Origin of the sequence: Brevundimonas sp. (genome assembly GCF_013912065.1) — a bacterium.
Taxonomy (GTDB): Bacteria; Pseudomonadota; Alphaproteobacteria; order Caulobacterales; family Caulobacteraceae; genus Brevundimonas.
The window spans coordinates 336,321-385,533 of sequence record NZ_JACESA010000001.1; the positions used below are offsets into that span (position 1 = coordinate 336,321).

General features: G+C 69.2%; 48 protein-coding genes (1 of these 48 running past the window's edge). 16 read left to right on the forward strand and 32 right to left on the reverse strand.

Annotated elements, in window-relative coordinates; all coding sequences use genetic code 11:
• The 7 genes from H2037_RS01595 to H2037_RS01625 all read right to left on the reverse strand — a co-directional run.
• Window positions 1–54 carry the beginning of a three component ABC system middle component gene (locus H2037_RS01595; RefSeq protein WP_292116801.1) on the reverse strand. Its footprint begins 435 nt before the window's first position, so the window shows 54 of its 489 coding nt (coding positions 1–54); it begins with the start codon at window positions 52–54; the stop codon falls past the left edge of the window.
• The gene (locus H2037_RS01600) at window positions 51–1,247 is read right to left on the reverse strand and encodes an ABC-three component system protein (RefSeq protein ID WP_292116803.1); all 1,197 of its coding nucleotides are present in this window, start codon (window positions 1,245–1,247) and stop codon (window positions 51–53) included. Before H2037_RS01600 ends, H2037_RS01595 begins: the two co-directional genes overlap by 4 nt.
• Window positions 1,248–1,388: 141 nt before the next feature.
• The gene (locus tag H2037_RS01605) at window positions 1,389–2,540 is read right to left on the reverse strand and encodes a DUF3800 domain-containing protein (RefSeq protein ID WP_292116807.1); all 1,152 of its coding nucleotides are present in this window, start codon (window positions 2,538–2,540) and stop codon (window positions 1,389–1,391) included.
• Between the two features lie 73 nt (window positions 2,541–2,613).
• A complete protein-coding gene (locus tag H2037_RS01610; protein WP_292116810.1) occupies window positions 2,614–3,198 on the reverse strand; it encodes a hypothetical protein in 585 nt (194 codons plus the stop codon).
• Between the two features lie 6 nt (window positions 3,199–3,204).
• Window positions 3,205–3,390, reverse strand: coding sequence for a hypothetical protein (locus tag H2037_RS01615; RefSeq protein ID WP_292116812.1), 186 nt, complete (start codon window positions 3,388–3,390; stop codon window positions 3,205–3,207).
• 101 nt (window positions 3,391–3,491) lie between these two features.
• The gene (locus tag H2037_RS01620) at window positions 3,492–4,379 is read right to left on the reverse strand and encodes a DNA-processing protein DprA (RefSeq protein WP_292116814.1); all 888 of its coding nucleotides are present in this window, start codon (window positions 4,377–4,379) and stop codon (window positions 3,492–3,494) included.
• 230 nt (window positions 4,380–4,609) lie between these two features.
• The gene (locus tag H2037_RS01625) at window positions 4,610–5,731 is read right to left on the reverse strand and encodes an SDR family oxidoreductase (RefSeq protein ID WP_292116817.1); all 1,122 of its coding nucleotides are present in this window, start codon (window positions 5,729–5,731) and stop codon (window positions 4,610–4,612) included.
• A 372-nt stretch (window positions 5,732–6,103) separates the two neighbouring features.
• Here H2037_RS01625 and H2037_RS01630 point away from each other — a divergent pair, with 372 nt between their 5' ends.
• Together H2037_RS01630 and H2037_RS01635 are read left to right on the forward strand one after the other, a co-directional pair.
• Window positions 6,104–7,063 (forward strand): SDR family NAD(P)-dependent oxidoreductase, encoded by a 960-nt coding sequence (locus tag H2037_RS01630; protein WP_292116820.1) that lies wholly within the window; start codon window positions 6,104–6,106, stop codon window positions 7,061–7,063.
• Window positions 7,060–7,623, forward strand: a complete 564-nt coding sequence (locus tag H2037_RS01635; RefSeq protein WP_292116822.1) for a TetR/AcrR family transcriptional regulator — start codon at window positions 7,060–7,062, stop codon at window positions 7,621–7,623. The genes H2037_RS01630 and H2037_RS01635 overlap by 4 nt, the downstream gene beginning before the upstream one ends.
• Window positions 7,624–7,759: 136 nt before the next feature.
• Here H2037_RS01635 and H2037_RS01640 read toward each other — a convergent pair whose 3' ends face one another.
• Window positions 7,760–8,515, reverse strand: a complete 756-nt coding sequence (locus H2037_RS01640; protein WP_292116825.1) for an SDR family NAD(P)-dependent oxidoreductase — start codon at window positions 8,513–8,515, stop codon at window positions 7,760–7,762.
• A 303-nt stretch (window positions 8,516–8,818) separates the two neighbouring features.
• On the opposite strand from H2037_RS01640, the gene H2037_RS01645 reads away from it, so the two are divergent.
• On the forward strand, window positions 8,819–9,667 hold the full coding sequence (locus tag H2037_RS01645; RefSeq protein ID WP_292116829.1) for an SDR family oxidoreductase: 849 nt from the start codon (window positions 8,819–8,821) through the stop codon (window positions 9,665–9,667).
• Between the two features lie 175 nt (window positions 9,668–9,842).
• Entirely contained in the window at window positions 9,843–10,781 is a 939-nt protein-coding gene (locus tag H2037_RS01650) for an AraC family transcriptional regulator (protein WP_292116832.1), read from the forward strand.
• A gap of 3 nt (window positions 10,782–10,784) precedes the next feature.
• Here the strand turns inward: H2037_RS01650 and H2037_RS01655 are convergent, their stop codons facing one another.
• Window positions 10,785–11,699 (reverse strand): LysR family transcriptional regulator, encoded by a 915-nt coding sequence (locus H2037_RS01655; RefSeq protein ID WP_292116835.1) that lies wholly within the window; start codon window positions 11,697–11,699, stop codon window positions 10,785–10,787.
• A gap of 92 nt (window positions 11,700–11,791) precedes the next feature.
• On the opposite strand from H2037_RS01655, the gene H2037_RS01660 reads away from it, so the two are divergent.
• Both H2037_RS01660 and H2037_RS01665 read left to right on the forward strand, forming a co-directional pair.
• Window positions 11,792–12,613 carry an SDR family oxidoreductase gene (locus H2037_RS01660; protein WP_292116837.1) on the forward strand — a complete coding sequence of 274 codons (822 nt, stop codon included), beginning with the start codon at window positions 11,792–11,794 and terminating at the stop codon, window positions 12,611–12,613.
• Window positions 12,610–13,122 (forward strand): lipocalin-like domain-containing protein, encoded by a 513-nt coding sequence (locus H2037_RS01665; RefSeq protein WP_292116840.1) that lies wholly within the window; start codon window positions 12,610–12,612, stop codon window positions 13,120–13,122. Before H2037_RS01660 ends, H2037_RS01665 begins: the two co-directional genes overlap by 4 nt.
• Here H2037_RS01665 and H2037_RS01670 read toward each other — a convergent pair.
• Window positions 13,119–14,219: an aldo/keto reductase gene (locus H2037_RS01670; RefSeq protein WP_292116843.1), complete on the reverse strand. Its 1,101-nt coding sequence runs from the start codon at window positions 14,217–14,219 to the stop codon at window positions 13,119–13,121. The two genes, H2037_RS01665 and H2037_RS01670, sit on opposite strands and share 4 nt — an antisense overlap.
• Before the next feature lie 97 nt (window positions 14,220–14,316).
• Here H2037_RS01670 and H2037_RS01675 point away from each other — a divergent pair, with 97 nt between their 5' ends.
• The gene (locus tag H2037_RS01675; RefSeq protein ID WP_292116846.1) at window positions 14,317–15,219 is read left to right on the forward strand and encodes a LysR family transcriptional regulator; all 903 of its coding nucleotides are present in this window, start codon (window positions 14,317–14,319) and stop codon (window positions 15,217–15,219) included.
• A gap of 15 nt (window positions 15,220–15,234) precedes the next feature.
• On the opposite strand, the gene H2037_RS01680 is transcribed toward H2037_RS01675, so the two are convergent.
• The 18 genes from H2037_RS01680 to H2037_RS01765 form a co-directional block, all read right to left on the reverse strand.
• Window positions 15,235–15,600 (reverse strand): DUF1330 domain-containing protein, encoded by a 366-nt coding sequence (locus tag H2037_RS01680; RefSeq protein WP_292116850.1) that lies wholly within the window; start codon window positions 15,598–15,600, stop codon window positions 15,235–15,237.
• A 205-nt stretch (window positions 15,601–15,805) separates the two neighbouring features.
• A complete protein-coding gene (locus tag H2037_RS01685) occupies window positions 15,806–16,678 on the reverse strand; it encodes a DUF2306 domain-containing protein (RefSeq protein WP_292116853.1) in 873 nt (290 codons plus the stop codon).
• A gap of 150 nt (window positions 16,679–16,828) precedes the next feature.
• Window positions 16,829–17,254, reverse strand: a complete 426-nt coding sequence (locus H2037_RS01690) for an AlpA family phage regulatory protein (protein WP_292116856.1) — start codon at window positions 17,252–17,254, stop codon at window positions 16,829–16,831.
• Window positions 17,251–17,397 carry a hypothetical protein gene (locus H2037_RS01695; RefSeq protein ID WP_292116859.1) on the reverse strand — a complete coding sequence of 49 codons (147 nt, stop codon included), beginning with the start codon at window positions 17,395–17,397 and terminating at the stop codon, window positions 17,251–17,253. Before H2037_RS01695 ends, H2037_RS01690 begins: the two co-directional genes overlap by 4 nt.
• Window positions 17,398–17,437: 40 nt before the next feature.
• A complete protein-coding gene (locus tag H2037_RS01700) occupies window positions 17,438–17,713 on the reverse strand; it encodes a hypothetical protein (RefSeq protein ID WP_292116862.1) in 276 nt (91 codons plus the stop codon).
• Window positions 17,710–18,306 carry a lytic transglycosylase domain-containing protein gene (locus H2037_RS01705; RefSeq protein WP_292116865.1) on the reverse strand — a complete coding sequence of 199 codons (597 nt, stop codon included), beginning with the start codon at window positions 18,304–18,306 and terminating at the stop codon, window positions 17,710–17,712. Before H2037_RS01705 ends, H2037_RS01700 begins: the two co-directional genes overlap by 4 nt.
• Window positions 18,300–18,809 carry a S26 family signal peptidase gene (locus H2037_RS01710; RefSeq protein ID WP_292116868.1) on the reverse strand — a complete coding sequence of 170 codons (510 nt, stop codon included), beginning with the start codon at window positions 18,807–18,809 and terminating at the stop codon, window positions 18,300–18,302. Before H2037_RS01710 ends, H2037_RS01705 begins: the two co-directional genes overlap by 7 nt.
• Window positions 18,806–20,002 carry a TrbI/VirB10 family protein gene (locus H2037_RS01715; protein ID WP_292116871.1) on the reverse strand — a complete coding sequence of 399 codons (1,197 nt, stop codon included), beginning with the start codon at window positions 20,000–20,002 and terminating at the stop codon, window positions 18,806–18,808. The genes H2037_RS01710 and H2037_RS01715 overlap by 4 nt, the downstream gene beginning before the upstream one ends.
• Complete coding sequence (locus H2037_RS01720) at window positions 19,999–21,021, reverse strand: TrbG/VirB9 family P-type conjugative transfer protein (RefSeq protein ID WP_292116874.1); 1,023 nt, start codon at window positions 21,019–21,021, stop codon at window positions 19,999–20,001. Before H2037_RS01720 ends, H2037_RS01715 begins: the two co-directional genes overlap by 4 nt.
• Window positions 21,000–21,683, reverse strand: a complete 684-nt coding sequence (trbF, locus tag H2037_RS01725) for a conjugal transfer protein TrbF (protein ID WP_292116877.1) — start codon at window positions 21,681–21,683, stop codon at window positions 21,000–21,002. The genes H2037_RS01720 and trbF overlap by 22 nt, the downstream gene beginning before the upstream one ends.
• Before the next feature lies 1 nt (window position 21,684).
• Complete coding sequence (trbL, locus tag H2037_RS01730; RefSeq protein ID WP_292116879.1) at window positions 21,685–23,106, reverse strand: P-type conjugative transfer protein TrbL; 1,422 nt, start codon at window positions 23,104–23,106, stop codon at window positions 21,685–21,687.
• A 5-nt stretch (window positions 23,107–23,111) separates the two neighbouring features.
• Window positions 23,112–23,849 carry a conjugal transfer protein TrbJ gene (locus tag H2037_RS01735; protein ID WP_292116881.1) on the reverse strand — a complete coding sequence of 246 codons (738 nt, stop codon included), beginning with the start codon at window positions 23,847–23,849 and terminating at the stop codon, window positions 23,112–23,114.
• Window positions 23,800–26,223: a conjugal transfer protein TrbE gene (gene trbE / locus H2037_RS01740; RefSeq protein ID WP_292116883.1), complete on the reverse strand. Its 2,424-nt coding sequence runs from the start codon at window positions 26,221–26,223 to the stop codon at window positions 23,800–23,802. Before trbE ends, H2037_RS01735 begins: the two co-directional genes overlap by 50 nt.
• 7 nt (window positions 26,224–26,230) lie before the next feature.
• Window positions 26,231–26,509, reverse strand: coding sequence for a VirB3 family type IV secretion system protein (locus H2037_RS01745; protein WP_292116886.1), 279 nt, complete (start codon window positions 26,507–26,509; stop codon window positions 26,231–26,233).
• Complete coding sequence (locus H2037_RS01750; RefSeq protein WP_292116890.1) at window positions 26,509–26,829, reverse strand: TrbC/VirB2 family protein; 321 nt, start codon at window positions 26,827–26,829, stop codon at window positions 26,509–26,511. Before H2037_RS01750 ends, H2037_RS01745 begins: the two co-directional genes overlap by 1 nt.
• A 494-nt stretch (window positions 26,830–27,323) precedes the next feature.
• The gene (locus tag H2037_RS01755) at window positions 27,324–28,790 is read right to left on the reverse strand and encodes a PLP-dependent aminotransferase family protein (RefSeq protein WP_292116893.1); all 1,467 of its coding nucleotides are present in this window, start codon (window positions 28,788–28,790) and stop codon (window positions 27,324–27,326) included.
• Window positions 28,791–28,849: 59 nt separating this feature from the next.
• Window positions 28,850–29,431, reverse strand: coding sequence for an FMN-binding negative transcriptional regulator (locus H2037_RS01760; RefSeq protein ID WP_292116896.1), 582 nt, complete (start codon window positions 29,429–29,431; stop codon window positions 28,850–28,852).
• A gap of 30 nt (window positions 29,432–29,461) precedes the next feature.
• The gene (locus H2037_RS01765; RefSeq protein WP_292116899.1) at window positions 29,462–31,138 is read right to left on the reverse strand and encodes an amidohydrolase; all 1,677 of its coding nucleotides are present in this window, start codon (window positions 31,136–31,138) and stop codon (window positions 29,462–29,464) included.
• 241 nt (window positions 31,139–31,379) lie between these two features.
• Between H2037_RS01765 and H2037_RS01770 the strand changes: the two genes are divergently transcribed.
• Entirely contained in the window at window positions 31,380–33,611 is a 2,232-nt protein-coding gene (locus H2037_RS01770; protein WP_292116902.1) for a TonB-dependent receptor, read from the forward strand.
• Window positions 33,612–33,620: 9 nt separating this feature from the next.
• Window positions 33,621–36,755, forward strand: coding sequence for an amidohydrolase family protein (locus tag H2037_RS01775; RefSeq protein WP_292116906.1), 3,135 nt, complete (start codon window positions 33,621–33,623; stop codon window positions 36,753–36,755).
• 50 nt (window positions 36,756–36,805) lie between these two features.
• Here the strand turns inward: H2037_RS01775 and trbB are convergent, their stop codons facing one another.
• The 4 genes from trbB to H2037_RS01795 are packed head-to-tail and all read right to left on the reverse strand — an operon-like array spanning window position 36,806 to window position 40,659.
• Window positions 36,806–37,759: a P-type conjugative transfer ATPase TrbB gene (trbB, locus tag H2037_RS01780; RefSeq protein WP_292116909.1), complete on the reverse strand. Its 954-nt coding sequence runs from the start codon at window positions 37,757–37,759 to the stop codon at window positions 36,806–36,808.
• Complete coding sequence (locus tag H2037_RS01785) at window positions 37,756–38,199, reverse strand: hypothetical protein (RefSeq protein WP_292116913.1); 444 nt, start codon at window positions 38,197–38,199, stop codon at window positions 37,756–37,758. The genes trbB and H2037_RS01785 overlap by 4 nt, the downstream gene beginning before the upstream one ends.
• A complete protein-coding gene (locus tag H2037_RS01790; protein ID WP_292116916.1) occupies window positions 38,186–40,066 on the reverse strand; it encodes a type IV secretory system conjugative DNA transfer family protein in 1,881 nt (626 codons plus the stop codon). The genes H2037_RS01785 and H2037_RS01790 overlap by 14 nt, the downstream gene beginning before the upstream one ends.
• The gene (locus H2037_RS01795) at window positions 40,063–40,659 is read right to left on the reverse strand and encodes a GntR family transcriptional regulator (protein WP_292116917.1); all 597 of its coding nucleotides are present in this window, start codon (window positions 40,657–40,659) and stop codon (window positions 40,063–40,065) included. The genes H2037_RS01790 and H2037_RS01795 overlap by 4 nt, the downstream gene beginning before the upstream one ends.
• 217 nt (window positions 40,660–40,876) lie before the next feature.
• Here H2037_RS01795 and H2037_RS01800 point away from each other — a divergent pair, with 217 nt between their 5' ends.
• The 7 genes from H2037_RS01800 (at window position 40,877) to H2037_RS01830 (ending at window position 49,112) form a co-directional block, all read left to right on the forward strand.
• Window positions 40,877–41,365 (forward strand): helix-turn-helix transcriptional regulator, encoded by a 489-nt coding sequence (locus tag H2037_RS01800; protein ID WP_292116922.1) that lies wholly within the window; start codon window positions 40,877–40,879, stop codon window positions 41,363–41,365.
• Window positions 41,366–41,671: 306 nt separating this feature from the next.
• Complete coding sequence (locus H2037_RS01805; protein WP_292116924.1) at window positions 41,672–42,286, forward strand: lasso peptide biosynthesis B2 protein; 615 nt, start codon at window positions 41,672–41,674, stop codon at window positions 42,284–42,286.
• A complete protein-coding gene (locus tag H2037_RS01810) occupies window positions 42,286–44,025 on the forward strand; it encodes an asparagine synthase-related protein (protein WP_292116927.1) in 1,740 nt (579 codons plus the stop codon). The genes H2037_RS01805 and H2037_RS01810 overlap by 1 nt, the downstream gene beginning before the upstream one ends.
• Window positions 44,026–44,370: 345 nt before the next feature.
• Window positions 44,371–44,931, forward strand: a complete 561-nt coding sequence (locus H2037_RS01815) for a hypothetical protein (protein ID WP_292116929.1) — start codon at window positions 44,371–44,373, stop codon at window positions 44,929–44,931.
• Window position 44,932: 1 nt separating this feature from the next.
• A complete protein-coding gene (locus H2037_RS01820; RefSeq protein ID WP_292116932.1) occupies window positions 44,933–46,453 on the forward strand; it encodes a PepSY-associated TM helix domain-containing protein in 1,521 nt (506 codons plus the stop codon).
• A 123-nt stretch (window positions 46,454–46,576) separates the two neighbouring features.
• Window positions 46,577–48,655, forward strand: a complete 2,079-nt coding sequence (locus tag H2037_RS01825; RefSeq protein ID WP_292116935.1) for a TonB-dependent siderophore receptor — start codon at window positions 46,577–46,579, stop codon at window positions 48,653–48,655.
• Between the two features lie 202 nt (window positions 48,656–48,857).
• Window positions 48,858–49,112, forward strand: coding sequence for a helix-turn-helix domain-containing protein (locus H2037_RS01830; protein WP_292116938.1), 255 nt, complete (start codon window positions 48,858–48,860; stop codon window positions 49,110–49,112).
• Window positions 49,113–49,213 lie beyond the last annotated feature (101 nt).

A 49,213-nucleotide genomic window follows, 5' to 3' on the forward strand; every position in this document is an offset into this window, starting at 1 on the left:
GGCCGGATTGAAGAGATTTCGGATCTCGATGGGGCGCAGGTCCCACCGCTTCATGCGGCGACCCCGAGCAGCTCGCCCAAGCGCCGCATGAAGGCGGGGTTCCAGTGCACCCGGGGCGTGGGCCGGGCGTTGGCGAGGATCTGGAAGGCTCCGCGGACGACATAGGGTTCCGTCACCCGTTCACGGATGCGCAGTTCGCCGGTCTCGAACTCCGCCCATTTGTAGAGCTCGCGACCGGCGGCCTTGAAGGCCGCGTCCTCGCTGGTCTCGGGCAGGGCCTCGAACACGATGTCCCGATAGCGGCTCCATTCCTCGACCAGACGATCCTCGTACTCCTCCATCTCGCCGGAGATCAGAAGGCTCTCCCTGGCCCAGCTCGAGCGCTGTTCGAAGGCCCGGTAGTAGTCGATGATCGCGTGCTGGATGCGATTGGTCGACAGGTCCAGATCCCGAAGCTGCTCGACGAACAGTCGCGTGTCGTTGGCCACGTCGATCTCGCCGTCGGGCAGACGGTTGCGGAAGGTGATCGGGAGGTTGTCGGAACGATATTCCTCGGCGATCGCCGACAGCTTGTCGGAGACTTCCTGTCCCCCGACGGCGGTCGCCCGCTCCCCGGACAGCAGCTTGATCATGAGATCCGTCCACCACCCCTCCAGCCGCTCAAACAGGGGCTGGCGGGCCTCGCGGCGCACCGTCCGGAGATGTCGGTCGAGCACAGCTTGGGGGATTTGCTCCACACGGGGGCTGCCGTCGAAGATGGTGATACGGCGATAAAAGTCGTCGCGCTCAAGATCCGACATCGGCTCCAGCAAGGCGCGGACCTTGTCCGCCGTCTGCGATTGGCTGCGGCCCAGCAAGGTCGCGGCCGTCTCCGCGCGCCTAGCCGCCTCTCCGTTTTCGGAGAAGACGACCAGGGCGGTTCCCTCCCCCAATGTCGCCGTCGTGAACAGGACGAAGTCGGCGTTGCAGGCGACCCGGCCATTGTCCCCATAATAGGTCAGCCAGACCCGCACCGACTTCCAGAAATCGGCGTCCAGATCGGTCAGGCGATCGCCGGCGGCCTTGTGTTTGAGAGAGGCCAAGGACTTGCGGCCGCCCACCTCATCGAACTCCAGGTCGTCGCTCTTTTCAATGTGAAGCGAGGCGCTCTCCGGCAGCGACAGGATTTTGAGCAGCGCCAGACGCGGTTGATAGAGGAACCCGAGGCCGGACTCGGCCGCCGAAAAGATCGACTTCGCCTCCGTCACGCCCTGCCCTCCCATTCAAAGACTCGCCTGTCGCACCCGCAAGCTTCGCCGGGATCATGGATGCAACCTTAGCCCGAAACAACAGGGGTTTGCGAGATAGAGCTCACGCGCCTGTCAGATCGACCACCGGGGCGCCGCTGCTCACCGCCAGGACACGGCAGGGTCTCGCGACGGAACGAGACCGCAGCGCCGGATGTCGCGGTTCGATAGCATCAGGTTCATCCCGATGCCGCGGTGCGCCTGAGGGCCGTCCGCCAGACGTCTGAACACAGCGACAGACCCAGGCGGAGGCGGATGTCCCGCCAGAACATCGCGCACATGACGCATCGCGAACCCGGCCAGGAGATCCGCCACCTGGATGCCGGCCAGGCCGCCCGACGGCACAAAGGCCAGATTTCCGGTCTCACCGAACCGGTAGTCGGCCCGCTCGAAGACGATCTCTTCGCCTTCGCCCGCCAGGCCTTCGGCCGACGCCTTCGCCGAGGCGAGGATGTCGGCGTAGTAGCGCTGCTCATCGTGAAGAATACGAACGCCGTCCAGTCGGCTGTTCCTCAAGCGATTGATGCGGGCGTACAGGCTCGTGAAGGCGGACAGATGCGGCAGGACCCATACCGGTTTGCCGGTATGCCCCGGATCCGGAAGCGGCAGGAAGCGGCGTTGGACTTCCGGCCGGCGCGGCCCCTCCTTCCGGAAATCCTTGAGGCTGTCGAGCGTGATGAACCGCAGCGCCCCCGCGGGCGTGTCTCTCGAGATCGACGGCGGTATCCAGTCGAGGATGGCGCGAAACGCGGCCTTGATGGCGGCCTCGGAGGGCTGGCGACAGGCGTCGAGGAATGCATCGTACACTGCGGTCGGCGCGGCGTCGTGAAGGCATTCGGCCAGTTGCGCACGAAGCCAATAAGCTTTCGGATTCCTGTCCGACGGTCCGACAGGCCGCATCACCAGGGTGCTGGTCATCGTGGCGGCCAGGGTGAACCGCTTGTCCATGACCTCCATCAGGATCGTGGCCTTCACCCTTTCCAGGACGTCGAGTAGATCGGCGACGGCGGCCGGACTGGCGTGACCGGAGGCGGCCTTCAATTCGGCGGCTTGCGGGAACCGCCTTTGGCGGATCGACTCGACGGCTTCGTCGAGGGCGGCCTCCTCGTCGCACCCGACCGCCGCCAGGACGAAGACCGGCTGGTTGCGAAAGTCCAGGGAGGGACCAGCGGTGGCCAAGTCTCCCCCCTGACCGCTCTCGTCCATGTAGTAGGTCAATGGCGCGTCTTCGACCAGGTCGTTGGCGCTGATCATCCTGTGAGACCGGGATACGCCGGGAGGTGCGCTCGCGAGCATCGACCGGCGTCGATCTTGGCACGCTTCAACATCAGATTGCGGGAGTCGGAGACGATGTGGCGGCCGAGGGGGCGGCCCGCTCCGCCTCGGCGAGGAAGGCCGTCATCTCACCACTCAGAGCCTTGATCGTGAACTTCCCCCGGTTCCAGGCCAGGAAACGGCCACGGACGGCGGACATCTCGGCGCGCGCTTGCGCAAGTATCCGCCCCGCACTGTGGAGGCGACGCCGTCTCTCTGACTTCCTCCGGTCGTCGTCCCTCAGGACTTCATCGATCCGGCTGTTGATGGCGAAGACGGCGCTGCGAATGATCGCGATTCTTTCGATCCAGTCCGCTGGAATCCTGGACAGCTCCAGCTCCCTGAAAACCTCGATCATCTCGGCGGCGCGGGCGCCCCGCAAGGCGAACTCGAAAGGTTTGGTGTCGTCAATCAGAGCATCAAGCCGCTCGGTGACGAAATCGAGGGAGTGGCGGGCGAGATGGGCGGCGGCGCGCCCGGCGGCCCTGGAATCCGCCCAGCGCTGGAATGCGACATAGCCGAAGCCCGCCAGCACCGCGAGAACAGCGGCGCCGGCCTGGATGACATCTACGACGGAGGGATCGGGCTCACTGGCCATACGGATCTATCCGCCCGAGGCTTCAGGATAGACGTATTCAAGCAATCCATCCGGCGACACCAGCCGAGCCTGAACCGCCTCCGGACGCCCCTCGACCGCCCGCCGGCACCAGTCCCGCACGCCCTCGATCGGAGCCGGGACGACCTCGTCGATCAGCCTGCCCGTCGCGTCCGTCAGAACAATCCCCCACATGGAACAACGGTCGGCCACGAATCGGCCTGGCGTCAACGCCCGATCACGAGCGCGGGATTGGAGGACGGCCCGTCCGGGTCCAATCTGGCTGAACCGAAGCGTCACCCCAGAGCCGACCAGATATCATCCATGCTGCGGACACGGATCGCGCCTTCTGCGGCGAACCGGGCCGGCCAGGTCAGATCGCCGCGGGTAAAGCAGGAATCGAGAATGAACAGCTTGCGGCCTTGATGCAGGGCGGCGCGCGCCTGTGTCAGGGTGCCGGACGTTTCGCCCGCCTCCACAATGACCGTCCCTTCCGTCAGAGCGCTCATCGTTACGTTGCGCTCGGGGAAGAAGAGCCCGTTTTGGATGGGGTTCTGCCTGCTGTACCGCAGGACGGGCGCCTGCGAGATCAGCAGCTGCTCCGCGGCGATCCGCAGCTGGAGGTCTCGATTGGGCTTCGGATAGAACTGCCCCAAGGGCGTGCCGATGACGGCGATCGTCCGACCGCCGCACGCGAAGGCGGCGGTATGGGCGGCCCGATCAATGCCTTCGGCGAGGCCGGACACCACTGTGAAATCACGTTCGACCAGACCCTTGGCGATCTGCGCCGCCCGCTGCTGGCCCTCTTCGCTCGCCTTGCGACTGCCCACTACGGCGATCGAACGGGTCTCGGTAAGCTCCCAGGCGCCCTGATAGTAGAGCATCTCGACGGGATGGCGCGCGTCCCTCAGCTTTTTCGGATAGTCGCCGGCGTGATTGATCCGGACCCCGAACTGGTGAACGCCCGACGCCTTCAGCCTGGCCAGCACCTCGTCCGCCGCCGCCATGGCGGCAGACGGAGACACCAGATCGGAGGGCATGGCCGACGGATCGCGGGCGAAGCGTTCCGCAAGAGTCTTGAAGGTCGCGCCCTGCTCGAGCCACAAGGCCTCGTAGGCGCCGAGTTCGCGCTTGGGCGATATCGCCGCGATCGCCGGCCCATCCGTCCTGACCGCCAGGTTCACAGAATCGGATTCTCCATCCCGGTGAGAATGCGCCAAGCCTGCAGAGGCATCAACGCGCGATGAGCCCGCAGCATGCTTGGGTCATCCGTCAGAAACGGTCATCCCGGATGCGTCGCGCCATGGCTCTGCAGGTTGGCGGTTGATGACGGTTATAGCATGGCGGCCCGCCGCCGACGAACAGGCGGCGGGACTGTCGTCCTGCGGGCTGACCGTCCGCGTTTGCTCTGCGATCAGTCCGTCTGGCCGAATCTCCCGCCCGCAAGCTGCTCCAGCGCAGCCCACAGCCGCGCCGAGACCTCTGGATCGTCGGCAGCTTCCGGGATCGCGGCCCACCCAGGCAGGCCGCGCAGCTCCAGAGGCCCATTCGGACCGTAATACCCGCCGGCCGCCGCTTGGGCCGAGGCCGCCGCATACAGGGTCGGCAGCGCGCCCTGGGCGGCCGTTTGGAACATGAAGGGCATGTACCGGTGGTTTCGCCCCTCGAGGCTGTCCGGACCCGGGCCGTCCGGGACCAGGTTGGTGCGGGCGATGCCGGGATGGGCCGCAACGGACGAGACGCCCCAGCCTTCAGCGGCGCTGCGCCTCTGCATCTCGAAGGCGAGCATGAGGATGGCCAGTTTGGAGTTGTCGTAGGCCGCGCCGTAGCTGTAGTCGCGCGTCAGCTGCAGGTCGGCGAGGTTGACCGCGCCCAGCATCGCGCGACTGCTCGACACCCAGACGACGCGTGGTGCGCTGCCCTGGCGCAGTAGCGGCAGCAACCGGGCGGTCAGGGCGAAATGACCCAGCACATTGGTGGCGAACACCCGCTCGAACCCGCCGACGCTCACCTCACGGTTTCTCCGCCCCATGACGCCGGCGTTGTTGACGAGAAGATCCAGGTGATCGTGGCCGGCCCGCATCCGGTCCGCAAAGGCGGCGACCGATCGGAGGTCCGAGAGATCCAGCGTCTCGAAGCGGATCGAGGCGCCGGGAACCAGGGCCCTGATCTGACGGACCGCCTCCTCGCCCCGGTCCCGCTTCCGGGATGCGATGGTCACGGCCGCCCCGGCGCGGGCGAGTTCGAGCGCGTCATGAAAGCCCAAGCCACTCCGGTCGCCGACAGGATAGCCGTTGCCGCCCGTCACGACGGCCGTCCGCCCGCGCAGCGAGGGGATGTCCGCCGTCGTCCAGTCGGCGAGCCTGGGCAGGCCCTGCTGACGCGGCGACAGGGGCGGCCGGTTGGCCATGACCGTGACGCCGCCGGCCACGGCGGCGACGCCCAACCCTGCCGCGCCGTAGCGGATCAGCGACCGTCGCGACAGCGCCGACGTCCTGGCCTTGGCGGTTCCGTTCTCTCCCGGTTGCTGCGTCATTCAAGATCCCTTGATTGAAGATTGGGCCTGTCCGGCTCCGGGACATCAGCGGTGCTCCGACGGTCCGATCGGCGCCGATCGCTTCGCCGTGCGACGAAGCCCATCGCCGAGCCCAAGAGGCTGGTGTCCGACCCCAAGACGTCGGTTCAGGCCGTCAGCATGCCGCACGCCCGTTCCGCGCGCGTGCCGAAATCTCGTCCATGTTTGCCCGATCCTCGCTCGGGCAGGCAAAGGGCGCTGCGGAACGACATCGCACACGGCATTTGCCCGATCCCCCGCATTCCTTGCCCGATCCGCCGCACCTTCCGGTCCTGCCCTGTCGGGCGTGCGCCGTGCGTGCAAGTTGACAGCGTCAACCTCGGAGGTACGGACATGCCCACAGTCTTCATCACCGGCGGACACGGCGGCATCGGCCTCGAATGCGCCAGGCGGCTCGTTGCGCAGGGGATCGATCTCATCCTCGCCGGCCGCAGCCCTGAACGCCTCGAACAGGCGGCCGCCGCCCTTCGGTCGGACTCCGGCGTGAAGGTGACCACGGTCGCCCTGGACGTGTCGTCCCTGGTATCGGTCCGGGAGGCCGCTGCGGCGTGCCGTCGGATGATCGACGACGGCGAGACGGGCCGGCTCCAGTCCATTCTTTGCAACGCAGGGGCCACCTTTCGCGGCCCGCCCGCCTACAGCGCGGACGGCTATGAGCTGACCTTCGCGACCAACTACCTCGGCCATTTCCTGCTGGTCCAGCGGCTGCTCGACAGCCTCGAAGAAGACGGCCGGGTCGTGTTCACCGCCAGCGGGACCCACGACCCCGACACCGCCGACGGTCGCTTCATCGGTCGCGCCGTGAGACCGGACGCCCTGGCCCTGGCGAGGACGGGACTGGACGGGGGCGAACCCCTCCCCGGCGGCCGTCGCTATACGACGTCGAAACTGTGCGTCGTGCTGCACGCCTATGAGCTGGACCGTCGCATGAAGGCGGCCGGCCTCGCCCTGTCCTCCATCGCCTACGATCCGGGCGCCATCGCCGAGACCGGTCTGCTCCGGGACCTGCCGGGACCGGCGCGGGCGATGATCGGTTCCCCGCCGGTGCGCTGGCTGATGAAACGCATGGGCCTGACGCTCGGCGATCTGGTCCAATCCGGCCGGGCGCTGGCCGACCTCGCCACCGACCCGACCATCGTCTCGGGCCGCTATTACCAATGGAAGAACGGCGTCCTCAGCCAGAGACGCTCGGCGGAGATGAGCTACGAGCAGGATCTGGCCCGAGCGCTCTGGAAAGACTCTGAGACCCTGACGCACCTCAGCGCGACCGAGGCGCCGGACCGACTGAAGTGACGACCCGCGCCAATCTCATCCAGGCTGCATCGACCCTATTGGACCAGGGCGGCGAAGGGGCCGTCACCCTGCGGGCCGTGGGCCAGGCGGCCGGCGTCTCGCACAACGCCCCCTACAGACATTTCCGCAACCGTGACGCCCTTCTCGCCGATGTCGCCTCGGCCGACCTCGAGACCCTGGGCAGACGCTTCGCGGATATCCGCGGATCAGAGGAGGCGCCCGCCAACCGTCTGCTGAACGCCCTCGGCGTCCTGATCGCGTTCAGCCGCACGCACCCGGCCCGCTATCGCCTGGTCTTCGGCGCGCCGACCCTTGCCCGGGACCACCCCGACCTGCAGGTCAGCAGCGCGGCCTGCCTCGCCGAAATCATCACCCTGGTCGATGACTGCAAGGCCGCGAAGGCCCTGGCCGATGCGCCGACGAAGAGCCTCGCCGCCCTTCTCCTGGCCGCCCTGCACGGCCTCGTGCTTTTGGAAGCCCAGGGCCAGCTGCAAACGGGCAAGGGACTGCCGACCCTCGAAGAGACCATGGCCCTGATGGTCGATCTGTTTTCTCCGTGACCTCCCAGACCAAGGCTGCCGCCGCCAGGCCTGCAACCCGCCGCATGGACGCTGCGGGCCCGCCTCGGCGTCACCGGCGATCTGTCGCCCGGAACCGATCCGCAGCATGGCGCACGACATCGCCGAGCTTCGGCCGTCACCAGGGAATGACGCCGTGGGTGGCGTGGGTGAAGGCGCCGGTCGATTCCTCGTCGGCGCGAAGCAGGGCCAGGCGGACGATCTCCGCGGCGCCCTCCTCCACCGTGTCCGTCCCGCTGAAGCCGGTCAGTCGCGTCCGGGTGTGGCCCGGTGAGACGGCGTTGACCCGGACCCCCTCCGCCTCCAGCTCGATCGCCATGGCCAGGGTCAGACCGTTGAGCGCCGTCTTGGAGACGGCGTAGCCGGCGTCGAAGACCGCCCTGAACGGTGACGCCGGATCCGAATTGATCGTCAGGGAGCCGACGGCGCTGGAGACGTTGATGATCCGCGACCCGGGCGTGTCCCGCAGAAGGGGGACCATGGCCTGATAGACGGCGACCACCCCGAACACGTTCGTGTCCCAGATCGTGCGCATGTCCTGCAGGGGGATCACGCCCGGGCGACCCGCGGCCGCCAGGTCTTCACCCGACTGCGGGCGATCGCTGACACTGGCGATCGCCGCGTTCTGGATCAGGACGTCGAGACGCCCGTACTCCCGACGCACCCGGTCCGCGGCCGCGGCGATCGAGACCGCATCCGTGACGTCGAGCTGGATCGCGAGCGCCGCCGGCCCGACCTCCCGGGCCGCAGCCTCGCCCCGCGCCAGGTCGCGCGACCCGATGAGAACCGTGACGCCGGCGGCGGCGAGATCCCTGGCCGCCTGCAAGCCGATGCCCTGGTTGGCGCCGGTGATCAGTGCGATCGTCTGGGTCATTGTCGGGTCTCCTCATGATCCGCCTTGGCCGCGCGGGTCACGGGCGGGTTGGCCGGTCGCTCACGCCGGCGCCGGGATCGCCATTCTGTCCGAAGCCTCCCCAACCGCCTTGCCGCATCATCCGAAAGGCTTGCCCGAAGCTGCGGACCTCCCCGCGCCGGAGCCCATCTTCCGTCAGAGGCGCCCCGCTCCTGCAGAGCGCCTCAGGCCCAAATTCGGAAAATCGCGCAAGTCTTCGCTTCTTGTCGGCAACTCCGGCGCCCCGGTCTCCGCCACCCTGCCGGCACCTTCAAGGAGACCCCGATGTCCAAGACTTCTCGCCGTTCCATCCTGGCCCTCGCCGCCGCAGGCCCCGCCGTCGCGGTCGCGGGCGCCGCCCGGGCCGCTCCCGCGCTGCGCGCCCGGTCCACACAGACGCGCCCCGGAGAAGGCCGTGTCGCCCTCATCACCGGCTCCTCCCGGGGGATCGGCGCCGCGACGGCGAAGCGGCTCGCCGCCGAGGGCTACGCCATCACCGTCAACTATCTCACCAGCCGCGACCTGGCCGAGCAGGTCGCGCGGGACATCGAGGCTGGCGGGGGGCGCGCGATCGTCCGTCAGGGCGACGTGGCCGACCCCGGGGCGGTGGCGGCCCTGTTCGACGCCAACGACCAGGCCTTCGGCGGCGTCGACGTGGTCGTCAACAACGCCGGCATCATGAACGTCGGCGCCTTCGCCCAGATGACCGACGCGGCGTTCGACCGGATGATCGCCACCAATGTGAAGGGCAGTTTCAACGTCCTGCGGGAGGCCGCGAAACGGACGCGCGACGGAGGCCGCATCATCAGCCTGAGCTCCAGCATCACCCTGCAGCGGCCGCCGGGCGGCGGCGTCTACGCCGCCACCAAGGCGACCCAGGACTTCTACACCAGCGCCCTGGCCAAGGAGCTGGCGGGCCGCCGGATCTCCGTCAACGCGGTCGCTCCGGGCGCGGTCGACACGCAGCTCCTGCGCCAGCACGGCGAGGCGGCGCTGGCCCCGATCCCCGGCATGACGCCCTACGGACGGATCGGCCTGCCCAAAGACATCGCCAACACGATCGCCGCCCTCTGCTCCGGCGACTGCGAGTGGATTCACGGCCAGGTCGTCTACTCGAACGGCGGCATCGGCTGACGAGGGCCCGATCCTCCCGAGGGACGGCGCGCCCGACGCCGTCCCGAACCGCCCCGGCGGCCCGTGGCCGCGGCCTGCCTGATCGAACGTCTTTATTGCCCGATCCTGCGGAGGCGTTGGCGCGGGCGCGGGCCTTGGCTAGGGTCGTCGCTATCCCGAGCGGAGGCGGTCGAGCATGAAGCTGAACCTGAGCGACAGAATCTCGGCCGTCCTGGACGCCCAGCTTATCGGCGACGGCCACTATATGACGCCGGTGCCGGGCCTGATCCTGATGCGGTCGTACGGCCGGATGCCCCCCCAGCACATGCTCTACCGGCCGACCCTGTGCATCGTCGCCCAGGGCGCGAAGGAGATCATGGTCGCCGACCAGACGCTCCGCTACGGCGACGGACAGACCCTGGTCGTGACCGTCGAGGCGCCGGTGCTCAGCCAGCTGGTCGAGGCGTCGGCCGCCAATCCTTATATCGGAGCGATCCTCGAGCTCGATCTCGGCGTCATCCGCGATGTGGTGACCCGCCTGGGAGATGTGGCGGTGACCGGCCCCTCCGGCTTCGGGTTCGAGGTTCAGGATCTGGATGCGCAGATCACCGGATCGCTTCAGCGGCTGCTCGACCTGATCGGCGAGCCCAGGGGCGTCGACATCCTCTATCCTTCGATCATGCGCGAGATCGCCTACTGGCTCGTGCGCAGTCCGGCCGGCCGCAACGTCGCCCGCATGGTGATCCCCGACGGCCAGCCCCACCGGATCGCCCAGGCCATGTCGCATCTGCGCGACCATTTCGACAGTCCGGTGGATGTCAAGGCGCTCGCCCGGTCGGTCGGGATGAGCCCCTCGTCCTTTCATCAGCATTTCAGGGCGCTGACGGCGATGTCTCCGCTTCAGTATCAGAAGCATTTCCGCCTGCTGGAGGCCCGGCGACGCATGGTCAGCGACGGCGACCAGGCCTCCGCCGCAGCGGTCGCGGTGGGCTACGAGAGCGTCTCCCAGTTCAGCCGCGAGTACGCCCGGATGTTCGGCGCCCCGCCCCGGCGCGAGACGCGCAGGGCGCTGAAGGCCGGTGCCCGTCCCGCCGGGGGCGCAACCTCGTCTGATGGCGCCCGGGCCGCCTTCTGACGTTCAGACCTCCGTCTCCTCGATCCCCCGCTGCGTCGCCCTGACGGCGGCGATGAAGGCCTTCAGCGGCGCGGGAACGTGCCGTCGCCCCGCATAGTAGAGGCACAGTCCGGGAAACGGCGGTGACCAGTCGCCCAGAAGGATCTCCAGACGCCCGTCGGCCAGGGCGGCCCGGGCGAAGGTCTCGGGCACGAAGGCTATCCCGACCCCCTCCAGGGCGGCCTCGACCGTCAGCCCGCTGTGGTCGAGGCCCAGGGCGCCGTCGACCTCGATCGCGATCGCCGCGTCGCCGCGCTCGAACTCCCATCGGTACAGCTTGCCGCTGGGCAGCCGCTGGCGAATGCAGCGGTGTCGATTCAGGTCCTCCGGCGTCGCGGGACGACCGTGGGCCTCGACATAGGCCGGCGACGCGACGGCGATGAACCGCTGCCGGCCCCCGAACGGCACGGCGATCATGTCCTGCGGCACCGCCTCAACGAGCCGGACCCCGGCGTCGAACCCCTCCGCCACGATATCGACCAGCCGGCCTTCGGTGACGAGATCCAGCCTGACGGCGGGGTGCGCACGCACGAAATCGGGCACGACGTGGCGGATCAGCCAGCGGGCGCCGCCTTCGTTGGCGTTGATCCGCAGCGGGCCGGAAAGCGCGCCGGCGTCGGAGCGCACGGCGTCGAGCATGTCGTCGAGCTCGCCCAGGGCCGGAGAGAGCCGCTCGAGCAGTCGCGCGCCGGCCTCCGTCAGGGCCACGCTGCGGGTGGTCCGGTGCAGCAGCCGGACGCCGAGCCGGCGCTCGAGGGCGCGCAGGGCGTGGCTCAGCGACGAACGCGACACCCCGAGCGTATCGGCCGCACCCCGAAAGCTCCGGTGTCTCGCCACCGCGACGAACGCCCTGAGATCCGTCAGGCTCACCTCGTCCATTGGTGCGATCTCCTCACCAGCTCATGCGGATAGGTCCGTCTTATCTCACCAGTCCGCCGAGCGCATCTTCCGATCAGACAAGGAGATCTCACATGAAGACCTGGCTGATCACCGGCGCATCCTCGGGCCTGGGCCTGGCCATGAGCCGCAGGCTGCTGGACCGCGGCGATCGCGTCGTCGCCGCCGTCCGACGACCCGAACCGCTTTCCGATCTGAAGTCCCGATATCCGGATCGGCTGGAGGTGCGGACCTTCGACCTGACCGACACGGTCGCGCTCCGGCGTGAGATCGACGCCGCCTTCACCGGCGGACGCATCGACATCGTGGTGAGCAATGCGGGCTACGGGCTGTTCGGCGCCGCCGAGGAAGCGACCGATGCGCAGATCGACCGGCAGATCGCCACCAATCTGGTCGGCTCCATCCAGCTCATCCGGGCGGTCCTGCCGCACCTGCGCACACAGGGCGGCGGCCTTGTGCAGCAGGTCTCTTCGGAAGGCGGCCAGGTCGCCTATCCGGCCTTCAGCCTGTATCACGCGACCAAATGGGGCATCGAAGGCTTCGTGGAGTCCGTCGCCCAGGAGGTCGCGCCCTTCGGCATCCGCTTCACCCTGGTCGAGCCCGGCCCGACTTACACGGGGTTCGGCGCAGGTCTGGACCGGACCGAACCCCTGACCGTCTATGCGGCCACCCCCGCCGGCGACGTGCGACGCGCCGTCCTCGGCGGCGGCTTCGAGATCAGGGGCGACGCCGACCGCACGGTGGAGGCGATGATCGTCGCCGCCGACGCGGATGACCCGCCGCGCCGCCTGGCCCTCGGCAGCACGGCCTTCGAGAACATCGAGGCGGCGCTCGTCAGCCGGCTCGCCGAGCTGCGCAACCAGCGCGACATCGCCCATGGAGCCGACCGGTCATGACCCGCCAGATCGCCCTTTTGATCGTCGCCGGCCTGGCGGCCTGCGCCCCGTCCGACTCCGCGGACCGCCGCGAGACCGCGCCTCCCAATGCCGTGCTAGGAACCTGGCGGATGACATCCGCCACGATGGAGGCTCCGGACGGCGGCGTCAGCCGGCCTTACGGCGATCGCCCCAACGGCCTGCTCGTCTTCACGCCGGACATGAGGTTTATCGAGGTCCTGACCCCGACAGACCACCCGCCCTTCGCCTCCGATGTCCGGGGCGAAGGCACGGAGGCGGAGAACCGCCGCGCCATGGCGACCAGCATCGGCTTCTTCGGAGTCTATTCGGTCGACGCCGTCGGCGTCTTCGCGGGCAATCGGGTCGAGGGGTCCACCTTTCCCAACTGGGTCGGTGATGTCCGGACGCGTGAGGATCTGACCCTGGTCGTCGAAGGCGACCGGATGACGGAGCGTTTCACCCGCCCGGACGGCGGCCGGGTCTCGGCCGAGTTCACACGTGTCCGCTAGCGCCGGGCGCGCACCGTTGCGCCGCCATAGACGACGCGGCGCCGCATCTCGTCGCTGAACAGGCCGTAAAGCATGGGCAGATCCGGACGGGACGCCGCGTCCAGGGCCGCTAGATGGTCTGAGGACAGCTCCAGCGAAACAGCCTTGATGTTGTCCTCCAGCTGGCCGACCCGGCTGACGCCGATGAGGACCGTGTCCACGGCCGGCCGAGACTGCGCCCAGGCCAGCGCGACCTTGGCCGGAGGCTCGCCCATCTCCGCGGCGACGGCCTTAAGGGCGTCGACGATGGCCCAGTTGCGCTCGGTGAAGAGACTGTCTCCGAACGGATTGGCGCCGTTCAGCCGGGCGCCGCTCTCGACGCCGTCTGTCGACGCCTCCATCGCCAGGCCGCCGGCCCGGGTCGGGGCCGCCTCCACGGTCGCCCGATCGTATTTCCCGGTCAGCAGGCCATAGGCCAGCGGGCTCCACGGCATGACGCCCAAGCCGGTGTCGAGCGCGAGAGGCACATGCTCTGCCTCGACCTCGCGACTGACCAGGGAATAGAAGTACTGCAGGGCGATGGGCCCCGGACGACCCTGCGCCGCCGCAAGCGTGACGATCCGCGCGACATACCAGGCCGGGGTGTTGGACATCCCCCAGTAGCGGATCTTGCCCGACCTCACGAGGGCCGACATCGTCTCCAGCAACTCCTCAGGCGGCGTCACCGAGTCCCAGACGTGGATCCAGTAGAGGTCGATGTAGTCGGTCTTCAGCCGGCGCAGCGAGCCTTCCAGGGCCGCGTGGATGTGCTTGGCGCCGTTGCCGCCCGCGCCCGGTCCGTGCCCGGCGGCGAACCCGGCCTTGGTCGCCAGCACCAGCCGGTCCCGGCTCCGGCGCTCGGCGATCATCTCGCCCAACATCGCCTCCCCGGCGCCGCCCGCATAGACGTCGGCGGTGTCGATCAGATTGCCGCCGGCCCCTACATAGGCGTCGAACACCGCTTCGGCGTCCGGTCGCTCCATGCCCCAGCGTGCGACGCCGAAGGTCATGGTCCCGAGCGCCAGAGGACTGACGATGAGGCCCGAGCGGCCGAGAGAACGATAGGCGTCGAGGGTCATGGGAGAGATCCGATCTGTTGCAACCGCCAAACTGGACATGACGCTGGTTGAGCGGTAGCGGCGGTTCATCACAAACCCTCTTGAGCTGACCTCAACAATGGATCGGGACACCTGGAACGACCTCGCCGTCTTCGCCGCCATCGTCGAGGCCGGCGGCTTCACCCGCGCCGGCGTCGGTCTGGGGGTTTCGGCCTCGGCGCTGAGCCATCGCATGCGGTTGATGGAGGCCCGAATGGGCGTGCGGTTGCTGAACCGCACCACCCGCAGCGTCAAGCCGACCGAGGCCGGCGAACGGCTGCTGGCCAGCCTGCGCCCGGCCATGTCCGAGGTCGAGGCCGCCCTGGTCGCCCTCGACGTCGATCGCGCCCGCCCCGCCGGCCGGGTCCGGATCACCGCCCATCGATCGGCCGCCTTCGGTCTCGTCCTGCCGCGCCTCAAGCGGTTCACGGACGACTACCCCGAGATCACCGTCGAACTGTCCGTCGACGACGGCCTGACCGACATCGTGGGCGGGGGCTTCGACGCCGGCATCCGGCGCCTGCCCTCGCTGGAGCAGGACATGGTCTCGGTGAAGCTGGACGACAGCGTGCGTCTGATGATGGTGGGCTCGCCCGCCTACCTCGCCGTGGCCGGCGCCCCGGAACAGCCCGCGGATCTGGAGCGCCACAGCTGCCTGACCTACCGCCTGCCGACGGCCGGCTCCCTCTATCCCTGGACGTTCGAGCGGGACGGACAGACCACCACGATGGAGGTCAGGGGCGGCTTCGTGACCAACGACATCGACATGTTGTGCGAAAGCGCCGTCGCCGGGGTCGGCCTTGCCTGCGTGCTGGAGGCCCAGGCCGCGCCGCACATCCGATCCGGCGCCCTGGTCAGCGTGCTCGACGCCTGGCGGCCGACTCTGCCGCCCAACTACCTCTACTACGCCGGTCGACGGAACCCGCCCCCGGCCCTGCGCGCCTTCATCGATGCAATGAAGCCCGCCTCCGGGCGACCCTGATCTCCTGACCGGACCTCAGTCCCGCGTGCGCAGCGGCTGAAGGACCGCTTCCAGTAGGGCGTCCTCCCGCACCGGTCCCGCAGTCTCGGCGTACTCCGGGTCCCGGATCATGCCGACGAAGGCGTTTCGATCAGGATAGCGGACCAGAAGGACCGCGTCCCACGCCTGGCCGTCCTCGGCCGACAGGGCCGGGAGGCCGTCTCCGAAATAGACCACCTCGACGCCGAACCGGGCGCCGACCGGCCCCACGGCGGCCAGATACTCCGCATAGCGCTCGCGCCCGCCCTCCGGCCTGAAGCGGAGCAGGTTCAACATCACGACGGGCCGCCCGTCGTCGTCGGCGATGAAGTCGGAGAGGGAGTCGGGAATGATGGCGAGCATGGAGCGTCCCTGAAGTCTGGAAGGCGGAAACGGGTCGAGCGGTCGGACGGATGAGCAGGGCTGCCGGTGTCGACTCCGGCCGAGACCTCGATGCTCAAGGACAATCCGAACGGACCTCATTTAACCTTTCGCCCGGCTCGGCGCTCCCCCGATCCCTTGCCCGATCCGCCATATGTCTTGCCTTAAAGACCAGTCACCCGATCCCTCAGGCGGGACCGCCCACGAGTCCGCTGATCGCGCGCGGAACCCAGACGCCCCGGGTGAACAGCCAGGTGGCCAGCACGACAAAGGCCGTGGCCGCCAGAAGCAGCGCCGCGGCCGCCAGGCGCAGCACGGGGCGGGGTCTCGACCGCCGCACCCGGATGAAGACCTCGGCGACCAGCAGGTTGGGGACGTAGAAGAAGAACATCATAATCGCGTCGAACCAGCCGGTGAACCCCGCGCCCCGGCCGAGATCGCCGGCCAGGACGGACCAGGCGGCGTACTCCATCCTGTAGAGCCAGGAGCCGACGGTCAGGGCGAACAGGCGGATGGCCCAGGCGCGATGCCGGTCGTAGCGACCCGCCCGGGCATGACGCCAGGCCAGGACCGCGCAGAGCACCATGAGAACGCCGTAGCCGCCGAAGCCGACGTCCATCAGCGTGCCGCCGATCGTCCCCGCAAAAAGAATGAAACCCAGTCCGCCGACACCGGCCAGGGTCGCCGAGATCACATAGATCCGCCCCAGCCAGCGATGGAGCGCCGGCAGGCGCCGTCTCAGTCCGCCGATCAGCTGTATTGGGCCCAGCAGGAGAAGGACGCCGCCCGCCAGGAAGTGAACGCCGATCGCGATCGTCGCGGCCGGCGCCGCGGCGTCATGCAGGCCCGGGAGGGACTCGTTCCACCGCTCGGCCGCGCCGCGCAGGGCGACGCCGCCGAAGAAGGCCAGGATATAAATCGCGAAGATCGCCCCGCTGACCCAGGTTGCGCCCACGAGCACGCGCCCGCTCCACCGCAGGACCGCATCGGACCAGTCCCGGCCCTCTCCGCCCGCCCGGGCGGCGTCGGCGGTTCGCATCTGCGCCTGAGACTTGTTCATGTCGCGGTCCGCCCGGCGGGTCGAAGCTCCGCGCCCCGACCCTTCATCCGTCACGCCCAAGGGTGATGATCCTCCATCGGAGGTCGATGCCGGAATCTGCGCGAAACTTGCCTCATTCTTCGCCCCGCAGCCTGACCCGCCTGGCCGGCCTCAAAATCCGAAGTCGATCTGATCGGGCGAGGCTCCGGATCTGCCGCGCCCGCGGCGGGCATTCGCCGGCGAGCTCCCCGCGCCCGCGCCTTGGCCCGTCGGCGCATCGGGGGGCGTCGTCCGGTCGGGCGCCGCGACCGGCGTCGGCATGGGCCGCGTCATGCCGGGCAACCGGGGCGTCCTCGGCGCCTTCAGGGGCGGCGGCGGCAGCTGTCCGCCGCGCGTCCGCTTCCAGGACGTCAGTTCGCTTTCCCACCAGCCGACCCGGCCCGGCGACACCCGAACCCGACGGGGGAAGGCGCCGTCGCGCTCCATGCGCCAGGCGGTCGACCGGCTGATGCTGGCGATATGCTCGACCTGATCCCAGGACAGGAGACGATCTTCCCTGCCCCCGGGCTCGATCGCCTCGTCTTCGATCCCGCTCATGCCCGGTCGCCCAGTGACAGGCGCGCCTCCGCCGCCAGAACCCGCGCGAGCACTGCGGCGTCATTGGCCGCATCCACCGCATCGCGCGTCCGCCAGGTTCGCAGGACGGTCTTCAGGGCCGAACTGGCGGCGGGGTCGGCCATCACGGACGCGACCGACGGCGCAGCGCCCAGGGGATTCCGCCTAACCACGACGCCGTCCCCGGGCGGCCGGCGGCGCGCCTGTGCGCACGTCGGTCATCTGCGCCCGGGCCCAGTCCCGCAGCAGACCGCGCGGATAGTAGGGTCTCGAGCGGATGTGCCGGCACGGCGGACCGTTCGACCCGGTCGACCAGAGCCTGGCGAGGGTGGCCGGCTTGAGGCGGATGCCGCACTGGGCCAGGAAGGCCGAGGCCTCCGTGCGGGTCAGCAGGTCGTCGTCGGCGCGGTCATCGCCGGGCTGCAGGTCCTGATCGGTCACGGCGCGCCTCGCGACCGGCACTGCCGGCTGTTTCGCGGCCCCTGCCCGGCGCTCAGCGCCAGGAAACATTCGATCACGGTCGCAACATAATCCCGGGTTTCGGCGATGTCGGGCACGCGCCCGAGCCTCGCCACGCGCGACGGGCCCGCATTGTACGCGGCCAGGGCCAGGCGCAGGTCGCCGAAGCGCAGGATCTGGCGCGCCAGATAGTCGGCCCCGCCGCGCAGGTTCTCGATCGGGTCCGACCGGTCCGTCACGCCCAGCTCCAGGGCCGTCTCCGGCATGAGCTGGGTCAGGCCGACGGCGCCGGCGGGCGATCGCGCATCCGGCCGGTAGGCCGACTCGGTCAGCACCACGGCATGGAGGAGCTTCTCGTCGAGCCCGTGGGCGGCGGCGGCCCGGGCGATGGCGTCCTGGAAAGGCTGGTCGAGCGAATCCAGCCGGGGCGTGTCGGCGTCCGCGATCCACACCGCAGGCTCCGGCTCCGGGCGACCGAACAGGTCCCCGCCGGCGCGCCGCCAGTCGACCGACTGCGCCGCCGCGGGCGCGGCCAGCCCCAGAAGCAGGCCCGCCAGAAGACCGATCCTCACCATGTCAGAACCTCCCGATAGACACCGATCACCTCGGCCGTCCGGACCGGTCCGAAGTAGCGGCTGTCGAAGCTGCCCGAGGTGTCGCCGACCAGAAAGACCTCATCGGCCGCCAGCCGACGGCAGTCCGACCACTGCGGCAGGACGGCGCCGCGACGATCCTTACGATGCACCGCCATGACGCCCCCAGGCGTCACGACCCGTCCGTCCTGCGCGCAGATCCGGTCACCGCCCACGCCCGCCACGCGTTTGATCAGGGCGACCTCCGCCGGCATGCCGAGCGAGGCGAGGTAGGCGCGCGCCCGCTCGGGCTGGGGAACCGCGACGGTCGAGCCCCGTACGATGTTTCCGGCCGGAACGCGGGCGTAGACGCCCCGCGTCAGGCTGGGGCTCTCGTTGACCAGGGCGAGCGCAGGCGTCTGGCGCGCGAGGAGCGCGAGGGCTCCGAGCATGAAGACGGCCACGCCGAGGACCGCCCATCGGTTTCCATTGTCCAGCGGGCTCATGGCCGATACGGCTCCAGGATCAGATCGCGGGTGATCATCACCCGGACGAGAGCGCCCGCGCGCACCCGGATCGAGGGCCGGACCTCCAGCTCGCGGTCGATCAGACGGCCGCCCACCCGCGCGCCCTCGATGGCCGCCGCGTCTCCGGCGTCGCCGAGCAGCCCCCCGGAGTCTGGGTCATCGTCCCGGGCGATCTGGCCCAGGGTGGTGATGGCGCCCGCAAACAGGGTTCCGACCAGAAGCGGGAACAGTCTGCGGTCCACCGATCCCCGCACGCCGACGGCGCCCTGCGCATCGACCCCGGGCTCGCCGGTCAGGACGAGGCTCTTGCCGTTCGGCAGGATCAAACGCTCCCAGGTCAGAAAGGCCCGGCGATCTCCGTAGGCGCTTTCTCCCTCATGGCGCCCGATGAGCCGGGTCCCCTGGGGGATGAGAAGATGACGGCCGCTGACGGTGTCGTAGATGTTCTGGCTGACCGTCGCGATGACCGGCCCGGCGCGCGCGGTGTCGACGGCGGTCAGCAGGGCCGCGGGGATCATCGCCCCGGCCTTCAGCTCATAGGGCGACAGGGGCGCGGTCAGGACATGGCCGTTGTAGGTCGCGCCGTAGTCGGCAAGCTGCGCCGGTTCGGCGCGTCCGGCCGATCGCCCGGCCGCCGCCTGTCCTTCCGCCGAGTGCGCTGCGGCGGTCTGCGACCCCGCGGCCTCGTCGAAAAACAGTCCCGACCGCGCCGCGAGCTCCCTCGGTCCCGGACCTCGAGACGCGGACGCCGGCGCCGGTCGATAGGCCGGCGGAGACGACCGCGGTCCCGTCGCGACGTCGGACGCCGGCGCCTCCACCGGCCCGGCGGCTTCGCCGCGAGGCTCCGGGAGCCGGTCGTAGCTCGCCGGCTGGTGCGTCACGGCCTCGGCCGGGCGCACGACGCCCCGCGCCTGATCCTCCCGCGCCTCCGCGGCACGGGCCCGCGCGCCGTCGCGCAGTTCCGGCTGGACCACGAAGGCCCAGGCCAGGGAGCCGGAGATCAGGACCACGCCGCCGATGACGATGGTCTGGACCACGGAGCGCCTCAGGCGCACGGCCGTCGGTCGTGGGGCGCGCATCGAAAGCCCCGGAGCGGGCGCTTTCGTATCCGCCACGCCGGGAGCGCTCGCGTGCATCGGCTCGGCGGGTGGAGAGGTGTCGGCGTCGGTCATGGCCTGGCTCCTGGCAGACGATGAATGCGGACGATCTGCGGGCGTCGGTCGCCCAGGCGCAGCTCCGCGCGGTCGAGAACCCGGTCGACGATGAAGAGCCCCCCGGCCTGGCGGTAGTTGACCAGCTGGGCCTCGCCGTCCGGGGCGACGACGAACAGGGCGGGCGCCTCGTCGACCTGAAGCTCGGGCGGAAAGGCGATGAAGGTGCGCAGGCCGTCGTTGAAGACCGCCGTCGGCGTCCAGCGCGGCGCGCGTCCTCGGGGCTCCAGCCGATACCGGGCGTCCAGCGCGCCCTCCGGGAGGACGACCGGGTCCGGAACGCGGATGTCGCGTTCACTCTCCACCGGATCGCCCACGGCGGGCCTAACCTCGGCCGCCGGCGCCGCCCAGGCGACCGCCGTATTGAAGGCGGCAGGCGAGCCGCTCTTAAGATCAATGAGATAGACACGCTTGTTCGTCGTCAGGACGAGGTTGGTCTCAAGTCCTCGCTCCAACGGCTTGAGCAGGACATGCACCCGCTGCGCGGCGCCTTCGCCGGACAGGGCCTCGCCGATCTGCCAGCGCACCGTGTCCCCGGCCGCCTTGGCGATCAGGGTCTCCCCTTCGCCCAGGGTCAGGGTCGTGACCCGCAGCGGCGCGGTCCAGACCTCGAAGACCCGGCCCGGCGACCAGGCGAAGACCTGCATCCCGCCCACGAAGGAGTCGGATCGCGACGGCGTCGCCGCCCTCGCATTGGCCTCGGCGATCGCGGCGCGGCCGACGGCGGGGGGCGGCGCTGCGGCCGCAGGCTCGATCTCCGCAAGGTAAGGCCGCGCGTCGTCGTCCGGGATCGCCGCCTCGGTGACCTCCGGTTCAGGCTCAAGCGGCTGGAGCGCGGCGGCGGCCGGCTGCTCCACGACCGCAGCGGCCACGATCGGCAGGTCCGTCGCGACAGGCCCGGGCGCGCCACCTGGGAGCAGCGCGCAGCCGGACAGAAAAAGACCGGCCGTGGTGATGATCAGGAGGCGTCGGGGGTCCATGATACGTCCTCGATTTTCAGGCCTAGGGGGTTCTTCATCAGCTCCGCCTCGGTCCGGGGCGGCTGGGTCGTGGTGGTGATCAGGGCGCGCCAGCGTTCGGTTCCGGCCGATTGGCCGTTGACGAAGCGGGTCTCCCGCCATTGAAGATCAAAAGTCCGCTCCGTCCGTCTGACAACGTTCAGGATTTCGACATTGACGGCCTCGCGTCCGACGTCCGAAAACGGGTCGTGCGTCTGGGCCCAGGCGTTGAGGAAGGCGGCGGCCCGGGGCGTCAGCAGGTCATAGGCGCGAAGCCAGTTCTGGCGAATGACGATGGGATCGATCGACTTGGAGCGGACGTCCCGGACCCAGCCCGCCAGAGCATGACCGACCTGGGCCTCGTTGGGTTCGTAGCGGCCGCCGATGGCGGTGATCCTCTGGGTCTCGCCCCAGTCCGAGACCTCGACCACGAAGGGTTTGACCACGGCCCGCTCCGCCTGGACCCACCAGCCCGCGCCGAGGAAGGCCGCCAGCGCCAGATTGGCCAGGGCGATCCGCCGCCAGTTCCGGGCGTGGGCCAGGGACAGGCCCATCCGGTCGTCCCAGATCTGGCCGGCCCGCTGGTAGGGGGTCGAGGCGGGCGCGGCGGGCATCGGCCGCTTGGGACGAAAGAAGGGATGCATCTCAGCTCTCCTCGCTTCTCAGATTGGGGGACAGGACGCCGCTGGTTTCACCGGCGGGCATCAGGGTTCGACCGGCATTGGCGACGAAGAAGGCCTGAAGCGCGGTCGCCCGGCCCTGCGGGCGACCGGATCCGCCGCCCTGCCCGGCCGCGGCGCGGTGAAAGTCCCGTCGCGCCGCCTCGGTCTCCCGCGCCAGGGTCGCCGCCGGGCGTGCGCCGCCGGGGGCTTCCGTTCCCGCGGCTCCGGCCGAACCGCCGCCTGACGCCCCCTCGGAGGGTTCGTCCGATGGCTCGACCGGCTGAGAGCGCCAGGCGCGGGCAGGTTCGCCGACGCCTGAGGTCGTCGGACCGGGTCCCGGCGCTCCGGCGCCCCGGCCGCCCGGCCGCGGGCCGGGATTGTCGTTCGACGGCGGCGGCGCACCCGGGCTGCCACCCCCGCCTCTTCCGCCTCCGGTCGGCGACACTGCGGCGGGCGCCCGACCGGCCCCGGCGCCGGCGGCCGTCCGCGCCAGTCTCGCCGCTCCGCCGCCCGCCATGGCGCCGGCGCCCGCGATACCGGCGCCGGCGAGGACGCCCGCCCCGCCGACGGCCAAGGCGCCGGTCAGGGCCGCTCCGGCGCCCAGGGCCGGGCCGCCGGTGACGAGGGCCGAGGCCAGGTTCGGGATGAACATCGCCAGCATGGCCAACAGGAGGGCGGCGACCAGGATGGTGAGGGCCTCGTAGATGTCCGGGTTGGCCGACGGCTGCAGCTGGTCGAACACGGTCCGCGCCCCCGAGACCACGATGGCCAGGGCCAGGACCTTCAGACCGGAGGAGACGACGTAGCCGAGCGGCCGTTCGGCCAGGAAGGCGGACTTCGACCAGATGCCGAACGGCAGGAGGACGAAGCCGCCGAGGGTGACGATCTTGAACTCCAGCAGGGAGACGATGATCTGCAGCGCCAGGACGGCGAAGGCCAGCAGGATGCCGATCATGGCCAGACCCAGGATCAAGGCGTCGGCCATATTGCCGACGACGTCGAGGGGATTGTCAACGGGCGCGGGGGTCTCGCCCAGGGCGCGGACGATCTCCCAGCCCTGCTGGAGCACGGCGCCGGGGTTGAGAAACTCGGCCCTCGACAGGGATCCGCCGCCCGCCGTCAGCCCCAGTTCGAGGAAGCCGACGTAAAGGGTTTCAGAGAGTTGCTGCCAGTCGTTGATCAGATACGCAAAGGCGCCGATCAGCAGCACCTTGCCGAAGCCGGCCGCCAGCACCTCCCGGTTGGCCGACAGGGCCCACTGGATGCCGGTCAGGGCGACGACCAGCACAATCAGCAGGCCGAACACGCCGTTGACCGCGCCCTGCAGGGCGTTGAACCCGGCCGAGACGGTGTTCGAGAACACCACCATCAGCGCGTTGGGCGTTTCCATGCTGACCCGGGCCATGGCCGTCAGTCCCGGGCGCGCGCGAACGGATCGAAGGCCGGCGGCGAAGGCGTGCTCCCGGTCGTCGCCCAGCGACGCCGACGCGTTTCCTCGCCCGCGGCGCGGTCCGCCGCCTCCCGGGCCGTCGCCTCGGCCATCAGACGCGACTGGGCCAGCATGATGGTGCGCAAGGCCGCCAGATCCTCGGCCAGGACCGCCAGCAGCTGATTGGTCGCCTGGACGGCCGCGGTCTGGCCCTGGGCGGCCTGGCTGGCGTCAAGCGCGCCCGCCACCCGGTTCGACCGGCTCGCGCCCAGCCGCTCGAGTTCGGCCGCCGTCCGCGCCAGATCCTCGGCGGTGCGGCGGGCGTTGGAGGTCCGGGCCTCGCTCTGTTCCAGCAGCCGCAGGGCGTCGGCTCCGGTGAGGTCGTCCGGATAGAGGGTCTCGAACTGGCGCTCGATCCCGGCGACGGTCGAGGCCGCGCCGCGCACGCTCCGCGCCAGTTCGGCCATGTCGCGCAGGGACTGGCTGCTACCGGTCAGGTGGCTGTAGGGCGAGGCGGCCAGGCTGCGCGCCTCATTGGCGAGGCTTTCCAGTTGGCGGGCGGCCTGCAGCGCATTCTCCAGGTGATTGCGCGGATCGAACACCACCTGCTGGGCGGCGGCCGGCGCCGCGGACGCCGTGAGGACGGCCGCCAGGACGGCGAGGACGGCCCTATTCGGCCGCGAGCGGACCGGCGAAGGCGTCGAAAACGGAATCCACATTCTGCACTCCCTTGGCTTTGAGGAATTCACGGGCGAAGCCGGCCTCGCCGAACCGGGCGAGAACGTCATCGATGACGGTCTGGTCTTCGGGCGCGCCGGCGCCGCAGAGCGCGAGCGCGACGCCCGTCAGCCGCAGGTCGAACAGCCGGCGCCCCCGGGGCTGACGCCAGTAGTAGGCGCGCTTGGGCGTGGCGAAGGCGATCAGCTCCAGCTGACGCCGGTTGAGGCCGAAGCCCTGGTAGAGGCCGGCCGAGGACGGCTCCAGAGCGCGAGGATTCGGCAGGAAGACTTGGGTCGGGCAACTCTCGATCAGGCTGGCGGAGATCGAGGAAGCCGCCACATCCTCCAGGCTCTGGGTGGCGAAGACCACGGCGACGCGTTTCTTGCGCAGGGTCTTCAGCCACTCCCGGATCTTCGCCGCGAAGGCCGTCTCGCCGAGGAACAGCCAGGCCTCGTCGAGCACCAGGAGGGTGGGCCGGCCGTCGAACCCCTGCTCGAGCGCGTGAAACAGGGCCGACAGGACCGGCGCGATAGCCGAAGGCGTCGCCATCAGGGTCTCCAGCTCGAAGGTGTCGAAGCGGCTGGACGTGAGGCTCGCGCCCTCCCCGTCCAGCAGGGCGCCGTGCGGTCCCTTGAGGGTCAGGGGTTCGAGCGCGGCCGCCACAGCCTTGTCCTGCACGAGGGCGCAGAAGACGGTCAGCGTCCTCTGGCCGGACGGGGCTTCGCTCAACGCGGTCAGGGCGGCCCAGATCTCCTCCCGGACCCGCGGGACCGCCTCCAGCCCCGCCAGCCGAACGGTCTCCGCGATCCACTCCGAGGCCCAGGCCCGTTCGTCGTCGCGGTCGATCCGCGCCAGCGGCTGCAGCGACAGGTCCGCGCCCGGCTCCATCGCCCGCCAGCGCCCCCCGGCGGCGAGGGTCGCCGCCCGCGCCGAGCGGCCCTTGTCGAAGAAGACGACCCGGGCGTCGGGATAACGGAACCATTGCAGCGACAGAAAGGCCAGGAGCGCCGACTTGCCCGAGCCGGTCGGCCCCACGATCATCGCATGACCCACGTCTCCGACGTGCAGGGCGAGGCGAAACGGCGTCGACCCCGTGGTGCGGGCGGTCGCGAGCGGAGGGCCGTCCAGACAGGGATCGATCGACGGTCCGGCCCAGACCGCCGAGACCGGCAGGAGGTCCGCCAGGTTCAGGGTCGAGACGAGCGGTCGGCGGATGTCGGCATAGGGTTCGCCCGGCATCGACCCGAGCCAGGCCTCGACGGCATTGAGATCCTCGATCCGGGCCATCAGTCCCTGGGCGTTCAGCGCCGCCTCAATGGCCCGGGCCTTGGCCATCGCCCCTTCTTCGGTAGCGTCGAGGATGGAGACAGTGAGGGTCAGATAGCCGAAGGCGCAGACCTCGGCGCCGAGCGCGGCCAGGGCCCCGTCGCATTCCTCGGTCTTGGAGGCCGCGTCAGTGTCCAGGAGCGGCACCTCCTCCTTGGTGATCGCCTCGCGCAGAAGGACGCCGACGCCCTTGCGTTTGGCGAACCAGCGCTTCCTCAGCTTGACGATCTCACGCTCGGCCTCCGGCTTGTCGACGCCCAGCCAGCGGGCGGTCCAGCGATAGGCGAACGGCAGGGCGCCCAGGGCGTCCAGCAGACCGGGCCGGGTGACGGACGGCAGTCCCCGCACCGAAACGACCTTCAGCCACAGGTCACCCAGCCGCGGCGCGACCCCGGCGGTCAGGGCCGCGTCGGCTAGCCAGCCGTCGAGGAACATCGGGGTCTCCGGCGGCCGGACAGCGAAGGGCCGCGGCGAGACGCAGTCGTGCAGCCAGGTCAGCAGGTCGGCGTCATCCAGCCGCTCGATCTCCAGCAGGCCGTCGGCCAGCAGGTCCTGGGTCGTGGTCGCTTCCCGGCCGAACGTCTCCAGTGCCCGGCGCCAGTCCTGCCCGCCCTTCTGCAGCCCGTCGAACAGCCAGCGCTCGAGCCGCCGGGTCTCATCGGCCGGCGGCAGCCAGGTCAGGGCCAACCGGAAGTCCGTCTCGAAGGCCGGGTCGGCGGTCTCGAACCGGCTGCGGCGCTCCGCGTCCAGCAGCCAGGCTGCGTCGATGTCGAACACGCTTTCCGGATAGGATGCGGCGGGACGACGGCGCGCCTCCACGTGAAGGCACCAGCCGGAGCCTAGACGCCGCAGCGCATTGTTGAGCCGCGCCCGCACCGCCATCAGCTCGTCCTCGGTCGAGGATTCCAGGTCCGGACCGCGGAAGCGGAAGCCGGTCAGGAAGGACCCGTCCTTGTTGAGCACGACACCGGGGGCGACCAAAGCGGCCCAGGGCAGGTGATCCGCGAGGGCGGCCGGTCGGCGGCGGTGCTCGTCGAGGAACCTCATCGTCCCCTCACGCGTCCAGATGGCCCGGCAGGGCGAGATGCCGGCGCAGGACGTCGAAGAAGCGCCGGTCCACGCGCGCCGCCCACAGGCCGACGGCGTGGGCGGCCGCCCACCACAGGAGGCCCAGCCACCAGATTCGCAGGGCCAGACCCAGCACCAGAGCGATGGTGCCCATGGCGATGGCGTAGCCCCTCGGCATTCCGGCCATCAGGACGGGTTCGGCCAGGGCCTGGGCCACGGGAAGGTCCCAGCCGTCCGGCCGGGCGTCATGGGTCGAGGCCGCCATCACCCGATCTCCGCCCCGCCGGCGAAGCCGAAGAAATCAAGAAAGAAGGTGGAGGCGGCGAAGGCGATGCACAGGCCGAACATGATCCCCAGGCCCCGACGCATCGACGAGCCGTTCTCGCTCATCGCCACCCCGGCCCCGAAGACCACTACGGCCACCACGGCCGCCGCCTGGACGACCGGCCCGGTGATCGATTGGACCACCTGCTGAAGCGGCCCCTCCCACGGCATGCCGGAGCCGCCGGCGAGGGCCGGTCCGGCGACCAGCAGGCCATACGTCATCGCTGCGCCGAACAGGCGGCGCCCAGGGTCTTTTTGCATGTCTGAAGTCCTGTCTGTTCAGGGCGTTTCAAGGCGCCGCGACTCATTGCAAACGCCATTCCGCTCCCGCCGTCAACAGTATTTTTCGTACGTAATACCAGTAACTTGCGCGCAACTCTTCAACGACTTTGGCCGACTTTTCTCCCGCCACAACGGCCATGGCGCGCCGCCTTAGGCGCCTTCGGCGCCGCACTGACTTGCGCCGACGCGTGCAACTCCGCGCCGTGTTTTCTCATCTGATTTTTCGCCCATGCCGGCGGGTCGCGCCGTCGATCCGGCACGGCCAAGGGCGCCGATCTGGTGCGACGCCCCGCTCAGGTCGATCCTGCCGGCGCCCCTTACGTCATCACCGTTCGCCGGCCGGGCGACCGCCGCCTTGCGCCTGTTCGTCTCGGATGCGAGCGGGACGCCGAAGGTCCGCCTGTCGAGGATGGCTGCGAGATAGAGGCAAGCTCGCACCTGAACGATTGCCGTCCGTCGAATGCAGTCGCCGTCTAGGTTGAGACCATAGCGGCAAGACCAAGTCTGCGGATTGCGTCTCCCGCCTCCATCTCGTTCAGACTGGCGAAGCCCAGACGCAGACCACGCTGTTCCGAAGGAGGAACGGCGTAGGAATCCGACGGGGCGAAGCGAAGTCCGACAGAGGGGCCGTTCTGGTCGATGCGATCCAGCACGTCCAGATCGGGAAACTGCAGCCAAAAGGCTAGGCCGCCGTCCGGCATGTCATAGGTCATCAGCCCGCCCAGCTCGCGGTCCAGCGCCTCGGCGAAGGCCATGCGACGCGCGCCGTAGATCAGATGGGTCTTGCGGGCATGGCGACGCAGTTCGCCGGCGTCGATCAGTTCAGCCACCGCGTCCTCGGTCAGGGCGTTGCCCTGGCGATCCAGGGTCATGATCTGGCTGGCGATGGCGTCGATCACGGCCGTCGGCGCGACGACATAGCCGATGCGCAGACTGGGCAGGGTCAGCTTGGAGAGCGACCCGATATAGATGACCCGGTTCGGCGCATAGCTGGCCAGGGGCAGCAGCGGTTGGGATTCGAAGTGAAACTCGTGGTCGTAATCGTCCTCGATCACGGCGAAGGCGAACTGGCGCGCGATTTCCAGCAGGCGCAGACGCCGCTCCGGCCGCAGGGCGACCGTCGTCGGAAACTGGTGGTGCGGGGTCAGGAAGACGGCGCGGACCCGGTGTTTGCGGCACGCTCGCTCGACCGCCTCCACGTCGATCCCGTCGGCGTCGACCGGAACGCCGATGACCTGAGCACCGGCGGCGCGAAAGGCGGCCGCGGCCGGGGTGTAGGTCAGACTCTCCATGATCACCGTATCCCCCGGCTTCAGCAGGGCGCGAGCCGCCACGGCGACCGCCATCTGGCTGCCGCGGGTGATACAGATATTGTCGATGCTCGCCTGGAGCCCGCGCTGGGCGTTCAGCATGTCGACGATGCCCTGACGCAGATAGGGCGAGCCCCGCGGGTCGCCATAGTGCAGCCGGTTCCAGCGTGTGGCGCGGGTGATGGCGTCGCGATAGGCGCGGGCCAGGACGTCGGTTGGAAACAGACGGCAGTCGGGGGTGCCCTCGTCGAAGGTCAGGGCGTCGCTGCCCGACAGGACGAAGGGCGGGCCGTCGGCGGCGTTGAAGCGGAACTCAGCCGTGTCGGGCGGACCCGCCCGGGCCTGGCTCTCCACCGGCTGGTCCGGCAGATTGGTGGCGACGCGGGTGCCGCGCGTGCCGTGCGACTGAAGCCAGCCCTGGGCGATCAGATCATCATAGGCCAGGACAATGGTCTTGCGGTTGACCCCCAGGGTCCGCGCCAGCTCGCGGCTGCTGGGCAGATAGGCGCCCGGCGCCAAGCGCCCGCGCTGGACCTCGTGGATCAGGGCGTAGACGATCTGCAGATACAGCGGCATGGCGCGCGCGCCATCGATCCGCTCGGACAGGGTGATCTTCCAGGGTCGCAGCATTGGTCCCATCGACACGCGATACTGACCCCACCCTAGGGGCCAGTTGACGCCAGATGCAACTAGAGGCGCGCCTTGCGCATCAGGGCGGCGATGGGCGCGTCGCCCAGGGCGTCGAGAATTTCCTCGAACGACTGTTCGCTCTCGTCCTGCCCCAGTTTGAACTTGGCGGCCTGGCGCGTGACCCGGGCGCGGAAGGCGAGGATGTGGGGCAGCATCCGCTCATAGCGCTCGCCCATCTGCCGCACCGACCAGGCGCCGCCCTCCAGCGCCTCGACCAATTCGACGATGGAGCGATGGTTCTCCTCGGGCAGGAAGCGGACCTCGACCTCGAACTGGGCCAGGGCGTAGTTCCAGGTCGGCGCCCAACCGGGCTTGGAGATCCAGGCCGGCGGAATATAGGCATGTGGTCCCTGGTACAGGATCAGGGCGCGCGGATCGGCCTTCAGCGTCTCGATCTGCGGGTTCGACCGGGCGAAATGGCCGAAGAACTCGGTCACTCCGCCGGCGTCGTCCTCCGTGGGCAGCAGCGGCAGGGGCGTGACGGCGTGGTCGCCGCCGACGCCGCTGACCATCAGGCCCAACACCTGCGCACGGACGAGATCGACCACGTCCCCAGGCCGCGCGGGCGTATAGCGCGTCATTCGCCGACCGCCCGGGCGCGTCGATCCCGATCAGGCCGCATGGAGCTCGCGCCCCCCGACCAGGGTGCGCAGGACCTTGAGCTCGCGCAGGGTCTCGGGATCGATCTTCAGCGGGTTGGCGTCCAGCACCACGATGTCGGCCAGATAGCCCGGCGCCAGGACGCCCAGCCGGTCCTCCTGGAAGCCGGCGTAGGCGTTGGCCGACGTATAGGCCGTCAGGGCCTGTTCGACAGTGACCTTCTCCTGCGGCAGCCAGCCGTGCGGATGGGCGCCGTCGATGGTCTCGCGCGTCACGGCGGCGTGGATGCCGATGATCGGGTCCAGCGGCGCCACCGGCCAGTCCGAGCCGAAGGTCACCCGCGCCCCGCTGGCCATCAGCGAATGGAAGGCATAGGTGCCGTTCAATCGCGCCTCGCCGATCCGCTCGACCGCCCAGCGGCCGTCGTCGATGGCGTGGAAGGGCTGGACCGAGGCGATCACATTCTGGCGGGCGAAACGCGGAATGGCCGAAGGGACGACGTGCTGGGCGTGCTCGATGCGGAAACGCCGGTCGCGCGGTCCGTTGGCCTGAACTGCGGCCTGGAAGACGTCGAGCACGTCGTCATTGGCTTCGTCTCCGATGGCGTGGACGGTGACGTGCAACCCATGGGCGTCCGCCGCCAGCGTCATCTCACGCAGTTCGTCCAACCCCATGACCCGTGTCCCACGCTGGTCTGGAGCGTCGGTATAGGGGGCGTTGAACAGGGCCGTGCGCGACCCCAGGGAGCCGTCGGCCAGACCCTTGACCCCGCCCCATCGGATCCAGTCGTCGCCCCTGCCCTCCTCGGCGACATAGGCCGCGATCTTCTCCCAGTCCTGCAACGGCACGAAGGAGTAGAAACGCATGTCCGGCTGGCCGCGCGTGCGCATCCGCATCAGCGCCTCATGCGTGCCCCAGCTGATCTCGGGCGCATGGACCTGGGCGACGCCGTGTTTCAGGCCGTGGGCGATCCCGTCGCGCATGGCCTGGTCTGCGTCCTGGTCGGTGGCGGGCGGAACGACGCGGTCGATCAGGGCCTTGGCGTTGTCGCGCAATATGCCGGTCGGCTCGCCCGCAGCGTCGCGATCGATCACCCCGCCCGCCGGGTCCGGCGTGTCGCGGCTGATCCCGGCCAGTCTCAGCGCGACGCTATTGGCCAGATACATGTGCAGGTCGGTGCGCGGGGCTATAAAGGGGGTGTCGGGCGTGACGGCGTCGACCCAGTCGCGGCTGGGCAGCACGCCGCCCAGCCGCTGTTCGTCCCAGCTTCCGCCCTGCAGCCATTTGCCGGGCCGGATGTGTTGCGCCGCCGCCCCGACGCGACGGGCGAAGTCGGCGCGGTCGGTCGAGTCCAGCAGCACCGGTTGGGACAGCATGGTCGCGCCCCAAAGGAAGTGGGTGTGATTGTCCATGAAGGCCGGCATGACGAAGGCCCCGCCCAGGTCGAGGACGCGAGTCCGGGGCGTGATCAGGGCGCGCACGGCCTCTGCGCCCAAGGCCGCGATCCGCTCGCCGGCGACGCCCACCGCGTCGGTCGCCGGCGCATCCGGACGGCCCGTCCAGGCCACGCAATTGACCAAGGCCAGATCCAGCCCCGTATCGACGGCCCGCGCCCAGGCCCTGACGGCCGGCCCAGCGAGGGCGGCCGAAGCCAGGCCCAGGCCCAGCATATGGCGACGACTGATCATTTCGGCGGCTCCCACATCCACGACCTTGCACCATCGCACCGGACGCTGGGCCTGTCGAAACATCCAGTTCAGGATTGCCGACGGGTCCAAGCCATTCACGCCACGGGACCAGACTTGGACCCGTCGTCATCGCTGGATTGGATGTGTCGGGCGGGACCAGTCGTGACGGAGGGTTCGACCGTGGGCGGACGTTCCCTGGAGGGGTCAAGGGCGTCCGTATCCCACGTCAAAGGGGATGAACATGACGATCGCCAAACTTCTCACCAGCACCGCCCTGAGCTCGGCCGCCGCCGTGCTGCTCGCCACCGCCGCCCACGCCCAAGGTCAGGCCCAACAGACGTCGGACGCCGCCAGCGTGGGCGACATCATCGTCACCGCGACCAAGCGTGACGAAAGCCTGCGCCAGACCGCCCTGTCGATCAGCGCCGTCACCGGCGAACAACTGGCCGCCTCCAACGCCAACAGCCTGTCCGACTATATCGTCCGTCTGCCCGGCGTGGCGTTCAACGACTACCAACCCGGCATTTCCGAGGTGGTCATTCGCGGTGTGGCGGCGACCACCTATCACGAGCAGGGCCAGACCACCGTCGGCTATTATCTGAACGAAATTCCGCTGGTCGAGCCCGGCTTCCCGATCGGCATTCCCGACGTCGACACCTTCGACCTGGACCGGGTCGAGGTCCTGCGCGGACCCCAGGGCACCCTGTTCGGTTCGTCCACCCTGGGCGGTTCGGTCAACTATATCGTCAAGACGGCCGACACGGCCGGCTATGACGCCGCCGCCTCGGCCCTGGTCGGGGGAACCAAGAATTCCGACGGCGACGCCAACTACGCCCTGAAGGCCATGGTCAATCTGCCGATCATCGCCGACACCCTGGCCGTGCGGCTGACGGCGCTGGAGCGGTTCGACGCCGGCTATCTGGACAACCCCGGCACGGGCGTGAACGGCAGCAATGACTTCACCACCCGCGGCCTGCGCGGCTCGGCGGTCTTCACCCCAACGCCGAGCACCAAGATCACCTACCTCAGCGCCTATCAGGAGACCGAGCTCGAGGATCAGACCTATCTGGACCTGAACAATCCCTATGTCCGCGACACGCCCCGCGCCGAGCCGCAGGAGACCAGCTTCTGGCTGAACAGCCTGCGCCTGGACCAGGATCTGGGCTTCGCAAACCTGACGGTGATCGGCTCGGTGACCGAGAAGGACAATTCGACCGTCTTCTCCTACCCCTACGCCTATGTGACCGGCGTCACGACCGGCGAGGCCGCCGCCTATTCGCTGGGCGTGGCGGACGCGGAGCTGAAGACCTTCGAAGCGCGCCTGGCCTCGTCCGGAACCGGCCCGCTGAAATGGCTGGTCGGCGTCAGCTATCTGGAAGCGACAAAGTCCAGCCGCGACCGCATCTACCAGCAGGGCGCCGCCGCCTTCATCGACGCCAACCCAGCCCTGTATCCAGGCTACACTGGCGCGCAGCTTGCCCCGAACGACGCCATCTACGGCTATTTCTCGGACACGAAGAACGAGGACTTCGGCCTGTTCGGCGAGGTCTCCTACGCCTTCACGCCGACCGTCGAACTGACCGTGGGCGGCCGCTATTTCGACACCAAGAATTCGGCGACCATCACCAACGCCGCCGGCTCGCTGGCGCCGGGTTCGGTCAGCCTGGCCTCCAGCTTCGGCGTCGATCAATCCGAAGACGGCTTCACGCCCAAGGTCAGCCTGGCCTGGCGTCCGTCGCGCGAATTCATGGCCTACGCCACCTATTCGAAGGGCTTCCGCACCGGCGGCCCGAACCCGAACGCGGCCATTCTTCCGGGCGTGCCGGAATCCTATGAGAGCGACGAGACGACCAACTACGAGATCGGCGTCCGCAGCACACAGATCGACGGCCGGCTGACCCTTGACGCCACCCTCTTCCATATCGACTGGGAGAACATCCAGGCGCGCCTCTTCTCCGACGCGCCCGAATATTATTCATACGTCACCAACGCTGGCGGCGCCGATATCGACGGGGTGGAGTTCTCAGGCGCCTTCGCCCTGACACCGGAGCTGACGCTGAGCAGCAACATCACCTGGCAGGACGCGCGCCTGTCTGAGCTGTTGCCCGACAGTTTCGCGGTCGGCGGCGGCTATGCGGCCGGGACCACCCTGCCCGGTTCGTCGGACTGGACCATCGCCAGCAACCTGATCTACGCCCCGGCCATGGACCGCTCGCCGACCTTGGAGGTGGCGCATCGCTATCTGTCGGAGGCGCCGGTCGCCTTCGGCAACGACGCAACGCGTGGCGACTTCCACGTCGTCGACTTGCGCGCTTCGGTCGATGTGACCGACACGATCCGCCTGCTGGCCTTCGTCAACAACGCCTTTGACGAGTTCGGCGTCCTGAACGCACCCTTCACCTCGCAGGCGGTTCCGGCCGGCTCGATCATCCGGCCGCGAACTTTCGGCCTGCGACTCGACTGGTCGCTGTAGGGTCGAGCCATGCGCTACGCCCTTCTGGTCCTCTCCCTCGTCCTCGCCGGTCCGGCGAACGCCGAGAGCCCGCCTGATCGCACGCTGGAATTCACCGCGCGGGAAGGCACCTGGATGCACCCGGACGTCTCGCCCGACGGCCGCACCATCCTGTTCGACCTGTTGGGCGACATCTACGCCGTGGATGCAGGGGGCGGCGCCGCCCGCCCCCTGCTGACCGGAACCCCGTTCGAAAGCCAACCGGTCTTCTCGCCGGACGGCCGCCACATCGCCTTCATCAGCGACCGGTCGGGGACCACCAATCTGTGGATCGCCAAGTCTGACGGCTCCGAGCCTCGGATGCTGTCGCGCGAAACCAGCCTGAACCTCATGACCTCGCCCAGCTGGAGCGCGGACGGCGAGACCGTCCATGTCTCGCGCATGGTTCACTCCCTGCTGGTGTTCGAGATCTGGGCCTTCGGCCTGGACGGGACGCCGGGCGTGCAGCTCACCAAGGCCGGAACCGAGACCTGGGACGAGCGCCACAACGCCGTCGGCCCGGTCGCCTCGCCGGACGGCCGCTATCTCTACTATTCGGTCAAACAGGGTCACACCTGGACCGTCGCCGATCCGCCCGTCTGGTCCGTCGTCCGGCGGGATATGAAGTCCGGGACCGAGCAGACGGTCGTCCAGGGCGCCGGCGGCGCCATGTCGCCCGCCCTGTCCGCCGACGGCCGCATCCTGGCCTACGCCGCCCGCGACGGGCAGAGGACCGTGATCCGGCTGCGGACCCTGGACACCGGCGAGGACCGGCGGCTTGCTCCGATCGACCATGACGGCCAGGAGGGGGGCTATTACGCCGGTCTGACGCCGCGTTTCCGCTTTTCGCCGGACGACGGATCCATGCTGCTCAGTGTGAACGGCGGCCTGGCCCGCATCGCCGTCGAGACCGGCGCCCGCACCGACATCCCCTTCACCGCCGACGTGCGCCTGACCCTCGGGCCGGACACGCATATGTCCATTCCCGAGGAGACCGGACCGGTTCAGGTTCGCGTCATCCAGTCCCCGCGCCTTTCACCCGACGGCGCCCGCTTCGCCTTCACCGCCCTGGGCGGCCTCTATGTCCAGGACATGGTGGATGGAATCCCGCACCGCCTGATCGAGGCCGGCGACCTGGCCTTTCAGCCCAGTTGGTCGCCCGACGGCCGGACCCTGGCCTATATCACCTGGTCGGCCGCGACCGGCGGCGCGATCTGGACCATCCCCGCGAACGGCGGCGCGCCGACCCGGCTGACGACCGCTCCGGCCTTCTATACCGAGCCGGTCTTTTCGCCCGACGGCGCGATCATCGCCGCCCTGCGCGCCAGCGGCTATGACCGCATCCACGCGCTCAGCGAGATTTCACCCCAGCGTCTGACCGACGTGATCCGACTGCCGGTCGGCGGCGGGGCCGAGACCCTGGTCGCCCCGGTCTTCGGCGCCCGGTTTCTGGACGTCACGCCAGACGGCCGGCGTCTGCGCGTCTATACGCCGGCCGGCGTCGCCTCCATCCCGCTGGAAGGCGGCGAGCCCCGGATCGACTTCGCCGCCGTGGCCCAGTCGCCGTCGCAATATGTCGGCGCGCCCATCGCCGCCGACGAGGTGAGGCTGAATCCGGCCGGTGACAAGGCCCTGGTGCGCCAGGCCTCGCAGATCTGGCTGGTCGATGTGCCCGCCCCGCAAGGCGATCAGCCGCCGAGCCTCGACCTGACCGCCCCGCCCTCCAACGCCGTGCGCTTGACCCGCGTCGGCGCCGACTTCATGGGGTGGGCCGACGGCGGCAAGACTATCGCCTGGTCGGTCGGATCGACCCTGCACACGGTTCCCCTCTCCCAGGCGGGCGAGGACGCGGAGGCCAAGGCCACGACCGTGAAGGCCGTCGTCCCCCTGCCGCGCGACCTCCCCACCGGGGTCGTCGTGCTGCGGGGCGGCACGGCCCTGACCATGCGCGGCGACGAGGTGATCGAGGACGCGGACATCGTCGTGATCGACAATCGCATCGCCGCCGTCGGCCGGCGCGGCGCGGTGGATATTCCACAAGGCGCTGTCTTCCACGACGTGCGCGGCAAGGTGCTGACCCCCGGGCTGATCGACGCCCATACCCACTGGTTCGCCATCCGTCGCCCCGTTCACGAAGTGAACCATTGGGAGTTCCTGGCCAATCTGGCCTTCGGCGTGACCTCGACCCTGGAGGTCCAGCCCTTCACCAGCGACGTGTTCGCCTACCAGGACATGATCGACGCCGGCCGCATGCCGGGGCCACGCGCCTGGTCGACCGGCCCCGGCATCTTCCGCAACAGCCCGAACGCGACCGATGCCGACATCGCCGCCGTCCTGTCGCGCTATCGCGATCATTACCGCACCCGCAACATCAAGGCCTATATGGTCGGCGACCGCGAGACCCGCCGACGCACGGCGCGGGTCCTGGCCGAACAGGGTCTGATGGCGACCACAGAAGGCGCCAGCGACCTGAACCTGAACCTGACCCATTTCCTCGACGGCTTCGCCGGCAACGAGCACGCCCTGCCCGTCACGCCGATCCACGACGACGTGGTTCGCCTGATGGCCGAGAGCGGAACCAGCTACACCCCGACCCTGTCGGTCCTTTACGGCGGATGGCCGGCCCTGTTCGAGCAGATCATCAAGGAACGCCCTCAGGACGATCCACGCGTCCAGCGGTTCTTCCCTGCCGAAATGATAGCCGAGAAGCTCCGTGATCGGCACTGGGCGCCGGAAGAACAGCAAACCTACGCCCGCTTCGCGGCGGACGCCCTGCGCGTCCAACGCGCCGGCGGCCTGGTCGGCATGGGCAGCCACAGCGAGATCCAGGGCCTGGGCCTGCACTGGGAAATGGCCGCCTACGCCACCGGCGGCGCCACGCCGATGGAAGCGCTCTACGCCGCCACCATGGGGTCGGCCAGAACCATAGGCCATTCGGGCGAGGTCGGCAGTCTGGAGCCTGGCAAGTTCGCCGATATCCTTGTCCTGGACGCCGATCCCCGCGACGACATTTCCAACAGCCGCAGGATTCACTGGGTCATGAAAAACGGACGGCTCTACAATCCAGCCACCCTCCAGGAGGTCAGCGACACGCCGCCTCTGGCGCAAGGCCCCGAGGATCGTTGAACGCAAGCGGGGCCGCCCCGTGTGGCCGAGGAGGTCCGGCGTCCGAACTTTCAGATCGCCGGACGCGTGGAGATCGCGCCGTCGGGCCCGGCCTCCACCACGAGGATGTCCTCCACGCGTCGCCCAGACGAGACCCGGCCGATATGCACGATCAGGTCGACGGACTCGGCCACCAGCCGGGTGGGCGTGCGCGCAGCGACCTCGTCGAGCAGGCCCTCGATCCGCCTTACGACATCGAAGGCGGAGTTGGCGTGGAGGGTGGACAACCCGCCGGGATGGCCTGTGTTCCAGCTTTTGAGGGTTTCCAGCGCCGCCATGCCGTCACGCATCTCGCCCACGACGATCCGGTCCGGCCGCATGCGCAGCGCATCCCGCACCAGATCGACCACGCCGATCGGCGGATCGATCCGGGTCAGGACACTGACGCTGTCCCAGGCCGAGCATTGGAGTTCAGGCGTATCCTCTATGAGAAAAACCCGGTCTTCGGCGAAGCCCGGTTCGGCGAGGACGGCGTTGGCCAGGGTGGTCTTGCCCGATCCCGTCCCTCCCGAGATGAGGATGTTCGAGCGTGCGACGACCGCCGCCCTCACCACCTCCGCCTGGGCGGCGCTCATGATCCCCCGCGCCACATAGTCGTCCAGGCCCCAGATCACGGCCGGTCGCTTGCGGATGGAAAAGGCGGGGGCCGACACGAGCGGCGGCAGAAGCCCCTGGAAACGCTCGCCCGACCCCGGCAGCACCCCGGACAGCCGCGGCGTCTCACGCGCGACGCTCTCGCCCATATGGTCGGCGATCAGCTTGATGGTCCGCTCGCGGGCCTCCGCCGATAGAACGGCGCCGCTGTCGCGCCGCCCCTCGCCGCTCCGGTCGATCACGAGTCGGCCATCCGGGTTGGCCAGGATTTCAACGACGTCGTCCGCGAGCAGGGCGGCGAGGACGTCCGGTCCGAGCGCATGACGAAGCGCCTCGCGCTTGCGCTGGCCGACGAGGCCATGCGCGTTCATGGCTCGGACCGCCCCGCCGCAACGGCGGCCTCGCGCGCCTGACGTTCCCTGGACGCGCCGGCGACGATCCGGGCGGCGGTGGCGTCCAGCAGGCGTTCGATCCGCGCCTCCACGGCGGCCTGCACCGTGGGGTCCTCGTCGACAATCCCGTCCGGCAGCCGCAGGAAGAAGGCGCGCGCCACCTCGATCAGCAATTCCTGGACGATCTGCATGTCGCGGGCGGCGGCGCGCATATGATCCCGCAGCGATCGCTCCAGCCGAAGCAGCCGGTCCTCGGGATCGGCCTGCGGCGACGTCTGAAGGCCGCGGCTGATGGCGCGGCCGGCCGCCTGGCTCAAGGGGATTCGCCCCGTTCGCGCCTCACGATTCAGGGCGACCGCCACCTTGGGGTCGGTGAGATAGACCTGCACGCGGCAGGCCGGAGCGCTAGTCCTGGCCATCACGTCGTCCTTGCAAATGATCGAGCACCGCCTCCTCGGCGGCGTAGGTTTCAGCCACCCGGCCCATCACGCCGACCACCCGAGCGATGGTCTTCTTGTCCTCCATCGCCGCCGCCACCTCCTTGAACAGGGGCAGTTGCGCCGCCTCGTCCCGACCCAGGCTGCGCCGCCCGGCCCACGGGTGGAACGGCGCCGGCGGCAGGTCGAGCCGGACCGTCTGATCCGGCGCGACGGCCTTGGCCCGCGTTCGGAACGGTTCGCGTCGGTCGTACCGCAGCTTCCTGGTCCGCAACGGCTTCTGGCCCGCGACGAAGACCAGCTGTTCGTCGTCCGGCAAAGCCCGGATTTCGCCGGGTTCGAGCAAGGGGCGCTCAATCTCCGAATGCGACACCGAATGGCGTCCGGCGCCGAGCAGGGCCGGTCCGCTGCGGGTCGTGCGCCGCTCCGAGACGGTCCCCGTCAGCTTCGACACCTTGTCCTGAGTCAGGGGATCCAGAGCCGAAAAGGCTGTGTAAACATGACAGTTGTCCAAAATCCCGTTGTGCGGGCCGTAGGTCTCGACGATGTCGTTGAGCGACTGGGCGACGAACATCGTCTTGATGCCGTAGCCGCTCATCAGGCGCAGCGACTTCTCGAAGAAGGCCAGCCGTCCGAGCAGCGGGAACTCGTCCATCAGCATCAGCAGGGCGTGACGCTTGGTCCGTCCCGCCGCGTCCTGGGCCTCCGCCGCCGTCAGCGCCTGCGCGGCTGAATAGAACAGCAGCCGCACAAGGGGTCTCAACGCGGCCGCATCCGCCGGCGCCACCTGAATATACAGCGAGATCGGACAGCCCGCGCACATCAGATCCCCGACCCCGAAATCCGAGGCCGACAGGGTCCGCTCGAGATCGTCGCCGGCCAACCATTTGAGGTAGGACCGCGCCGTCCCCTGGACCGAGGTGCGGAACCGGTCGTGCATGGCGGCGTAGCCCTTCACCGCCACGGCGATGAAGGGGTGGGTCTCGGGTTCGCCGTTCGGGCCCGGTCGGTGCAGGGTCTTGAGCATGATCTCGGCCGCATCATCGAGATCGGCCAGCAGCGCGCGCACCTTCAGCAGGGTCTTGTCGGCGTCCTGCGCCGTATAGAGCACATGCAGGATCACGGCCTCGAGGATTTCCGAGGCCGCCTTGTCCCAGATCGCCTCGTCGTCGCGCACGCCGCCGGGATCGGACAGGATGGCGACCAGCCGCTGGATCTGGGCCAATTCGCCGGGGCCGGGCTGGATTTCCGCCAAGGGGTTCCAGCGCGCGGACGCGGGGTCACGCGGCGCGAAGCGCGCACTGTGGGAGAAGCGCGACCGCCAGCCGGCCGTCAGGGTCCAGAGCTCGCCCTTGGGATCGTGAACCAGGACGCTTTGCGGCCAGGACAGCAGGGTCGGCACGACATGCCCCCGCCCCTTGCCGCTGCGCGTGCCGCCGGTCACCAGACTCGGCCGCAGATCCGCGGTGGCCAGCAGCCGCCCGTTCAGCAGACCCATCACGGCGCCGCCGTCTTCAAGCAGGCCCGCCGCTCCGGCGTCCCGCAGCCCGCCCCAGCCCCGAACGCGCCGCTGACGCCCCTTGCCTGTGCTCGCCCCCAGTCCAAGTCCCGCCACCGCGCCGAGAAGCGCCACCATCCCGCTTTTGGCGATGGCGTCGGGCGCCTGCGTCCTGAACCGGTCTCGCCAGATCAGGATCGCCCAGGGCGGATACAGGGCGATCTCCGGCGATGGCCGCCAGGCGGGCCCCAGAGCTGGCGCTGCGCCATAGGTCCAGGCGAACATCTGACTCGCCGCCTGAAGCCCCAGGACGAGGCCCGCCCCAAGGCCGATGAGACCGGTCCGGTTCATTGGTCCGCCCGCCCTGCGCCTTGAGCGAGCGCCAGAGCCAGACGGGGCGCGGCCTGGATGCGGCGATGGTGATAGGTCTCCAGGGCGCCCGGCGGCGGTCCGGCGTCCGGCGCGGCGAGGAGGGCCTCGACCTCCCCCACGAGGTCCGACAGGATCTCGAACTCGACGGGCGCGAGGGGATCGAGACGGGCCTGGACGCCCTCGAAAGCCGCGCCCAGAACCGAATCCCCGACGCTGGCCGTCAGGTGCCGGAAGACGTCCACGACCTCCAGCTGGCCGGCGTGTGGGCCCTCGACGGTCCATTCGCCCCCGCGCGCCAGGGCGTCCTGCAGACACAGGAGGCGAAACCGGTAGAGGTTCGCCAGGATCGAGGCGTCCAGGCGCGGCGCGACGAAGCCCCCGAGCGGCGCCCGCTCGAGGAGGCCTTCTCCGCACAGCCACGACAGGGCTTCGCGGACCGGCGTGGTCGAGAGACGAAGACGGCGAGCCTCGTCCTGGATGACCACCGGTCGCCCCGGCGCGAACCCGCCCGTGCGGGCCGAATGACGCAGGGCGCCGAGCGCCTGGGCGAAGGTATCGCGGGTGCGGATCATGAGGATCGCCCTTGAGACGCCGGGAACGAAACACGTCCCTATCCGGACGGAATTTCAGCGCCTCGCAACCGGCGACGTCCGGTTTTGCGGCCTTTTGTCGGGCAGCCCGCCAGATTTTGTCGGGTCGCCCGCCAGAACGCGCGACAACGGTTGCGGAAATCCAAAGAACACCCTTGGTTGCTATTTCCGTCGTCGTCGCCGACAAATCCTTCAGTTCATGACCCAGTCCGCTTCCGTACAGACGAGTGATGGCGCCCTGACGTCGGGGGCCGTCAAACGTGTGCGACTGCGCCGAGGGCTCACCGCGCAGACGGTGGCCGAGCGGATGAATGTGACCTTGCGCACCTACGAGCGGTTCGAGGCCGGTCGAATGCGGCTCAATCCCGATCTGATCCGCCGCTTCGCCCGGGTCACGGACAGCGATCCCCATGCCCTCTGGATGAGCCTGCTCCTCGACGCGCCCGATCTCGCCCTCCACAGCGCCGACAACCAGTTCGCGACCGTGCTGATGTCGGCCACCCTCAAGTTCGAGGCCCGGGTGGGTCCGCGCCTCGCCCGTCTCAGCACGCGGGCGATCATCGACGCGGTCGTGGCCATGTATGACGGTCTGGCCCAGCAAGCCGAAGACCCGACCGTCGCCCAGTGGCTCAACGAGAGCGGACGCGATCTCGCGGCCGCGCGACCGCAGTCGACCCGCAAGCCCTGACCGCTCGAACCGAAGACGCAAGGCCCGCCCAAGCATAGGCCGGACGCTCTTCAAATATACGCTAAATATAGCTTCATTTCTGTTCAAGGCGCGCGCTCACTGGGCTCGCCACATCCGTGGCGACAACTCAAGGAGACCGAGATGAAGACCTCCATCACCCCCCTGCTCGTTCGTTTCGGCAGCGCCCGCGCGCTGACCCTCGACGGCCAGCCCGGCGAATTCATCGAACTCGCCGTCCTGCCCAGCCGCACCCCGATGTGAACGGGACGGGCGACCGCCCCGGCGGTCGCCCAACCGGCTGGCCCCATGCCCTTTCTCTCCCGCGGCGTCCACATGGCCAAGGTCGGAGACGATCTGCTCATCCTGGACGTCTACGCCGACGACTACGCCTGCCTGTTCGCCCGTGCGGACGAGGTCACGCTCGCCGCAAACGGCGCGATCGCGGCCTCGCCGGACCTGGAGACCGCCTTGTTCGGCGCGGGCTTCCTCGAAATCGCCGCGGCCGAGGCGGGTCGCAAGCCGCTGAGGTCGCCCGTGGGGGCCGTGTCGGTCGAGCCCTCCCAAGACGCGGTGCGCCTGATCGCCGTCGCCGAGGCCTGGGCCGACGCCCTGGTGTTCCGCAAACGCGCCCTGCATCAACTGGTCCGGCCGCCCCGCCTCCATCCAAGAGCCGGCGCGCACGCCGCCGTCATCGCCGCCGATTTCGCGGCCGCCCTGCCGTGGGCCCCGGCGAACGGCGCCTGTCTGCAGCGCGCCTTTCAGCTGCGGCGACGCCTGGCCCGCCGCGGCGTGGCGACCGACTGGGTGTTCGGCGTGCGCACCTGGCCGTTCGCGGCCCATTGCTGGCTGCAGATCGACGACCGCGTCATCGGCGACCGGCTGGAGCGGGTCCGCGCCTATACGCCGATCGCGGTGTTCTGATGCCGATCCCCTATGTCCTGATCAGCGCGCCGCAACCGGAACTCGAGGCCCAGGTGCGAGATCTGGCCGATCGCGCGCAACGCGCCGGCTGGACCCTGACCCGTCTCGATCCCGGCGTCTGGCTCGCATCGCCCGGCGGCGGCGAACCCGCCGTCGTTCGGGTCGGGCCGTGGCGCCTCTTCGGCCGGGTCATTCCGCGCCGCGCGCCGTGCTTCGCAGCGGCCGTGACCGATCCGCACCGGTTCGAACACGGCCTGCTCGCCCGGTTCTGGGGCGCCTATGTCGGCGTGCGGGTCGGGACCTGCGGCGCGACCGCCCTGTTGCGGGACGTCGGCGGCGGTCTGGATTGCGTCGTCTGGGAGGACGCGGGCCTGACCCTGGCCGCCTCCGCGCCCCCTGCCTGGCTCGAGCCCGCCCGCGCCGGCTGGCGGATCGCCTGGCGGCGCGTCGGCGCGGCCCTGCACGATCCCCTGTTGGTCTGGGAGGATCTGCTCCTCGACGGGCCGGTCGCCGTCGGGCCCGGCGCCCTGCAGCCGCTTCCACTGGCCCAGCCCCAGGTCCGTCTCTGGCGACCGATCGATGTCGCCCGACAGGGCGCGCAGTTGGCGACGACGCCCGCCGAGGCGGCGGCGCGTCTACGGGAGAGCCTCGACGAGGCGGTCGCGGGTCTGGCCGCCGCCTCGCCCGATCTGGCGGCGGAGGTTTCCGGTGGTCTCGACTCGAGCCTTGTCGCCGGATCCTTGCGCGCCGTCGGCGCGCCGGTCCGTCTGTGGCTCAACCTGTACACCGATAATCCGGACGGCGACGAACGCGCCTACGCCCAGGCCCTCGCCGATCATCTGGGCTTTCCACTCGAAACGCTGAACCACTCAGGCGGCGCCGTCACGCCCGAACGGCTGGCGGCGGTGTCGGGCGAATTCCGGCCCGGGCTCAACGCCCTGGACCCCGCCCATGACGCCCTGTGGGCGTCTCGCCTGCGCCAGGCCGGGGCGAAAGCGGTGATGACCGGACGCGGCGGCGACTCCATTCTGATCCAGGCCGCCACCGGCGACATCGTCACCGACCTCTGGCGCGTCCGGGGACCGGCGGCCCTGTTCCACCCCGCCCTGCCGCGGCTCGCAGCGCTTGAGGAGGCTTCTGTTTGGGACCTGATTGCACAGGCCCGATCCTGGAGGCCGCGCCCGGCCGCCACTGCGATCCGGGCGGCGCCTTTCGTAAGCGCCCCGCGCCCCCTGGCGTCCTCCTCGCCCTGGCTCCAGCCTGACAGCGCCGCGCTCGGCCCGGCCAAGGCCCTGCAGATCGCCGGGGTGCTCGACGGCGTGGGCCGCCAGTCGCCCTCGCCTTCGGACGACGCCGTCGAGGCCTTGGCGCCCCTCCTGTCCCAGCCCGTCATCGAGACCTGCCTGGCCCTGCCCGCCTGGATCCTCGCCGGCGACCGGGACCGAGGTCTGGCCCGACTCGCCTTTGCGGATCGTCTCCCCGACGCCATCCGGCTGCGCCGGAGCAAGGGCCATATGACCTCGGTCTACGGCCGCATGCTGGCGGCGGGCCTTCCCCGCCTTCGCCCCTGGCTTCTTGACGGCGTCCTGGCGCAGCAAGGCCTGATCGACCGTACCCGCGCCGAAGCCTCCCTGACCCCCGAAGCCTTGGCGTGGCGGGGCGGCTACGGCGAGGTCATGATCACCCTGGCCCTGGAAGCCTGGGCTCGGTCCTGGTCGTCGCGCCTGGAAGCGCACTGAAGGCCGGTACGCGCCGACGGATGGGAGCCGACGCCCCGAACGAGGCGTGGAGGCCGCTGCGGCCTGATCAAACAGCCTCGCGCTCGGGCGAGGCGGAGACGATTCCAGGTGGCCATGGCGAAATGGCCTGCGGTGGTCCGGCCTGAGCTTGCCGCCCTATGTCTCGATGAGTCTCCAGCCAGCGTAAGGTCGCCTGGTTCTAGTGCCGTCCGAATGTTGAACCTGAAACTCGGGTGGTCGTGACCTCGGGTCCGAAACCACAACGCGATGACCGAACCGCTTGCCTTAAGTGCGAATGCGTCTCAAATTCCTTGATTGAGGCGCTGATTTTGCTAGGACGCGGGGATGACATCCATCCTGCTCGCCGTATTCGGCTCCATCGTCGGCGTCGGCGCCGTGGCCTTGTTGCACCTGAAATGGCGCGGCGACGTGCGGAGCCGCGCCTTTGTGGCGGGAGGCTGGGCGGCTGTGGCCGTGTCGATCGGCCTGTGGGCGATCGCGTTCGAACCGGACGTGGGCGCGGCCTTCGCCGTCCTGCTCCTGACGCTTGCGGCCTTGGGCCTGGTCGGTCGAGGCGTTGATCTGCCCGCCCTGGTGCGATTTCCGAACATCCGGCGCGCCGCCAATCCTGAACCCGCCGGGAAACCCTCCTGGGCCGGCGTCGCCGCGCGTACGCTCGCGGTCGTTGCGGCCGCCCCCGCCGTGAGCATGAGCCTGGGCCTGCTGGTCTGGGTCGTGACGCCGGCGCACGAGTCCACGCGCTTCGTCTTGGCCGTATTCAGCTTCCTTCTCGCCTTCGCCGCCCTTCTGGTCTGGGGCCTGAGCGCGGTGCGGCCCTGGCGCGCACTGGGTCTGATCGCCTTGCTGGGCGCAGCGGCCGCCGTTCCCGTCGCGGCGGCGCTTTAAGATGGCGCGCTCGATCTGGCCTAAGTCGCCCCCCGGCTTCGTCCGGCGCCTGCTGGCGGGGCATAAGGTCCTGGGCCTAGCGCTGGGCGGCATCCTCTATCTGATCTGCCTCACCGGTTGGATCGGGGTCTATTATGTCGAGGTCGAGCGGTGGGAGCGTCCCAATCTGCCGGAGTTCACCACCGTGTCGCCGGAGGCCGCCGCCCTGGCGGTTTCGGATAGCCGTCGCGCCATGCTGGCCGACACGCACCGGGGCCCGCTGGACACCGATCTGTTCGTCGGCCTGCCGACGGAGGCCATGCCGCGCATGGTCGGCGGCTGGGGCCATGAGGCCCGCGCCTATGACGCGACCGGCGCCTATGCCGGCGACGCCCGTCATGACCTGACCCATTTCCTGACCGAGCTTCACTATTATCTGCATCTGCCGGAGACCTTCGGCATGATCGTCGTCTGCCTGTTCGGCGTAGGCATGATGGCCCTGCTGATCGGCGGCGCCCTGGCCCACCCCCGGATGTTCCGCGACGCCTTCTCGCTGCGCCCCCGCAAGGAGGGCCAGCTGGCGCGGGTCGATGTTCATAACCGTCTGGGGACCTGGACCCTGCCCTTCGCCCTGGCGATCACCCTGACCGGGACGATGATCGGTCTGGCGCAACTGATGGCTCTGGCGCTTGGAACCTTCGCCTACGACGGCAACGTGCTGAAGCCCTATGAGCCGATCTTCGGCGCCCAGTCCGAAATCGAGGCCGCGACCGGAGGGCGGGTCCTTCAGGGGGATCCCGCCATCCTGAAGGCCATTCAGCAGATCCGTACGGCCCAGCCGGAGCAGCCGATCAGTTTCATCGCCGTCCATATGGTCGGCACGCCCCAGGAATCCATCGAGATCACCACCAAACCGCCCCATCGGCTGGTCTATGGCGAAACCTGGCGGTTCGACGCCGATGGGAACCTGGTCGGCAGCCACAATATGTCGGACGGTCCCGCCGGCCGTCAGGTGGCCGCCAGCGTCTACAGCCTGCATTTCGGCGATTTCGGCGGGCAGCCTGTGAAATTCGTCTATGCGCTCCTCGGCCTCGCGCTCACGGTGATGATCGCCGCCGGCATGGACATCTGGCTGGTGAAGTCGGCGAGCAAGGGGCGTCCGCGCCCCGCGCTTCACCGGCTCTGGATCGTGCTGGTCTATGGCGCACCGGCGGCCATCGCCCTGACCTTCGCGGCCGCCATGCCGACCGGCCTCAACCCCGTCATCCTCTTCTGGAGCCAGATGGTCATTCTCGGCGTCGGATCTCTGGCCAGCATGCGGTTGACTGACGCACCGGCGGCCGAGACGTCGCGGTGGATGCGGTTCGTGCTCGGCGTTTCCGTCCTGGCCATGCCGGCGAGCCACCTGCTGGTGCATGGGTCCACGACCCAGGCGGCCCTCCAGATCAGCCTTCCACTGGCCCTGATCGGCCTGCTCCTGGCGACGACAGCCTTTCCGCGCCGGGCGGCGGCCAAGACCCGCCAAACTGTCCCGGCCGAGTAGCGCCCTTCAAGTCACAGTCGCAGCTTTTCCCCCGCGCCGTTGGAAGACGCCTTGACCCCGAGAAGTTCATAATGCGATGCAATCGCAAATCTGAACTCTCCACTCTTCTAGAGGCCGCCCCCCATGCTTCGCTCCGTCCTGCTCGCTTCGGCTTCGGTCTCGCTTCTCGGCCTTGTCGCCGGTCCCGCCCTGGCTCAAACGACAGCGTCGGATGAGGTCGGCGAAATCGTCGTCATGGGCAAGCGCGTGATCCGCGAGTCGGCCGGCGCGACGGGTCTGGACCTGTCGCTGCGTGAAACGCCGCAGTCGGTCACCGTCGTCGGCGCCGCCCAGATCAAACAGTTCAACTTGACCGACGTGAACCAGCTTCTGGCGACCCTGCCCGGCGTCAACGTCGAGGCGGTCGAGACGGACCGAACCTATTACACCTCCCGCGGCTTCGACATCGTGAACTTCCAGGTGGACGGCGTAGGCCAGCCGCTGGACTGGGGCCTGCAGGCCGGCGCCCTGGACGTCGCTCAATATGAACGGGTCGAAGCCGTGCGCGGCGCCAATGGACTGATGACCGGAACGGGCAATCCCTCGGCGACGATCAACTATATCCGCAAGCGTCCGACGGAGAACTTCCAGGCCTCCGCCTCCGCGGGATACGGCACCTGGGACGAGACGCGCCTGACGGCCGACGTCTCCGGCCCGCTCAATAACTCCGGGACGGTGCGCGGCCGCGTGGTCTACGCCAACACCGACAGCGACTCGTACCTCAACTACTACGGGGTCAACCGGAACCTCTATTACGGCATCCTGACCTGGGATGTGACGCCCAAGCTGAACGCCACGGCCGGTTTCTCGCGTCAGGACAATCTGGCCACGGGCGTGAACTGGGGCGCCCTGCCCCTGGTCTATTCGGACGGGACCCCGATCGATTACGATCCTTCGGAAACCACAGGCGCGCCCTGGACCTATTGGGACACCCACCACGATATCGGTTTCGGCGAACTGTCCTATGCCTTCGACAACGGCTGGACGATCAAGGGCGTCTACACCCATCGCGAATCCGAGGAAGACGCCAAACTGCTGTACGCCTACGGCAACCCCGATCCGGTGACGGGTCTGGGCGTCGGCGGCATGAGCGGCAAATATCCGTCAGAGCTCGAGCAGAACATGTTCGACGTGATCGCCAACGGGGACTTCGGCCTGTTCGGGCGTCGCCACCAGATGGTTCTGGGCTTCAACACCTCGACGAACGACAGCCTGAAATGGGAGGCGTTCGCCGACTATTTCGACTATCCGGCCTATCAGGGCGCCCACGTCGTCGCGCCGGCGGAGCCGACCTATCCGGACGCCTATCTGGCCGAAGACATCGAAGACCGGCTGACCCGCGCCTATGGCGCCGTCCATCTGAACCTCGCTGATAATCTGACCGCCGTCCTCGGTGTCAACGCCATCGAGGTGAAGACCACCGGCTCCTCCTACGGCACGTCTCAGGACCGCGACGAGAACAAGGTCAGCCCCTATGTCGGCGTGGTCTATGACCTGAACGCCAATGTCTCGCTCTACGCCAGCTATTCGGACCTGTTCACGCCGCAGTCGGAAAACGATATCGACCACAACCGCCTGGCCGCCGCCGAGGGCCGTAGCTATGAGGCGGGCGTGAAGAGCGAATGGCTCGACGGTCGTCTTTACGCCACCGCCTCGATCTTCAAATCAGAACAGGATGGCCTCGCGGAGTACGCGGGCTACATTCCAGGCACCTTCGACAGCTATTACATCGGCGTCGACACCGTCGCTGAAGGCTATGAGCTTGAGGTGGCCGGCCGGATCACGCCGCAGTGGACCTTGGGCGGCGGCTTCACCGACCTGTCCATCGAGGATGGCGCGGGCGCCGACACCCGTCTTTATATTCCGCGCCAGTCGCTCAAGTTGAACACTACCTACACCCTGCCCCAGTACAACAACCTGACCCTGGGCGGCGCCGTCCGGTGGCAGAGCGACATCTCCACGACCGACCTCGACACGACGGTCACCCAGGACGCCTACGCCGTGGTCGATCTGCTTGCTGCGGTCGATCTGACCGACCATGTCCGGGCCACGGTCAACGCCAAGAACCTGTTCGACGAGACCTATTACGGCAGCCTGATGTGGAGCCAGGCCTTCTACGCCCCGCCCCGCAGCGTCATGGTCACCCTGGATTATCGCTTCTGATCGGGCCTAGCCGTATCCGAGGACCAGCCAAGGCCTGAGCCGCAGTTCGATAGAGGAGGACGCGGGCCCTTGGGTTGGCTTGTCTCATGGCCGCGACCGGCGTTCGTCTGGAGCGAAGACCTCCGACCGTAGGCTTCCGTATATAATCTTCCCGATCGTGTTTGGAGACTCGCAGGTCCAAACACGATCGAGGATCTGAGTCATGGAAGAAGCGACACGCGTTCCTAGCCGATTTCTAAGAACGCCGGAAGCCGGCCGCTTGCTCGGCTTGTCCAGCAGAACGCTGGAAAAGCATCGGACATGTGGAACGGGCCCCCGGTACCGGAAACTGGGCGGGCGAGTGGTCTATGCGGAAAATGAGCTTCTGGCTTGGGCCGACGCCGGGCTGAGGCCGTCCACCACCGATCCCGCCGTCCTCCCCATGACGCCGACTGATTCCGGACGTCCGATCCGCTAAAGGCAATAGCGGGCTCGGCTTCAGCGGAAGACAGGACGACGGGGCGCCCGGCGCCGACTTAACGAAGAACAGCCCGTCAAACGCAGATCGAACTCTGGCGA

Coding starts and splice junctions, on each gene's coding strand:
- H2037_RS01605 (WP_292116807.1), bottom strand. CDS start 2,540: ATGATCAGCGCCAACGACCTGGTCGAAGACGCGCCATTGACCTACTAC.
- H2037_RS01610 (WP_292116810.1), bottom strand. CDS start 3,198: ATGGCCAGTGAGCCCGATCCCTCCGTCGTAGATGTCATCCAGGCCGGC.
- H2037_RS01615 (WP_292116812.1), bottom strand. CDS start 3,390: ATGTGGGGGATTGTTCTGACGGACGCGACGGGCAGGCTGATCGACGAG.
- H2037_RS01625 (WP_292116817.1), bottom strand. CDS start 5,731: ATGACGCAGCAACCGGGAGAGAACGGAACCGCCAAGGCCAGGACGTCG.
- H2037_RS01630 (WP_292116820.1), top strand. CDS start 6,104: ATGCCCACAGTCTTCATCACCGGCGGACACGGCGGCATCGGCCTCGAA.
- H2037_RS01640 (WP_292116825.1), bottom strand. CDS start 8,515: ATGACCCAGACGATCGCACTGATCACCGGCGCCAACCAGGGCATCGGC.
- H2037_RS01645 (WP_292116829.1), top strand. CDS start 8,819: ATGTCCAAGACTTCTCGCCGTTCCATCCTGGCCCTCGCCGCCGCAGGC.
- H2037_RS01650 (WP_292116832.1), top strand. CDS start 9,843: ATGAAGCTGAACCTGAGCGACAGAATCTCGGCCGTCCTGGACGCCCAG.
- H2037_RS01655 (WP_292116835.1), bottom strand. CDS start 11,699: ATGGACGAGGTGAGCCTGACGGATCTCAGGGCGTTCGTCGCGGTGGCG.
- H2037_RS01660 (WP_292116837.1), top strand. CDS start 11,792: ATGAAGACCTGGCTGATCACCGGCGCATCCTCGGGCCTGGGCCTGGCC.
- H2037_RS01665 (WP_292116840.1), top strand. CDS start 12,610: ATGACCCGCCAGATCGCCCTTTTGATCGTCGCCGGCCTGGCGGCCTGC.
- H2037_RS01670 (WP_292116843.1), bottom strand. CDS start 14,219: ATGACCCTCGACGCCTATCGTTCTCTCGGCCGCTCGGGCCTCATCGTC.
- H2037_RS01675 (WP_292116846.1), top strand. CDS start 14,317: ATGGATCGGGACACCTGGAACGACCTCGCCGTCTTCGCCGCCATCGTC.
- H2037_RS01680 (WP_292116850.1), bottom strand. CDS start 15,600: ATGCTCGCCATCATTCCCGACTCCCTCTCCGACTTCATCGCCGACGAC.
- H2037_RS01685 (WP_292116853.1), bottom strand. CDS start 16,678: ATGAACAAGTCTCAGGCGCAGATGCGAACCGCCGACGCCGCCCGGGCG.
- H2037_RS01690 (WP_292116856.1), bottom strand. CDS start 17,254: ATGAGCGGGATCGAAGACGAGGCGATCGAGCCCGGGGGCAGGGAAGAT.
- H2037_RS01695 (WP_292116859.1), bottom strand. CDS start 17,397: ATGGCCGACCCCGCCGCCAGTTCGGCCCTGAAGACCGTCCTGCGAACC.
- H2037_RS01705 (WP_292116865.1), bottom strand. CDS start 18,306: ATGGTGAGGATCGGTCTTCTGGCGGGCCTGCTTCTGGGGCTGGCCGCG.
- H2037_RS01710 (WP_292116868.1), bottom strand. CDS start 18,809: ATGAGCCCGCTGGACAATGGAAACCGATGGGCGGTCCTCGGCGTGGCC.
- H2037_RS01715 (WP_292116871.1), bottom strand. CDS start 20,002: ATGACCGACGCCGACACCTCTCCACCCGCCGAGCCGATGCACGCGAGC.
- H2037_RS01720 (WP_292116874.1), bottom strand. CDS start 21,021: ATGGACCCCCGACGCCTCCTGATCATCACCACGGCCGGTCTTTTTCTG.
- trbF (WP_292116877.1), bottom strand. CDS start 21,683: ATGCATCCCTTCTTTCGTCCCAAGCGGCCGATGCCCGCCGCGCCCGCC.
- trbL (WP_292116879.1), bottom strand. CDS start 23,106: ATGGCCCGGGTCAGCATGGAAACGCCCAACGCGCTGATGGTGGTGTTC.
- H2037_RS01735 (WP_292116881.1), bottom strand. CDS start 23,849: ATGTGGATTCCGTTTTCGACGCCTTCGCCGGTCCGCTCGCGGCCGAAT.
- trbE (WP_292116883.1), bottom strand. CDS start 26,223: ATGAGGTTCCTCGACGAGCACCGCCGCCGACCGGCCGCCCTCGCGGAT.
- H2037_RS01745 (WP_292116886.1), bottom strand. CDS start 26,509: ATGGCGGCCTCGACCCATGACGCCCGGCCGGACGGCTGGGACCTTCCC.
- H2037_RS01750 (WP_292116890.1), bottom strand. CDS start 26,829: ATGCAAAAAGACCCTGGGCGCCGCCTGTTCGGCGCAGCGATGACGTAT.
- H2037_RS01755 (WP_292116893.1), bottom strand. CDS start 28,790: ATGCTGCGACCCTGGAAGATCACCCTGTCCGAGCGGATCGATGGCGCG.
- H2037_RS01760 (WP_292116896.1), bottom strand. CDS start 29,431: ATGACGCGCTATACGCCCGCGCGGCCTGGGGACGTGGTCGATCTCGTC.
- H2037_RS01765 (WP_292116899.1), bottom strand. CDS start 31,138: ATGATCAGTCGTCGCCATATGCTGGGCCTGGGCCTGGCTTCGGCCGCC.
- H2037_RS01770 (WP_292116902.1), top strand. CDS start 31,380: ATGACGATCGCCAAACTTCTCACCAGCACCGCCCTGAGCTCGGCCGCC.
- H2037_RS01775 (WP_292116906.1), top strand. CDS start 33,621: ATGCGCTACGCCCTTCTGGTCCTCTCCCTCGTCCTCGCCGGTCCGGCG.
- trbB (WP_292116909.1), bottom strand. CDS start 37,759: ATGAACGCGCATGGCCTCGTCGGCCAGCGCAAGCGCGAGGCGCTTCGT.
- H2037_RS01785 (WP_292116913.1), bottom strand. CDS start 38,199: ATGGCCAGGACTAGCGCTCCGGCCTGCCGCGTGCAGGTCTATCTCACC.
- H2037_RS01790 (WP_292116916.1), bottom strand. CDS start 40,066: ATGAACCGGACCGGTCTCATCGGCCTTGGGGCGGGCCTCGTCCTGGGG.
- H2037_RS01795 (WP_292116917.1), bottom strand. CDS start 40,659: ATGATCCGCACCCGCGATACCTTCGCCCAGGCGCTCGGCGCCCTGCGT.
- H2037_RS01800 (WP_292116922.1), top strand. CDS start 40,877: ATGACCCAGTCCGCTTCCGTACAGACGAGTGATGGCGCCCTGACGTCG.
- H2037_RS01805 (WP_292116924.1), top strand. CDS start 41,672: ATGCCCTTTCTCTCCCGCGGCGTCCACATGGCCAAGGTCGGAGACGAT.
- H2037_RS01810 (WP_292116927.1), top strand. CDS start 42,286: ATGCCGATCCCCTATGTCCTGATCAGCGCGCCGCAACCGGAACTCGAG.
- H2037_RS01815 (WP_292116929.1), top strand. CDS start 44,371: ATGACATCCATCCTGCTCGCCGTATTCGGCTCCATCGTCGGCGTCGGC.
- H2037_RS01820 (WP_292116932.1), top strand. CDS start 44,933: ATGGCGCGCTCGATCTGGCCTAAGTCGCCCCCCGGCTTCGTCCGGCGC.
- H2037_RS01825 (WP_292116935.1), top strand. CDS start 46,577: ATGCTTCGCTCCGTCCTGCTCGCTTCGGCTTCGGTCTCGCTTCTCGGC.
- H2037_RS01830 (WP_292116938.1), top strand. CDS start 48,858: ATGGAAGAAGCGACACGCGTTCCTAGCCGATTTCTAAGAACGCCGGAA.